Here is a 52,020-nt window from a genome sequence, read left to right on the forward strand (position 1 = left end):
CGTTCGGCATCGAAGACCTGCCCCCGGGGCGCCCTGCGGCCCCCGGGCCTCACACGTATCAGTCGGGAAGCGCGAACACTGCGAGCGAGCCGCCGAGTGCCGTGTACTTCTGCAGATCCCGATAGCCGCCCACTGCGCCGAGGCCATCGGCGTCCTTTTCGAGACCCGCTGCCATGCCGATGCCGGCCCAGCCGCCGATGCCCGAATAGACCCCGACATACTGCTTGCCCTTGTACAGGTACGTGAACACGTTGCCGATGACGCCCGACGGGTTCTTGAACTTCCACAGCTCCTTGCCATCGGAGAGGCGCACCGCCTTGAGGTAGCCTTCGAGCGTGCCGTAGAACACCACGTCACCGGCGGTCGTCAGCGCCCCGCTCCACACCGAGAACTTCTCCGGCTTGGACCAGACGATCTTGCCCTGACCGGCGTCCCACGCGACGAAGTTGCCCATGCCGCCATGGCTCTTCGGCGCCGGGTACATCGCGAGGGTGGCGCCGACGTACGGCTGCCCCGCGCTGTACTCGATCTCGAACGGCTCGTAGTCCATGCAGACGTGGTTGGTCGGCACGTAGAAGAGGCCGGTCTTCGGGTGGAAAGCAGCGGGCTGCTGGTCCTTGGTCCCGAGCGCCGACGGGCAGACGCCCTTGGTGTTCTTGTCGGGACCGTTCTGGTGCGTGCTGTACTGTGCCACGACTTGCGGCCGCCCGGTCTTCATGTCGACATGGGTCGCCCAGTTCACCACGGGGTCGTACTTCTCGGCGACCAGCAGCGCACCGTTCGTGCGGTCGAGCGTGTAGGCGAAGCCGTTGCGGTCGAAGTGCACCAGCGCCTTCGTCTTCTTGCCCTTGACGTCGATGTCGGCGAGCACCATCTCGTTGACGCCATCGAAGTCCCACTCGTCGTGCGGCGTCATCTGGTAGACCCACTTCGCCTTGCCGGTGTCGAGGTCGCGCGCGAAAATCGTCATCGACCACTTGTTGTCGCCCGGGCGCTGCGACGGGTTCCACGTGCTCGGGTTGCCGGTGCCGTAATACACCAGGTTCAGATCCTTGTCGTAGCTGTACCAGCCCCAGGTCGTGCCGCCGCCGATTTTCCACTGGTCGCCCTTCCAGGTCTTCAGCGACGAATCCTTGCCCACCGGCGCCAGCTTGCCGTCGGTCCAGGTCATGGTTTTCTGCGGATCGATCAGCATCTCGTCGTCCGGGCCCGTGCTATAGCCCCGCCAGACGAGCTTGCCGGTCTTGACGTCGTAGGCGGTCAGGTGGCCGCGCACGCCCCACTCGCCGCCCGAGATGCCGGTGATCACCTTGTCGCCGAACACGTGCGGCGCGTTCGTCGCGACCGCACCGAGCTTCGCGTCGCCGTTCGTCACCGACCATACGACCTTGCCCGTCTTCGCATCGAGGGCCTCGAGCACGCTGTCGGCGCGCTGCAGGAAGATCTTCCCGTCCGCATACGCGAGGCCGCGGTTCACGGTGTCGCAGCACATCTGCGCAGGCACCGACGAGTCCTGCTTCGGCTCGTGCTTCCAGATGATTTCGTGCGTGTTCAGGTCGAGCGCGAACACGTTGTTCGGGAACGGCGTGTGGATGTACATCATTTCGCCGATCACCAGCGGCGACCCTTCGTGGCCGCGCAGCACGCCGGTCGAGAAGGTCCACGCAGCCTGCAGTTTTCCAACGTTGTCGGCGTTGATCTGCTTGAGCGTGCTGTAGCGCTGGTTGTATTCGTCCCCCGCCTGCATCACCCAGTTTCCCGGGTCCTTCTTGAGCCGGTCGAGCTCCGCATCCGCCACGGCGAGACCCGAACAAGCGAGGGCAACGGCAGCCGCGAGGTGATGCTTGTAGGCTATGTGCATTGAAATGTCTCCTTGTTTTTTACGAAGCTTTCGATGCCGAACGTCGGAACTATCACCACATGCCCCACCGACGCTGCTGACGCTCGGTCTGTGCGATCCGCCCAACAAGGCGGAAACGCGGGGGGAACAGGCACTTCGTTCCTGTTCTGGCGTAGGCAAACGCAAATGACGTGCCATCGAGCGACGGCCGTGGAGAAACGGGCTGCGGAGCGATTCGCATGAGCGCCGCGCGCCCGCGGACGAGAGACACAGGCGGCCGGGCCGCCGCAGGCATGACAGCCCGGTTACAGACTGCGCCGTTACAGAGTGCTCCCGATTGCGGACACTCGGTCCCCGCGCCGCGCCGCGCGAGGGGCAGCCGATCGCACGTCCGCCGCGGCTGCACTTGGCATGGATTGTGTTTCGAGGCGGGTGAAAGGATGGCGCTGGCGACGCTGCGAGAGGGTCGGCGGGTCAGCGGCGCGATGCGTGCGGGATGAGCCGCCGGTCGTGGAGCGCGGACGCGACGAGCCACGCCTCGGCGCCGGAAGCAGCGGCGGCCTCGAGATCGGCCTCGTCGCGAATGCCTCCGGCGCCGATCAGTGAAGCACCGGGCGCACGGCGGCGGATCGCCGCGAGCGTGTCGAGGTCGGGGCCGGCGAATGCGCCGACGCGGTCGAGGGTCATGACGATCAGGCGGTCGGGCCACAGCGCCTCGGTAGTCCAGCACCCGGCCGGATCGAGGAGCTGGTTGCCGCGCCGGTCGAGCGAAAGGATCGCCCGCCGCGGATCGGCGAAGCAGTCGCGCACGGCGGCCGGGGTGACGAGGGATTCGCTGCCGAACACCGGCGTGACGCGCTGCGCCGCGGTGCCGAGGCGGAGCGCCAGCGCGGCGAATTCGTCAGCGCCGCGAAAACCGCCGTCGAGCCAGATCGCGGTCTGCGGCAGCGCCGACAGCAGCGCGGCGAGGACGCCGGCCTGCACTGCGCCGCCGTTCAGCGCGTCGAGGTCGGCGATGTAGAGGGTTTCGGAAGCGGTGTAGTCGAGCAGCGCGCGGGTGACGACCAACGGTTCGCTGCCGTCGCACAGTTCGGACTGCACCGGCCGGTAGGCGCTGCGCTCGCCGCGAACCGCGCGGACGACCTGGCCGGCAAGAAGATCGATGACGGGAATGACTTGCATGAGCGCGAAGAAAAAAGTGTTGGTGTACGAATGTATCAGCGGCGGCGGGCTGGCGGCGACGGGCGACTGTGCGCCGCCGGACGCGGGGCTGCTCGCACAGGGCGTGGCGATGCGGGACGCGCTGCTCGCGGACCTGCAGCAGCTCGACGACGTCATCGTGTCCTGCGTCGCGACCCGCCACGCGCCGCTTCCCGCGAACCTCCGCCGTGTCCGCCCGATCCTCGCGGATGCCGACGGCCACCCGCTTGCGGCGGCGGATTTCCTCGCCCGCGAGGCGCACGGTCACGACTGCGTGTGGGCGATCGCCCCCGAGGGCGACGGACTGCTCGCCGCGCTCGCTGCCGCCGTCGCGCCGGAACGCTGGATCGGCTGCACGCCGCCGGCGATCCGCATCGCTGCGTCGAAGACCGCGACCCGCGCGCGCCTCGCGTCGCACGGCATCCGCGTCCCGCGCGCCTGGGCACCGGGCCGACCCGAGCCCGAATCCGCCGGACCGTGGGTCGTCAAGCCCGACGACGGGGCCGGCGGCGAGCAGATTCGCGTGCATTGCGACTTCGCCCACGCCCGCGACGACCTGCTCGCCCGCGGCGGGCAGGGCCTCACTAGTACCGCCGAGACGTGGATCGACGGCATCCCGCTGAGCCTTTCGCTGCGATGCTCGCGGCGCGAGGCCGAGCTATTGAGCATCAACCGGCAACGCATCGCGGTGGCTACGGACGGCTCCCTCGCCTACCGCGGCGTCGACGTCGGCGTGATGGCGCTCCATGGCCGGACCGGACGAAGGCTCGCCGCACTCGCGGAGCGCATCACGGCGGCGATTCCGGGCCTCGCCGGCTACGTCGGCGTCGATCTCGTCTGGCAGCCGGCCGCCGAAGTGCCGGGCGATCTCGGCGACGCGAGCCACGCGACCGTCATCGAAGTCAATCCTCGCCTGACGTGCGCCTACGTCGGGCTGTCCGCCGCGCTCGGCCGCAATCTCGCGGCCGAGATCCTGCGCGCGCACCAACCGGAGCCTGTCGGCCTTGTCGAGCATTGAGTTCGAACACCCTCACGCTCCCGTGCTGGGATGGGACGTCGGCGGGGCCCACGTGAAGGCCAGCGTCACGCTCGGCGGCCGCGTCCGCGAAGTCGCGCAGTGGCCTGCACCGCTGTGGCAGGGGCTCGCCCATCTGGACGCAGCGATCGATGCCGCCCGCGCCCGCTGGCCCGGCCTCGACGGCGCGCGTCACGGCGTGACGATGACCGCCGAGATGACCGACCTGTTTCCCGACCGCGAAGCCGGCGTCGCCGCGCTGGTCGACCGGATCGGCGCGCGCCTCGGACCGGCGACGCGCTTCTTCGCCGGTCCGGCGGCCTGGCTGACCCGGGCCGAAGCGCCCGGCCGCTGGCGCGACATCGCGTCGGCCAACTGGCTCGCGACCGCGCATCAGATCGCGGCTCGACACCCCAACGCGCTGCTCGCCGACATCGGCAGCACGACCACCGATCTCATTCCGATCCGCAACGGCGAGCCGCGGCCCCTGGGCCGCACTGACGCCGACCGCCTCGCGAACGGGGAGCTCGTCTACATCGGCGTCGCCCGTACCCCGCTGTGCGCACTCGCGCGGCAGATCGATTTCGGCTCGCGGCGCTACAACGTGATGAACGAGTTCTTCGCGACGACCGCCGACGTCTTCCGCCTCACCGGCGAGCTCGATGCGGAGCACGACCAGCATCCGGCAGCCGACGGCGGCGACAAGGACACGACTGCGATCTGCCGCCGCCTCGCGCGAATGATCGGCATGGACGCCCGCGATGCCGAGCTCGCGCAATGGACGGCTTTCGCCGGCCACTGGCGCGAAGCGCTGCTCGCCGAGATCGCGACGAACATCACCCGCGTCGCCCGCGAGGCCGACCTACCGGCAGCCGCGCCCGTCGTCGGCGCCGGTTGCGGCCTGTTCCTCGCGCGCGAACTCGCGGCGCAACTCGGCCGCCCGTTCGTCCCTTTCAATCGCGTGGCGGGCTTCGACGCGACAACGGCGAGCGAGATCGGCCGATGGACCGACACCTGCGCGCCGAGCGTCGCCGTCGCGCTGCTGCTCGACCGCTGGAGCTCGCGATGTGGGTAGTCAAGATCGGCGGCAGCCTCGCCAAGGACCGCCTGCTCGCCGACTGGCTCCGTCAGCTCAGCGACCTCGGTGGCGGGCGCGTCGTCATCGTCCCCGGAGGCGGCTGCTACACCGAGGAAGCGCGGCACTCACAGCAGGTGTGGCAGTTCGACGATGTCGCCGCGCACAACATGGCGGTCCTCGGCATGGGCCAGTTCGCGTTCATGCTCCACGGGCTTTGCCCCGATCTGGTCCTCGCCGCCGACGAATACGAACTCGAGCGTGCGGTGCGCAGCGGGCGGGTCGGATTGTGGATGCCGCTCCAGCTGCTGCGCCGCGAAGCGGACGAGCTGACGAACTGGGACGTCACGTCGGACAGCCTCGCGCTGTGGCTCGCGAACCGCCTCAACGCGGAGCGCGCAATCCTCGTGAAATCCTGCCCGGTCCCGCTCGCGACCCCGGCCGCCACCGAGTGGGACGTCCTCGCTGCCGACGGCATCGTTGACCGCCGCTTCCCGACGCTCGCTGCGGCCGCGCCCTACCCGATCCACCTGCTCGAACGCACGGACGTCGTACGGCTGCGGGAACTGCTGATCGGCGAATCGGTGGCGTGAAGGCTTGTCTCCCGCGGCGGCTGCCCGCCGTGTAGTTGCCGATGGGTCGTCGAGCCTGCCCGACGCAGGCCACAGTGAGCCGATCCAGGACGTCGATCGGGGTGAGCAGCTAACGTCGCCGCAAGCTTCTGATCGGAAAGTGCGCCGTCTTTGGCCGCCGGCCGCAGCCGACCATGGTCCGTTGCCGGGTGGGTCGTCGATCCGACCCCGCACAGGACACTGCCAGTTGATCACCTCATAGGTCGGTGCGAGCGCAGACCGGAACGAGCGACAGCAACGCCGGCGGCGTCGCACACGGCTACGCGTCACCAACGATGTCGCTGCAACTCATCCGAGACGGACCTCGTCGGCTTCGGCCTGCACGGTGACCTGAAGCACGTCCCGCAGCCGCGCGAGCTTTGCTGGCGCGAGCGTCGCCACTCGTGTGCCTTCGCATAGCGCGCCGCGAAAACCGGCGAAATCCGGTGCGAGCGCGGCGAGGTTCGGAAGATGATGTTCGCGCAGCCCGCCCGAGAGTCCGACGAGCTTCCCAGCGCGACGGGCGAGCGCGACGAAGCGCGCGAGGTCGGCGACCGCGACGCAGTCGAACAGGCTGCCGGCGCGCTTGTCTTCGGTGTCGGCCATCAGCGCTGGAAACGGCAGCCGGCAGGCGTGTTCGACGACCGCGAAGTCGAGTCCGCGGTCCGCGATGAACACCGGCACGACCGCCGGCACCGGGGCGGCGAGGCGCTCGAGGAGCGCGCGCTGCGTTTGCGCATTGCCGCCGGCGACGCCGACCTTGACGTAATCGACGTCGCAGTCGCCGACCGCCGCGACGAACTCATCGATACGCTCGAGTTCGTCGGCCGCGTGGTCGCCGATCGTCGCGCTGATCGGCAAATCCGGGCGGACCTGGCGCAGCACCGCGACGATTTCCCGGATGCGGGCCGGAGCCAAACCACCGAGCGCGCCGGCGCTGGGCTCCTTGAGGTCGATGAAATCGGCGCCCCCAGCCGCCGCCGCAAGGGCTTCGGCTTCGTCCCGCACGCTGGCGAGGAGTCTGATCATGCGTGCAACTTCCCGGCTGGTCCTACCGCGAGCGTTTCCGCCGTCGCCGGCGCCCTGCTTTCGACGTTGCCTGCTTTGCCCGCGGGCGAACGGAATTCGGCGACCGCCGTGGTGAGCCAGCTCCAGGCTTCGCGCTCCGCCGGCCCTGCCGTCTTGTCGATCGCGATCTGCAGGTAAGTCATCTCGTCATCGACCTTTTCCGGCGGCAGCAGCCGCAGGCGGCTGACCAGCACCGCGCCTTCGATGACGGCGGCCTGCGCGCGGTTGAAGCCGGGAAACGGCGCGTGCGTGCGCTCGCAGACCCGCTCCAGGTGCAGCACCGGCCGCTGCGCGTCGTCGTCGCAGCGCAGCAGGCGCAGCTCGACATGCGCGAGTGCCGAGACGAGCCGCTCGCCGGCGATACGCTCGGCCGGCAGCGTCGGCCACTCGCGCCGACCCGTGACGCAGCCGGCGAAAACACGTACGTCGGTCGTCAGGTTGAGCACGGCGCAGCCGCTCCCGACGATGTTGTCGAGCGTCGCCGAAGGCTTGAACGGCATCAGCACGACCTCGTCGCCGGCGTAGCGCGCGCCCATCGGCGCGAAATGCACGCGCCCGTCCGGCGCCACGGTGGTCACGAGGGTTTCGAAGATCATGGCTGCTCCGTCACGCATTCCGGTCGCGTGCTCGCGCCCGAGGAGGGTTTTCGCCGCGTCGGTCCGGGGGCGCATTGCTGCAGGCGATCGTCCACCGGGCGGTCGGTCGCGCAGCCCCAGTCCAGCGGTTGGTCCTGGCTGTAGCGCTTGCCGAGCGACCATGCGATTTCCGCGCGGGCGAGCTCGACGCCGAGATAGAACGCGTGCCCGCCATCGGCCTCGACGCCGAGACGCGGATAGAGCGCGAACGGGTCGGTGTCGACGTGGTGGCCGTCGCGGTTGTAGATGTGCAGCCCGCGCTGCGAGATCTGCACGCGGAAGCTCGGGTCGCGGACGCTCCGAGCGGTCTCGGCGATCTCGTCCGGGGAATCGGGAAACGGGTACTTCCCGTGCACCGTCATCAGCGCGTCGGTCATGCCCTTCGGCAGCGAACTGGTCTCGCGGGCCTGGTACATCACGCGTCGCGCGACATCGGCTTCGCGCACCGCCCGCCGTGCGTGCCTGCTCACCTGCGTCGTCAGCACCGCGCCGGCGCGCAGCTCGGCGGCGATGCCGAAGAGCACCGCATTGATGCCGCTGGTGTCGGCCTCGGTGAGCTCGGTGACGTTGCCGACGCCCATCATGATCGCGATGTCCGCGAAGCGCTCGCGCAGCCGCTGATATCGGCACAGCGACCCGAGCAGCCCGAACGGGATCGGGTCGAGGATCGCATCGGCGAGGAACGGCCGCCCGCGCCGCTGCATCGCCTCGACCGCTGCGTAAAGCGACGCCTCGTCCGACGGCTCGCGCGGGATCAGCACCGGCGTCGCCGCAACTTCGTTGGCGATCCACAAGCTGTCGAGCGTCAGGCTGAGGAGATAGTCCGCACCCGCCCGCCCGCCGCGCAGCAGCTCGTCGACGTCCTGCGAATCGACACTGATGCGAAAGCCGGCGGCCTTCAGCGCGGCGACCGCGTCCTCCAGATGCGGGAACGGCGTCGCCGGCAGGCAGCCGAGGTCGATGACGTCCGCGCCGTCGGCGGCGAGGATCTCGGCGCGCGCGACGATCTCGGGGACGTCGAGCCGCGGCGCGTCGACGATCTCGGCGAAGATCTCGATGTCGTAGTCGTCGAGCCGGTTCGCCTGCGCCGCTCGATTGAAATGACGCGGTATGTCCTTGAGCTCCTCCGGCCCGCGCTCCACCGGCACGCCGTAATGCGCGGACAGCGCCGCGAGGTCGCCGCGGCAGCGGCCCGGCACGAGAATGCGGTCGGCGCTCGGCGCGGTGGCGATGCGGCGGCGGATCATGTCCGCCGTCATCAGCCCCGCGACCTGCAGGCCGATCTCCCGCACCTCCCAGGTGAACGGCGCCGGTTCCATGCCCGTGAGCACCCGTTCGAGGTTCGGCAGAGCAAGCCGTCCCGTCAGGAAGACAATGTGCTCCATTTCAGGGCTCCCGCTGGGCCGCCCCAAGGGAGGCCTCAGCCCCCTCGGGGGGCAGCGAACGAAGTGAGCGTGGGGGCTGTTTCAGTTCAGCCATCTCCGCGAGACGCGCATTGAGGGCCTGCTCCAGGGTTGCGACGGATTCCACGACGACGCAGTGATCGACCGCCCTGAGCCGCGCGACGTTGTCGAGGTCGATGTTGCGCGGGCGCAGCTCGACCCACTCGCGCGGGCTCTTCGTGATGACGACCGGTTCGCTGTCACACGCAAATACGATGCCGGGAATCGCGAGCTTGCCGGCCTGCGCGAACATGTTGGTCGGCAGGGTGTCGGAGATGCCGAACGCGCATTTGGCGACCGTGTTGCTCGTCGCCGGCGCGACGACGACGGTGTGGTACACGTCGTCATAGAGCATGCCGACCGGCACCGAGCTCGCGCTCTTGTCGCGGAACACGCGGAAGCGTTCCTTGAGCGCGTCGATCGGGTAGCCATAGAGCGGCAGCACTTCCTCGGCGGCGGCGGAGAGAAAGAAATCCACCTCGGGCAGACGGAACGCGAGCTCCATCGCCTCCGTCAGGAAATGGCCCGAGCCGGTGACGGTCCAGGCGAAGCGGCTGCGGCGCGACGCGTCGCCCGCCGTGCCGCCGGTCGCGCGGACCGCCGCTTCCATCCGGTCGCTTTCCTCAGGCGGTCGCGGAGTCGCTGTGGGACAGCGGGATGCGGAGCCGGTGCAGCCGGCGATAGAGGGTGTTGCGGCTGACGTCGAGTGCTTTGGCGACATTGCTTATGTTCCAGCGTTGTTCTTCGAGCAGGCCGAGCAGCACCGCGCGCTCGCTGGCCTGGAGCGGGTTGAGCGCGGGCAGTTCGTCGTCGGGGTGCACGCCCGCGGAGCTGTCGCCGGAAAGCACGGTCAGCCGCGCGGCACTAGCGGCAGGCTCGGGTCGTTCGGCCGCACGCTGGCGCAGCGCCGGCGGCAGATCGGCAAGTCGCAGACGGCCGCCGTCGGCGAGTACCACCGCGGTGCGCAGCACGTGGCGCAGCTGGCGGAGATTGCCCGGCCACGGATAACTCATCAGCAGCGCCTCGGCGTCCGGGTCGATGTCGATCTGCTCGTCCCCCGCCTCGTCCGCGAGCACCCGATAGAGCAGCTCACGCTTGTTTTGGCGCTCGCGCAGCGGCGGCAGCGACACCTCGAGGCCCGACAGGCGATAGTAGAGATCCTCGCGGAACGCGCCTTCGGCGACGAGTTTCGGCAGGTCGCGGTGGCTCGCGCTGACGAGCTGGAAGTCGACCGCGACGATCTCCTCGGACCCGAGCGGCGAAACCTGTCGCTCGTCCAGAACGCGCAGCAGCCGGGCTTGCAGTGCGAGCGGCATGTCGCCGATCTCGTCGAGAAACAGCGTGCCGCGATCCGACTGCAGGATCTTGCCGCGCCGGCCGTTGCGCTGTGCGCCGGTGAAGGCGCCGGCGCGATAACCGAAGAGCTCGCTCTCGATCAGCGTCTCAGGCAGCGACGCGCAGTTGAGCGCGACGAAGGCGCCGGACGCGTAAGGGCTGCCGTCGTGCAAGGCCCGCGCGAACACCTCCTTGCCCGCGCCCGTCTCGCCGTGCAGCAGCACCGGAATCCGCTTCGCGATGACGCGGCTCGCGAGCTGCAGCTGTGACGCGATGCGGTCGTCGCCGAACTGCTGTGCGCCGCCGTCGTCCGCCACGCGGGCGCCAGCGGGTGCGGACTTCACGGCGCGCTCGCCGGACGCGACGTTGAGCGTGGCAGGCTGCTGCGCGACGACGAAGAACCGGTTCGACCGACCGGCGCAGAAAATCGGTACCGGGTGGAAGGAGCTGCGCGCGCTGCGGTTCAGGATTTCCGGGAGCGTGGTCTGGAACAGCTCGTCGAGCTGCTTGCCATAGATGTCCTGCACCGAGCAGAAGCCGAGCTGGAACAGCGCGCTGCGGTTCGCAGCGCGAATGCCGCCGTCGTCGCCGACGACCAACTTGCCTTCATGGAGCGTGTAGACGAACTCGGGCCGGCTGTGGAAATGAACCGGGCACGCATCCTGGAAGCGCCGGTCGAGCAGCCGGTTCTCGATCATCTGCGCGGTCATGCCGAGCAGCACCAGCGAATGCTGCTGCATCAGCTGCGAGCGGCTGGTGACATCGAGCACCGCGACCAGCGCGCCCTCGGGGTCGAAAATCGGCACCGCGGAGCAGGTCAGCGACGTGTAGGTGCCGTAGAAGTGGTCCTGCTGGCGGACGGCGACCGGCTCGCGGACGACGAGGCAGGTCCCCATGCCGTTCGTGCCGACCGCGGCCTCGGTCCAGACCGCGCCCGGGCAGAAGCCGAGCTGGCTCATCTCGCGGGCGAAATCGGGGGCGGCCACCATGTGCAGGATCACGCCGTCGGTGTCGACGAGGACCACGGCGCACTCGCGGTCGCCGAGCTGCTGGTACAGCGTCGTCATTTCGAGCTTCGCGCACTCGATCACGTCGGCGGCGCGGGCGCGGTGTTCTTCGAGCCGGTGGTCGCCGAGGACGTCCGGCCGCGCGGGCTTTTCCGGGTCGAGGCGATAGTCCCTAACGCAGCGTGCCCACGAACTCGTCACGAGATCGGTGGTGTCGCCGCATCCGCGACCATCCACGACGTCGTACACCCGCTGCGCATGCCTCTTCGGCTCAAGCATCGTCGAGAACGTCACTCTCTCCTCCTTTTCCGCGTCGTTTTACTTACCGCTCGCGCAAGGCGTCTTCGCACCCATCGAGTTGCCGCGCGACGCGGGTCTCCGGTTGTCACCCGGAAGGCGGTCCGCGCCGCATCACGCGGCGACGTCGTCCGACAACTTCGGATCCAAGTATAGGGCGCATTCCACGCATGGACCATGCCACTGGAGGAGTATTCCCGCCTCTACTCCCGGGTTTTGGCCTGTTTCTCGCTTCTTTCGGGCGGGGACGCCGATTCGGCCGAACCGAGCGACGTCCGACAACCCACGCAGGAGACCGCCACCTTGAACGCCCCGCTCCCTCTGCAGCGGCTGCCCGTCAGCCCTCCCTCGACGCAGGCCGACCTGTCCGCGATGGACATCATCTTCATCGACGGCTTTCGCGGCAGCACGATCATCGGCATCTGCGAGGACGAACTCCACGCGCCGCAGCCCGTCCGCATCGACCTCGCGGCCGGCCTGCCGCGCAGCGCCGCCTGCAGCACCGACCGCATCGGTGACACGATCGACTACGGCGAGGTGCGCGCGGCCCTGCGCGAGATGCTCGCAAGCCACCGCTTCCAGCTCCTCGAAGCCTTCGCGGAGGCGATCGCGAACCTGCTCCTGACACGGTTCGGGGCGCACTGGCTGCGCGTGTCGGTCACCAAGCCGGCCAAGTTCGACGACGTCGATGCCGTCGGCGTGACGATTGAGCGGCGACGCCCGGTCCGTCCCGTACTGCGGCCGGCCGAAGTGCTCCACCTGCTCGGCACCGGCCTGATTCCGCAAGGGTGCGGCGACTGAGCGTGGACGCAAAAAAGCCGAAGGAATCCTTCGGCTTCGACTGCTCGCCCCCCGGCGACGCCGCGTTCGCGGCGCCGGGGGCCTTTCAGACGGCTTCGGCGATTCCGGCTCCGAAGCCGTCCCGCGCCTTAAGCGTGGGCCGCGAACGGATGCTCCATCGTGCTCTTGCGCGCGACCACCTCTTCGGCGGTCGGCTTGCCCGTCACCGCGCGCTGGATCGCTTCGCGCGTCGCCTGGTAGTTGTAGTCCTGGATCTTCTTGTCATCCTCCGCGAGCCAGTGGATGAACACGCCGACGCAGATGAACAGGTTGTCGGCCTCGGCGACCGGGATCGTGCCGTCCTCGACGCTATCGGCGACCGCCATCGCGACGCCGCGTTGCGCCGGACCGAACATCTGCACCGCCTGCTTCGCGCCCTTGATCGTGACCTTGTTGAACATCACGGTCGCCGGCTTGGTCAGCAGGTTGGGCGCGACGACTGCGAGCAGCGAGGTGAAGCCGTCCTTGTTGTTGGTCAGCGCATTGCTGAACGCGGATTCCGCCGGGCTCCCGCGGGGTCCGATGATCAGGTCGATGTGCGCGACCTCGTTCCCGTCTCCGACCAGCGATTCCCCCACCAGCATGCGATCGATTTTTGCCATTGCATTCTCCTCTGCGTTTTCACCCGGGCACCCCGAACGGGACACCTCCTGAACCGGACGCCGGAACCGGTCCGGTGCCGACGGGGTGAACACAGGATCCGTGCCAGCTTTCGGACGCCTCTCTTCCAATCATCGAAGGCGACGCCAGCGCAGCCGCAAATAGTGTGCAAACCGTCAGGTCCGCGCTCGTACCCGGGTTGATTCCCGCGGCTTTGAGCCCTTCGTCCCACGCGGCGAAGGCCGCGCTGTCGCCGGCGGCCCCGTCGGCGCCGACGCGGGCAAGCCACAGCGCAGCATCACCGGTGACAGTCTGCGCCGCAGCGCTGCCGAGTTTTCGCACAATGTGTGAATCGGGCCAGCCGGCGAGAAAGCTCAGGAACACCGCCTGCACCGTCGCGGCGACGCGGCGTGGCGCGCCCTTCCGGGGCTGCAGCGCGGCAATTCCGCAATCGAAGATGTCGGCGTATGCGTGGGCATATTGGCGCGCGATGCTGTCGCGTCCAGCGGCGAGCGTCATCGCCGCGCGCAAATCGATCGTCGGCCCCTCCGCGACGTCCTGCGTCTGCGCGCGACCCAAGCCCCCCGGGTTCGCCAATGCGATGCCGCGATAGGCCGCGCGCGCGTCCGCGACATCGAGAGCCGCGACCACTGCGCTCACGGCCGCTCGCAACGCTGTTCCATCAATGAAACCCTCGTCGTTTGCCCTCACGCCGTCGACGCCGTTGCCGCGGCGCTGTTCCCCCCCGACCGGCTCGCCCTCGGGCACGCGCTCGAGCGCGGCCGCGAGCGGCGCGCACAGCAGCACGATGCCGAGATTCGTGTTGCAACCGGCCGCGGCCCAGGATGCCGCGACCGCGGCCTCGATCCGCTCGCCGACCGGGCGCCCCCGCTCGAAAAGCGGACCGGCCGCGGCCCGCGCGCTGGCGATGAAGGTGTCGGCGGTCATCCCGTGGCCCGGCGAAGCGCGGCTCACGTTGCCCGGCTTGCGCACCGCGACATCGAGACCGCAGGCCCACAGAAACGCGTCCTGCCCCAGTGCGAGTCGCCGATCGATGGTGTCCATCGGCTCACCCCGCGATCGCGAGGTCGGGCGCCGGCGCGAGCGCGAGCCCGAGGCGGCGTTCGAGCAGATCGTCCACCATCGCCTGCGCGATATCGAAATCGGTCACGCTCTGCAGACCGCGCCACGCCGCGACGCCGTTGACTTCGAGCACCTGCGCGCCGCACGGCGCCGCAGCGTCGGGCACGAGATCGACCCCCGCGTAGTCCATGCCGAGCGCCGCCGCCGCGCCTTCGGCGAGCGCCGCGAGCGACGGCGTCACTTCTGCGGCACGGCAGCGCGCGCCCTGCGCGACGTTGCGCACCCAGTGTGTGCTGATCCGCTGCATCGCCGCCCGCGCACGCCCGCCAATCACGAGCACGCGCCAGTCGAAACCGGGCGCGCCCGGCCCTTCCGGCTGCGGCACGAAGCGCTGCAGATACGCGAGACGACCATAGCCGGCGAGCTCGGGCAGCGGCACCGGAACGCCATCGACGAGGCCGACCCGCTGCAGCCCCTTGCCCTGCGAGCCGAACAACGGTTTGAGCACGAGGCAGCGGCCGGCGGCGGTCTCGGCCATCACGAGGCGCCGCGCCTGGGCCTCCGACTCCATCGCCCACGCCGGCGGAGTCGCAATGCCGGTGCGATGCAGCAGGAAGCTCGTCATCGACTTGTCGACGCTGCGCTCGATCGCGCGGGCGTCGTTGTACACGGGCACTCCCAGCTCGCGCAGCGCGTGAAGAATGCCGAGGCGCTTGGTCACCTGTTCGAGGCTGCCCCCGGCGATGCCGCGCACGATCGCAGCCACCGGCAGTGCACGGCCGAACCCGGGAATCACGAGGCCGCAACCCAGCCTCGACGTGTCGAAGCGACAGTCTTCCAGGTCCGCGCAACGCCCCTCGAAACCGCGCCGAGCGAGCGCCCGGCGCAGCCGGCTGGTATGCCAGCCGGTTTCGTCGGTGAGGATCGCGACGCGGCGGCGGTCGATTGCGCTCATGCCTCGTCCAGCCACAGCCGACGCAGCAGCGCCATGTCGATCCCCCCCGCGTGCCAGGTGCGGCCGCTCTCGAGGCTACTCACCCACACTTCGGCCGGCGCGAAAAGCGCCGGATCGATGCGGTAGAAGTCGTAGTCGTAATCGCGGAAGACGTCCGCGAACGAGCGCCCGTAGTCGCGCGAGTTCGACGACGGCAAGCGTCGCGCGAGGTCGCGCGCGGCTTCGTCGCCGCCGGCGACGGTGAGATGGACCTGGCCGCCGTAGAGGATCGCGTCGTTCGTGCGGCCCATCGCGACGCCGGCATCGGGGCTCGGCGCCGGCAGCGGGGCGCGGGCGTCACCGTCGATGACGTCCGCAAGCGGAAAGCCGAGTTCGTGCGCCTTGTGCAGCGCGACTTCGAGCACGCGCGCGACGACCTGGGTGGAGCCGGCGAGGCTGCTGGTCGGCGTCAGGATCAGCGTCAGCTGTTCGGGGGCGAGTTCGCAGTCGCGCAGGACCTTGTCCACGACGACTGGCGGCGGCATCCGGTCGACCTCCAGCACCAGCACCCCGGACGCCGCGTGGTCGCGGTAGCGCAGCTCGTCGAACAGCGCCTCGCGCGCGGCCAGCGCCCGGGCGGGGCCGGAGCCGAGCGAAAAGAACTTCTTCCCGCCGCCCTCTTCCTTGCTCGCCGACAGGCTCCAGCCGGCATATTGGCTGGCCAGGCACGCAAGCACCGGCTGGGCGCTCGCCACCTCGAGCCAGGTCGGCCAGCCACCTTCCGCTGCGCCCGCACCGCCGCTCGTCGTGAGCCGAACACGGCCGAGGCCACCCATGCAGATCTCGCCGATTGCGATGCCGGCGGCGACACTGCCGCACACCGCGATGCCGCCGTCAAGGACGGTGACGCCGTTCTCGAGGCGCTCGACGCCGATCCGCAGTTCGGTCGCCGCCGCGATCAGCCGCTCGACGAGCGGCGCCGCGCCTTCATTGACACTCGAGCTCGCGGGCACGAGCCCCTTCGCTGCTTCCTTCATCGGCTTGCTCCAGTAGGGATGGAATGAGACGCCGGCGCCGCGCGAGCCGCGCCTGCACGCCGGCGAGAGATGGATCCGCCGCCGAGACGGTGCACACCGGATCGCCGGGTCCGAAACGCGTGCCCGCCGCGGGCAGGTCGTGACACCAGCCGAGCCGCGCGAGCGTATTCGCGGCAATTTCTCCGACGATGCAGTGGCGATCCGCGAATACGAGTTCGAAGCCGCGATGGAGCGCCCGCAAGTTCGCACTGGCTTCGCACCCGTCGATCGCTCCTCCGCCGCCCGTCGTCATGACTGTCGCTGCGTCCGCCGGGATTCGCCCGCCGCTTCCCGCTTCCTGAACGTCCGGCAGTTCCCCTTCGCGGCTCGCGGCGACATGCGCACGCAACATCCCGCCCGGGAGCACGTCGCGATACAGCGCGATGCTCGCCGGCGGCCGTGGGTTGACTTCGAGCACCGACAGGCGCTCGCCGTCGAGCAGAAAGTCGAGTCCGTTGACACCCCGCAGGCCGAACTCAGCCGCGAGCGCATCGAGCAAGCCTTCGAGCGTGCGCCGCACGCCGGACGACAGCGGCAGCGCGCCGATGCAGCCGCAAAAGACATAGGGATGATCGCGGAATTTCCGCACGATCTGCCGATTGACGCCGATCAGCCGGCTGCGCCGCCCGTCGGCGACGAACAGCGCCGACATCGGCGCGCCCGGTGTGATGCGCTGGTAGTGGATTCCCGCTTGCGGACCGCTATTGGCGCCCACCGTCCCGGAAGCGTCGAGCCGCTCCCGCAGCGCGGGCCTGACCCCCCGACCGCCGCTGCTCGCGAAGTCCTTGCGCAACCAGCCGAGCGGCGACGGCGGGCAATCGCGCCGGGTTTCCGGATGGGGAATGCCGAGTTCGGCGAGGCGACCGAAGAACCCGGCGGGGTTCCGCACGCGCGCGACGACGTCAGGCGGATTGCCGATCAGCGGCAGAACTTGCGCCCCGGCTGCGAGCAGTTCCGGCTGCGCCTCGAAGCCGCTTCCGGCCACCCATCCCGCGGCGCCGCATGCCCGCAGCCGGCGCAGCGCGGCAAGGAGCGCTTCGCCGTCGATCGACAGCGTCGCCGGGTCGCCGAGCGGAAACCACGCCTGCGCGGCGCGTCGGGTATCGGCGTCGCCGAAGAGATCGAGCGCGACCGTCCGATAGCCGCCGTCGCGCCCCGCCTCGGCGAGCATTCGCGCCGACAACGCGGCGACGGCGATCGGCGCGAGCATGCTGATCTCCTTCCTCGGGCCCCGTCACTCCCTCCGCTCACCCCTTCTCCGCGACCACTTCGCGCGCGACCGCGAACGCCTCGCGAAAGCCGAGGTAGCACGGCTTGTCGGCGTTGCGCATCGCGGTCAGCAGACGGTGCTCGACCTGGTATTTCACGTTGCCGACCGCCAACGCGCCGATGCCGACGCCGCGCCCTTCGGGCAGCGGCTTGCCGTCGTCCATCACGCCGACTCCGGCGATCCCTTCCGGCGGTACCGCGTTGACGTCCGCCGCGACGAGCAGGCGGCCCGCGGCGGCCCTCGCGTCGGGGCCGACCACCTGGACGCCCGCGGCAGCGGTTGTGAGCACGACGTCGGCTTCCGCTAGCGCCGCGGTCAATGCAGCGGGCGTGCTCGCGTCCTCCGCGTCGAGGCTGCAATCGAAGCGTCCGCCCGTCGCCCGCGCGGCTTCCTCGGCGCGCACAAGGCTTGCGTGATGAGCGAGCGCGACCCGCGCGCCGACACCGGCGGCAAGCACCCCGGCGATGCGTCCGACCGTGCCGGCGCCGCCGAGGATCAGCACCCGCTTGCCGTCGAAGCCGGTGTCGTGGGCACGACGGAGCTGCTGCTCGACGCAGGCGACGAGCGCCGCGGCCGTCGTGTACGAGCCGCTCGGGTCGGCCATCACCGACACCTCGAAGGGCGGCACCATCGCCGCCCGCGCGGTGTCGAGCATGTCGGCAGCGAGCAGCACGTCCCGCCCGCCGATGAAGATGCCGGTGGCCTTCACCCCTTTCGGCCCGCGCGAAAAAATCGCGTCCTGCGTCAGGCCGCGAATCTCGTCCGCCGTCACGCCGCAATATGGGGTCACGACGTCGTAGCCGGCGTCGACCGCCATGTTGATGTCGAACGGGCTCATCTGGCGGCTGGGGGTGAACATGTGGAGGATGTGTCGGCGTTCCATGGTCGTGTCCGTCGGCTAAAGGAAATCGGCGAAATCGAAAGAGGTGATCAGCAGCGCATTGCGGCGCCTTGCGGGCCTTTCTGTGCAGAACGGTGCTCGAGCAGCGCGCCGCGGTTGCGTCCGGTGACGACGACGACGCGCAGCGCAGGGTCCAGAGCCCCGGCCGCGCGCGCCGCGGCGATGACCTCGGCGGCCCGTTCAGCCGACGGCAGCACTGCAAAGCCGGTCGGCCCCCACGAGCTCTGCCCGATGCCGGCGCAATATCGTGGGCGGATCCACTCGAGGAATCGCCCGACGCTCGCGCTGGTGTACATCGAGCCGCCTTGCGCCGGCGCGAAGTAGTCGCCGATCAGCCGTTGCACCGTCGATATGCCCTCCGCGAAGGGCTCGAACACGCCCTCCATGACGCCGGGAAGCACGCGCATCACCACCTGATGGCAGAGCTCGGCGGCGAGTTCGCGCGGGAATGGCGCGAGTCGGTCCATCACCGCCCTTTCCTGGCTGCCATGAAGGCCGTCGAGGCGATCGTCGAGCACCAGCAGTACCCGCCAGCGCGGCGGAAACGCGGCCTGAGCGAGCAAGGGCGCAACCGCGCCGGCGGCGCCGGGCCCGCCATCGAGCAGCAGTCCGCCGCGATCGAAGCCGGCAATCCCGATGCCGGAACGTTCGCCGCGCCCGAGCAGCGCCGCGACACGGCGGGTTTCGAGCTCAATGTTGTGACATGCGGCAAACGCGCGCCCGACGGCCAGCGCGAGCTGCGTGCCCGATCCGAAACCGGCGTGTGCTGGCGGCGCGCGGTGCAGGATCATATGCAGCGGCGAGCGCAGGCCGGTTTCGCGCTTCAGCACGTCAATATGGCGGCCAAGGCGATCGTGCGTCGCGTCGTCGCAGGATTGAGGTACTTCGACGAGGTCACGAGCAGCGCGAGCTACCGAAAGATGCGTGCTCATGCCGTCGATCACGAGCCCCAGGCTCGCGAACCGGCGACCCAGCGACGCGCTCGGATCGAGGAAGCCGAGGTGAAGCCGTGCCGGGGCCTCGACAGACACCGGAGCGACAGAGGCAGAACGCGTCGTGGCGGGAGTGGGTGCAAACGTCATGGCTCGATCCGGCTTGTGGTTCGGCTACAGGACGCGCGGATATGGCGCAGTCGTTTACAGAGCCAACAGCAAGCTTCGGTCCACGGCACCGAGCGCGCGCACGACCGGCTGCGCGTTACAGCCCGGCCCCGCATCAGGACACTGTGTCCCGCCACTGTCACGCCGCGAGCGCATCCGGATCTTCCCGATTTACCGCCCTGGATCGAGGATGGCGCCGACCGGGAACGAGTCGTAATCGGGAGCGAGTCACTCAGCGTCGCACGCTCGCGCGACTGAAAGGTTCGCGGACATCCTCGGCCGGTCGACCGATGCCGTTTCCATATCGCCGTCGCGCGCGCCGACGCGCCCTGCATTGCCGCCGTCGGCGGCGGAACAGCTCCTCGGGCCGCTCGAATAAGTTTTGCTGCAATGCAATGTTAAACTCTCCCTCGCGAAACTTTGGAGGGCATATGCTGAATGTTCTAGTCGCCGGCGCTTCGCGCGGCATTGGTCTGGGTCTCGTGCGCGTCTATCTCGAGCGCGGTGCGCGCGTATTTGCTGTAGTGCGCAATCCGGCCGGTTCTGCCGGCTTGACGGACCTGGCGGCGCAGCACGGCGAGCGGCTGCAGGTGGTGACGTGCGACCTCAACACCCCGACCGCGGGCAGCGTGATTGTCGAGGCGCTCGGCGGCACGCGGCTCGATCGTGCGATCTTCAATGCCGGCATCTACGGCCCGAGCGCGCAGGACGTCGCGACGGCGAGCGAGGACGAAATCGGGCAGCTGTTCTTCACCAATGCGGTGACCCCCCTGCGTCTGGCGCACACCCTCCGCACGCAGTTGGCCGAAGGCGCCGTGCTGGGCGTCATGAGCTCGGAGATGGGCAGTCTCGAGCTCTCGATGGGCGCCGAACTCCCGCTGTACGCCGCGAGCAAGTCCGCGCTCAACAGCTTGCTGGTCAGCTGGGTGGCACAGCTCGGCGATGCACGCGACTTCACCCTGCTGACCCTGCATCCGGGCTGGGTCCAGACCGACATGGGCGGCGATGAAGCGCCCCTGACGGTGGAGCAAAGCGCGCCGGGGCTGGTTGCGACCGTCGAGGCGGCCGCGGGAACACGCGACTTCCGCTTCGTTGACTACAAAGGCGAAACGGTCCCCTGGTAAACCATCGACCTGCCGAGCGCTTCCCGGCGCTCGCCGACTCGCGTGCCTAGCCGCCCGGTGCCGAGCATGAGCCGGCGCGGCAACTGCCACGACAACGTGGTTGCCGAACGCTTCTTTCAGTTGCTCGAATGCGAGCGGACAAAGCGAAAGACCTGCACGAATCGGGCGCAGGCGCGCCGGGATGTGTTCGATTACATCGAGCTCTTCCATAGCCCGCAGCGGCGCCACGGCTTCACCGACCAGCTCTCGCCGGTAGAGTTCGAACGGCAGTATTAATTGAAAAACGGGACCGTCTAGGAAACCCGACGCGATTCCCACCCTTTTGCCGGCACCAACCCCAACAGCGATCCAAACTCCGTCTACGCTTCGCTTATCCCATCGGCTACGCGAGGTGAGCCATGAAGAAAAAGGCCGAGCACGACGTCCTGAAGGGCACCGAGCTGAATATCCCTGTAAAAGAGTACAAAGAGGCGCTTCACGCCTTGCAGGTGGAACTGGTTAAGCTGCAACGCCATTTCATTCAGTGCAACGACAAGATCCTCGTGATCCTCGAAGGCCGCGACACAGCAGGCAAGGACGGCACCATCAAACGCGTCGTCCAGCACCTGAGCCCCCGCGAGACACGCATCGTAGCGCTCGGCCGCCCGTCCGATCGCGACCGGAGCACCTGGTACTTCCAGCGCTACATCCCCCACCTGCCTGCCGCGCAGGAATTCGTCCTCTTCAACCGTAGCTGGTACAACCGCGCCGGCGTCGAGCGGGTCATGAGCTTCTGCAGCGAGCCGGAGTACGACGAGTTCATGGAGACCGTCCCCGATTTCGAGCACATGCTCGTACGCTCCGGCATCAAGCTGTTCAAGTACTACCTCGACATCAGCAAGAAGGAGCAGAAGAAACGGCTCCAGGACCGCCGCAAGGATCCGCTAAAGCAGTGGAAGGTCAGCCCGATCGACGCGGAAGCGCTCAAGCACTGGTCGGACTACAGCCACGCCCGCAACGAGATGTTCGCGCGCACGCATTCCCTTACGGCGCCATGGACGGTCGTGCGCGCCGACAACAAACTGCTCGCCCGCCTGAATTTGATCAAGGACCTCCTGATGCGCCTCCATTACGAGGGCAAGAACCGCGATCTGGTACTGCCGAATCCGGAGATTGTGTTTGCGTATGACGACGCGCACCTGAAAAGTGGAATGCTCGCCAAGTGAGCAGGCCGCATCCGGTCATCGTCATTGTTCGGGTTTCAGCCGGATTCCAGCGTACTACTTTCTGGAACCGCGGAAATTCGTAGCCTGTGTGATGAGATCTGTACCCGCTATGGAATCCTGACGAACAGGAAGCGACCCTTCCCGAGAAGCTAGCAGCGGCCAGCACAGCCGGCTTTAGCCGCTTTTCGGATTTGTCTCCAACTCAGGGGGCATTGAATTGGGAGCAGGAAGCCTGCTGGCCAGTGCTCGCACTTCCTCGATGCGTAGTCGGGTGCTTAGGGCAAATTGACTTGCTGCCCGTCCGGGCGATAGATCAGCAGATGTTTGACCACACCACCCTGAATCGATTTGACCATGGTTTCCAGGGCCTGCTGTGTCGCCTCGTCGCTCGGTTCCCTGTCTCCTTGCCCGCTAAGGCAGCCGACAAACACCATGTCCCAGGATTGTCCGGTGTGGCGTGATTCTTCCACCAGTTCAGCAAAGCTCTGGATTTCATCGGTTTTCTTGTCTACGTACATCACAGGAATCAGCGCGCCTCCCTGACCATTTTCAAAGATGCGCTTTTCTTCCGCTGAGGCGTTTTCAGGCAACTCCGCACGCACGAAAACGAACAGCAAACGCTGTGGTTCGGGTTGCCGACGCGCAGCATCCAAGAGATTTTGAAACCCTGAAATGATCATTTATCCGCGCTTCCCTTCCTGTCGTCAGGTAGCGGATTCTGTCACAGATCCACAGGTATCAACGATAGCTCGCCCATTCTCCCGCACGACTAAATCAGTCGCGCTTTCGTAGTCTTTCTATGCAGTCGGCCGGCCAGCAGACCGACGGCCAACGGAGTCCAGCGGCCGGTCTCGGATAAGTGACCGGCCGTTCTCTTTCCTGACGCGCGTTGCTGGCTCGCGGGTGCGCCCTTTCTTTCCTCATGAGCCCCGTCGCTGCTCAAGTCCGATCAAGGTGATTTCGCCTCTGATCTGGGATCAGCGGCGGGCTGCCCGAGGTTGCGCCAGCGATATCTTACGATCTATGCTAGTAATAACTTACTCACTTCATGGAGCCCGAGCGGTGAATGAACGTCCTCAGCACCTGTCAGCCGAAGAGCGGCGCGCCGCTACAGTGAAGGCCGTGGTCGATCTGGCTGCGGAGAAGAATCCGGCCGAGATCACAACCACGGCCATCGCCGATCGCATGGGCTTGACGCAGGGCGCGCTGTTTCGCCACTTCCCCACCAAGGAGGCGATCCTGGAAGCGACGATGTCCTGGGTCGGCGAGCGCCTGCTGGTCAGCGTGGACAAGGCGGCCGAAGGCGCCGCGTCTCCTGCTGCAGCACTTGAAGCCATGTTCATGACGCACATCGGCTTCGTGGCCAAGCATCCCGGCGTGCCTCGCATGCTGTTCGGAGAGCTGCAGCGCTCTGACGAGACGCTCGCCAAGCGGATGGTGCAGACCATGATCCGCCAATACGAGCAGCGCCTGCGCCGCGTGATGGAAGCGGGCAAGGCGCAGGGCGAACTGGACGCGGAGCTGGACGTGGATGCCGCAGCCGTGCTGTTCATCGGCACGATCCAGGGACTGGTCATGCAGTCCCTGCTGGCCGGCAAGGTCAGCCGCATCCGCCGTGAGGCCCCTGCGGTGTTTGCCATCTATCGCCGCGGTATCGGAGCAGCGCAATGACGGCCCTGACCATTCACTTCCTCGGCGCGCCATCGTCACGCCGAGACACCCCTGAACGCATATCAGCCCACTCCACGGGAGGCAGGTAATGGCCCCTACCCCACCCTCTCGCACCGCCAGGCGGGCGGTCATCATCGTGGCGCTCCTTGCGCTGGGTGCCGGCGCTGCATTCCTGTGGAACCAACGCAGCAACCAGGACACCGGCGCGCTGCGCCTTTATGGCAACGTCGACATCCGCGAGGTGCAACTGGCTTTCCGTCAGCCCGGGCGCGTGGCGCAAATGGCTTTCGATGAAGGCGATGCCGTCAGCGCCGGCGCGCGCCTGGCCACGCTGGATGCGCAGCCATATCGGGAAGCCCTTGCGGCAGCGCAGGCCCAGGTGGAGGTGGCGCAGGCGGAACTGACCAAGCTGCGCCGCGGCCTGCGCCCGCAGGAAATCACCCAGGCGCGCGAGGCGCTCAGGCAGGCCCAGGCGCTCGCCACCGAGGCTGAACGCAATTTCCAGCGCCAGAGCGGCCTGCTGGCTTCGGGCGCCAGCAGTCAGCGCACGGTCGATGCCGCGCGTACGGCGCGCGACCAGGCAAGCGCCGGCGTCGAGGCGGCCAAGGCGGCGTTATCGCAAGCATCCGAAGGCTTCCGCAAGGAAGACATCGCGGCGGCAGAGGCTCGCCTTGCGGCCGCACAGGCAAGCGCAGCGCAAGCCACGACGGCGCTGGCGGACACCGAACTGGTGGCACCCAGTGACGGAACCGTGATCGCCCGCGTGCGTGAGCCCGGCAGCATGGTTGCGAGCCAAAGCGCGGTCTACAGCCTGAGCCTGGACAAACCGGTGTACGTGCGCGCCTACGTGGGCGAACCGGACTTGGGGCGCATCGCGCCCGGGACCGCGGTGCGGGTAAAGAGCGATTCGGCGGACAAGGTCTATCGCGGGCAGATCGGCTTCATCTCGCCGCGCGCCGAATTCACCCCCAAGACGGTCGAGACGACGGACCTGCGCACGGACCTGGTGTACCGCCTGCGCATCGTCATCGACGAAGCCGACCACGACGGCGCCTTGCGCCAGGGAATGCCGGTGACGATCGAGGTCGATGCCGAACCGGGCTCCGGCGCAAGAACCGCGGAGCGCTGAGATGCCCGCGATCGACGCCACGCCGAACAGCACGACCGCCGATGCCGCCGTCGTCATCGAAGGTGTGGACAAGCATTTCGGCAAGGTGCAGGCCCTGCGGGGCTTGAGTGCGCGCATCCACTACGGACGGCTGACGGGCCTGGTCGGCCCGGACGGCGCCGGCAAGACGACGCTGATGCGCATCCTGACCGGCCTGCTGGTGCCCAACGCCGGCCGCGTCACCCTCGCCGGTTTTGACGTCGTCAAGGACAACGACGCCATTCACGTCGCCAGCGGCTACATGCCGCAGCGCTTCGGCCTGTATGAAGACCTGTCCGTGATGGAGAACATGCGCCTGTACGCGCAGCTGCGCGGCATGAATGCAGACCGCAATGCCGATCTGTTCGCCGAGCTTCTCGATTTCACGCGGCTCGCGCCTTTCACCCAGCGCCTTGCGGGCAAGCTCTCGGGCGGCATGAAGCAGAAGCTGGGCCTCGCCTGCGCGCTGATGGCGCGGCCCAAGGTGCTGCTGCTGGACGAGCCCGGCGTGGGCGTCGATCCGGTCAGCCGCCAGGATTTATGGCGCATGGTGCAGGCGCTGACCGATGAGGGCATGGCCGTGGTCTGGTCGACCGCCTACCTCGACGAGGCCGAGCGTTGCGAGAGCGTGCTGTTGCTGAACCAGGGACAGCTCCTGTTCGATGGTCCACCGCAGGAACTGACCGCGCAACTCGAAGGCCGGAGCTTCCGGCTGGAAGACGTCGGCGCCGAGCGCCGGGCGGTCCTGACCGAAGCGCTCGACCTGCCCAGCGTGAGCGATGGCGTGATCCAGGGTGCGGGCGTGCGCGTGGTGTTGCGCGAGGGTGCCGACCTGGGACCCGTGCAGGCTCTGGCCGACCAGGCACAGGTTCGGCTGGCGCAGGTGCCGGCGCGTTTTGAAGACGCTTTCATCGATCTGCTCGGTGGCGGCCCCGGCGGCACTTCGGCGCTGGCAGAACGGCTCCCGCCGGTCGAGCTGGGTTCCGATATCGCCGTGTCGTGCAGGAATCTGACCAAGCGCTTCGGCGAATTCACCGCCACCGACAACGTCAGCTTCGAGGTGCGGAAGGGCGAAATTTTCGGCCTGCTGGGCCCCAACGGCGCCGGCAAGTCCACAACCTTCAAGATGCTGTGCGGCCTGCTGAAACCCACCGCAGGCGAAGCGCATGTGGTCGGCCACGACCTGCGCCGTGCCACCGGCGCGGCCAAGAGCCGGCTCGGCTACATGGCGCAGAAATTTTCGCTGTATGGACTGCTCTCGGTGCAGCAGAACCTGGAATTCTCGGCCGGGGTGTACCAACTGGACAGGAACAACCAGCGCGAACGCATCGCCGAGATGATCGAAACCTTCGATCTGGGCAGCTGGCTTTCCGCAACGCCCGACTCCCTGCCGCTGGGGCACAAGCAGCGCCTGGCGCTGGCCTGCTCGCTCATGCACCGGCCTCCGGTGCTGTTTCTGGATGAACCCACTTCCGGGGTGGATCCCATCACCCGGCGCGAATTCTGGACCCACATCAACGGCCTGGCCCGCAAGGGCGTGACCATCATGGTCACCACCCACTTCATGGATGAGGCCGAATATTGCGACCGCGTCGCCATGCTCTCGCGTGCGCGGCTGATCGCGCTGGATACGCCCGACGCATTGAAACGTTCGGTGGTCAGTCCCGAGCGACCCGACCCGACCATGGAGGACACTTTCATCCACTTGGTGGAGTCGACGGACCTCGAGATCGAGGCCGCGACATGAACGGCGCCACAAGACACAAGGATGGGGGTGGGCCGATGCAGGCCGACTTGCGCCGCTTCGATCTGCGGCGCCTGATGGCCCTGGTGACGAAGGAAAGTTACCAGGCGCTGCGCGACCCCTCGACGCTGTTGATCGCGTTCGTTCTGCCGGCGGTATTGCTGCTGCTGTTCGCCTATGCGGTGTCGCTGGACGCGAAGAACGTCCGTGTCGGCGTCGTGCTGGAGTCGTCCGGCACGTCGGCACAGTCGCTGGCGGCAGCGTTTTCGGGCACCCGCTTCCTGAACACGCACTTCGCTCATGACCGGCGCGAAGTGGCGGACAAGCTGGTCTCGGGCGACCTGCGCGGCTACGTGGTGATTCCGCAGGACTTCGAGCAGCGCCTGGCCCGGCGCGGCAGCGAGCCGCTGGTGCAGATCATCACCGACGGCTCCTACCCCAACACCGCCAACTACGTCGAAAACTACGCCCGCGGCGTGGTGCAGTCGTGGCGCGCGGGGCTGGACGTCGCCGCACCCGCGCAGTCCGTCGTGCTGGAACCGCGCTTCTGGTTCAACCCGGAACTCGAAAGCCGCCGCGCATTGATCCCCGGCGCCATCGCCATCGTCATGACCATCATCGGCACCATGCTGACCGCACTGGTCGTGGCGCGCGAATGGGAGCGCGGCACGATGGAGGCCGTGCTGTCCACGCCCGCCTCGGTGGCCGAAATCCTGATCGGCAAACTGCTGCCGTACTTCGTGCTCGGCATGCTGTCCACCCTCGGGGCGGCGGCCCTGGCGGTTTTCGTGTTCGGCGTCCCGATGCGCGGCTCCCTGCTGGCCCTGCTGCTCTTGTCGGCGGTGTTCATGGTGCCGGCCCTGGGCCAGGGCCTGCTGATTTCCTCACTGGCACGCAACCAGTTCCTGGCGGCGCAGATCGCGCTGTTCACGGGGTTCCTGCCGGCATTCATGTTGTCGGGCTTCCTGTACGAGATCGACGCCATGCCCGCAGCGATACGGGCCATCACCCAGGTGGTTCCGGCGCGCTACTTCGTCGAATCGCTGAAGACAGTGTTCCTGGCCGGCGACATCTGGGCCGTGTTCCTGCCCAACCTGGCGGCCATGGCGGCGATCGGGACGGTGTTCTTCGTGATCGCCAAGTGCGCCACGCGCAAGAATCTGGAGTGAAGCATGTGGACCTCCGCGTTTTCGTTCATCCGCTTGCGCGCCCAGTTCATCAAGGAAGTGCTCAGTGTCCTGCGCGACCCGCGCAGCCGCATGGTGGTCTTCGTGCCGCCCATCCTGCAGCTTCTGGTGTTCTCTTTCGCTGCGACGCTGGAAGTGCGCAACGTCGACATCGCGGTCTACAACCAGGACACCGGCCGCTGGTCACACGAACTGATGCAGCGCCTGGACAGCGCCCGCTTCATCACCGACGTGCGGCGCGTGGATAGCCAACGGCACCTGCACGAGCTGATCGACCGCGGCGAGGTGATCGCCGCGCTCGCGATTCCGGTGGACTTCTCGCGCACCATCGCCGCCGGCGAGAGTGGCCGCGCGCAGGTGCTGGTCGATGGGCGGCGCAGCAACTCGGGCCAGATCACCGTTGCCTATCTTTCCACCATCGCCGCCGATGTCGGGGCCGAGGTCATGCCCGACGCGCAGGCGCCCGCCCCCGTGGTGGTGCGGCACTGGTTCAACCCGAACCTGGTCTACCGCTGGTTCATCGTGCCGGGCCTCACCGGCATCCTGGCGCTGTTCAGTTCGCTCCTGATCACCTCGCTGTCGATTGCTCGCGAACGGGAACTCGGCACGTTCGACCAGTTGCTGGTGTCGCCCACCTCGACGCCGGAAATCATCATCTCCAAGTCGCTGCCGGCGCTGGCAATCGGCACCCTGCTGGGGCTGTTCATGATCAGCGCCGGCGTGTTCCTGTTCGGCATTCCATTTACCGGCTCGTTCGTGCTTCTGCTCGCCAGCCTGGTGCTGTTCATCCTGTCGGTGGTCGGTATCGGGCTGATGATTTCCGCGGTCAGCATGACGCAGCAGCAGGCCATCCTGGGGGCGTTCGCCGTCGGCGTTCCGGCAGTGCTGATGTCCGGCTTTGCGACGCCTGTGGAAAACATGCCCGTCGTCCTGCAATGGCTGGCCCAGGCCATTCCGCTGACCCATTTCCTCATCATCGTCGAAGGCAGCTTTCTCAAGGCCATGCCGCCCGGGGACATTCTCGCCAGCCTGTGGCCGCTGGCGGTCATCGCCCTCGCCACACTGACCATGGCCACCGTATTCGTCCGAGGACGCCTGCAATGAAATCCGCGACCCCTGCCTCCCTCCTTCGGCCAGCCGCTGTGGGCCTGCCGCCCCTGCCCTGGCGTCCGCTCACCCTGGCCCTGTCCTGCGTGCTTCTGACTGCGTGCGCGGCCGTCGGTCCCGACTATCGTGAACCGCCGGCGGTCGACGTCGGCAACGGCTGGACCTTGCCGCTGGCGACAGCTTCGGAGTCGGCGGACCTGACCCGCTGGTGGTCGACGCTGGACGATCCTGTCCTCGATCGCCTGATGGCTGCCGCCCTGTCGCAAAACCTCGATCTGCGCCAGGCCGCCGCCCGCATCAATGAGGCACGCGCACTGCGCGATCGGGTGGCGGGCGAGCGTCTCCCCACCGTCGGCGCTGCAGCAAGCGTCAACCGGCGCCGGCAAAGCGAGAATGGCCCCTTGCCCGTCGGTTCCATTCCTGGCCTTGACGCCACCCAGACTATCTACGACGCGGGCTTCGACGCTGCCTGGGAGTTGGACCTGTTCGGCGGCAAGCGGCGCGCACTGGAAGGGGCCACCGCCCGCCTGCAGGCGACCGAAGTCGAGGCTCAGGGGGTACGCATGCGCATCGTCGCCGAGGTCGCGCGCACCTGGTTCGCTGCCGTCGGTGCGCGAAGCGAGTTGCACGCGCAAGAGGCCACGCTGGACACGCTGCAGCAGACTCTGGAACTGGTGCGCCTGAGGCACGCGATGGGCGATGCCTCCGCCGCCGACGTCGACGCGGCATATGCTCAATGGGCTGCGGTCAACGCACTCTTGCCCGACATAGCGGCACGCCAGCGCGCGGCGGTGCTGGGCTTGGGCGTGCTGGTGGGAGCCCCGCCCGAGCGTGAACTGGCGTTGCTCGACGGTCCGATGGCTCCAAGCACCCTGCGAGCACTGCCGGTCGGCGAGCGTGCCGACGTGTTGCGCCGACGCCCCGACGTGCTGGCCGCGGAACGGCGCCTGGCGGCGAGTTCAGCCGACATCGGCGTAGCGACGGCGGAACTGTTTCCCAAGCTCTCCATCGGGGTCGGTGGGGGTTTCCAGACGCTCAGCACGGGCAACTGGTTCGATGAATCGAGTTCGCGGTTTTCCATCCTGCCGCTCGTTTCCTGGCGGCTGTTCGACGGTGGGCGGGTACGCGCCGAAATCCGGGCACGCGAGGCGGCCGAGCGGCAGGCCGCGCTCGCGTATGAACAGGCTGTGCTTGTAGCGCTGGGCGACGCCGAGCGTGCGTTGGGCGACTATCACGGAGGGCTCGACACGCTGGAGCGCCGCCGGATGGCGCTGGAGGCGGCGAGCGCCAGCCACCGTCACGCCAAGGCGCGCTACGCGGCGGGTGACATTGCCCTGGTCGAACTCCTGGTGGCCCAGCGTAGCCTGCACGATGCCGAAACCGCGACGGCGCGTGCTCACACCAATGCGGCCCTGCAATTGGTGACGCTGTACAAGGCGCTCGGTGGCGGTTGGGAGGCGCCCGAAGCCGCCGCACGCAGCGCGGATCCAACCTCAGGCGCCGCCGTGCCCGCCCGCATCGCATCTTCAAGCCGCTGAAACTCATCTTCGTTCGCTGTTGACGACCGCTGCCGGTGCCGAGGCGAAGCACCATGCCTTCCTTGACCTCGGCGACCGCCGGCTCGGCGGCGGCGCGCTTCATTGCATCGCGCGCGGCAGGCGCAGGCGGGGTCATGGCCGGCGGTGCGGCGCGGCGTCCCGGTCGAGGAAAATGCGCAGCGTGCCTTGCGGCCGGAGCCGCGCCGCCGGCAGCGCAGTATCGCCGCCGAAGAGCCGATCGAGCACCGCGCGCTTTCCTTCGCCCGCGGCCAGGAAGGCCACCTCGCGGCTGCTTTCGAGCGCGGGATAGGTGAGCGTGATCCGCGGCTCGGGCTTGGCGCCGACGACGGTGCCGACCCAGCGCCGACGCTCCTCGAGGATCGCGGTGCCCGGGAAGAGCGACGCGGTGTGGCCTTCGGGCCCGAGGCCCAGGAGAACGATGTCGAAGAGCGGGCGCTCCCGCACCAGGGTCGTGGCGCCATAGAAGGACTGGAGCACATGTTCGTAAGCGGCAGCCGCATCCTCCGGCGTCGTCCCCTCGGTCGGGATGGGATGAATGTTGGCCGCGGGGATGAGCGCTCGCGCCAACAACGCTTCGCGCACCATGCGGTAATTACTCTCCTGGTCGTCGTGAGGCACGAATCGCTCGTCGCCCCAGAACCAATGGGTGCGCGTCCAGGGAAAGGCGTCGCGGCAGGGCGGCGCGGCCAGCAGCTCGTAGAGCCGACGTGGAGTCGACCCGCCGGAAAGCGCGACGGCGAAGATGTCCTGTTTCGCCCGCGCCGCAGCGACGAGCCAGCTGGCGGCGCGCCGCGCCAACGTCTCGGGGTTGGCGAGCACTTCGACGGCGGCCGTGGAGAAAGCCGTCATGTTTGCCCCTTTTCCGCCGCGGAGAAGCACGCGTCGCGGATGGCGGCGATCGCAGCGGCGTAGTCCGGACCACCGAAGATGGCGGAGCCCGCGATGATGGCGCTCGCCCCTGCCGCGATCGCCTCCCCCGCACTGGCGCAGTTCTGCCCGCCATCGACCGCAATGGCCGGCTCGAGCCCGCGCTCGCGGCAGAGCTGCCGCAGCCCGCGGATCTTGGGCAGGGTCTCGGGCAGGAACTTCTGTCCGCCGAAGCCGGGATTGACGGTCATGACGAGGACCACATCGCAGAGATGGAGCACGTGCTCGACAAACTCGATCGGGCTCGCCGGGTCGAGCACCGCCCCCGCCTTGCAGCCGAGCTCGCGGACCCGCGACAGCACGCGATGAAGATGGACGGTGGCCGAGGGCTCGGCCTGAACGAGAAGATGGTCGGCGCCGGCCTCGACGAAGGCGTCGAGATAGCGTTCCGGCTCGACGATCATCAGGTGCACGTTGAGCGGCTTGCGCGTCGACCGCCGCACCGCCGCGACAATTGCCGGACCGAAAGTGATGTTCGGCACGAAACGGCCATCCATGACGTCGACGTGGATCCAATCGGCGCCGGCCGCATCGACGGCGCGGACCTCCTCGCCGAGCCGGCCGAGATCCGCGGAGAGGATCGAGGGTGCGACGATGATCGGCGTCATCGCCCTCCCTCGCTACGTTCCAGGTTTAGAACGAACCGCTCCATCGCCTTTGCGAAACCCTCGTCGTTGTATGAATCGGTGATCGCCTGCGCCTCCTTCCGGACATCCGGTCCGGCGTTGCCCATGGCGATGCTGAGGCCGCTCTTGCGGAACATCAGCACGTCGTTCGGCATGTCGCCGATGGTGGCGATCTCCGCCGTGGGTACGGACAGGAACTCCGAGAGCGCCTCGACCACGGTTCCCTTGTTGGCGCTCGGGTGAGTCACGTCGAGGTAATAGGGCTGCGAACGCGCCGCCGAGGCTTCGGCGCCGAGCGCCACCTGCGCGTCCCTCTCGCAGCGCGCGACGAGGTCGTGGTCGTCGCTCACGCCGACGATCTTCACCGCCCGCTGCAGCGCGGGGCCGAAATCATCGATGACAGTGGGCGGAAACTTGACTGTCCACTGCTCGCGCGCGACGTGTGGCGCATCGGGACTGTGAACGAGCCACTCCTTGCCGCTATAGACCCACACATCCATGCCGCGGCCCCGGATGAGCTCGACCGCCCGGTGCGCCGTCTCGGTGGCGAGAAGGCGCTCCTTGACGACTGTCATGTCGGGCTTGACGAAGATTCCGCCGTTGAAGCCCGCGATGGGCGTGTCGAGCGCCAGGGGCTCGACCAGCATCGCCATGCCGCGTGGCGGCCGCCCGCTGGTGATCGCGAAGCCGATGCCGCCACGCCGCAGCGCTTGAACAGCGGCCCGCGCGCGTTCTGTCAGGACCTTCTGTTCTGTGACGAGCGTCCCGTCGACATCCGCGATTACCAGGGAAACCTTACGCTTCTCGCGCATCGACGCCTTCCTTTCCGTGATCAATCGAGGGATCGCCACGCTCGGGCGTCGCGCGCCAGCAGCTCGTCGGCCGCCGCAGGGCCGGCGCTGCCGGCAGCGTAGTTCGGGAATTTCCCCGGTGGATGGTTGGCCCAGGCGACGAGTATCGGTTGCACCGCCTGCCAGGCCGCTTCGATATTGTCGGCGCGCTGAAACAAGGTCGCATCTCCGATCATGCAGTCGTAGATCAGCGTCTCGTATCCGGTGCTGGGTGCCGTTTTGAAGTAATCCTTGTAGGCGAAAGTCATGTCGACATTGCCGAGGGTGACGCTCGGACCCGGACGTTTGGCCGCAAACTCGAGCGCGATGCCTTCGTCGGGCTGGATGCGCAGGAGCATCCAGTTGGGATGCAACTGCTCCACATCGGTGCCACGAAATAGCGAATAAGGTGCTTGATGAAACCGGATCGCGATTTCCGTCTGCCGCCGCGTCATGTATTTGCCGGTGCGCAAATAGAAGGGGACACCGGCCCACCGCCAGTTATCGATGCTCAACTTGCAGGCGACGAAGGTCTCGGTTTTCGAGTCCGGCGCCACATCGAGCTCTTGCCGATAGGCGATGGCCGGCTTCCCCAGGACGGTGCCGGCGGCGTACTGGCCGCGCACCGCATTGGCCAACGCCTCCTCTTCGTCCATCGGGTGGATCGCCTGAATGACTTCGGCCTTCTTAGCCCGGACAGCATCGGCATCGAACGAAATCGGCGGCTCCATGGCCGTCATCGCCAGGAGCTGGAACAGATGATTGGGAACCATGTCCCTGAGCGCACCGGTCCGTTCATAAAACCTGCCGCGCCGCTCGACCCCGATGGTTTCAGCGGCGGTGATCTGGACGTGGTCTATATGCGCCCGATTCCAAATCGGCTCGAAGATGCCGTTGGCAAAACGTAATGTCATGATGTTCTGCACCGTTTCCTTGCCGAGGAAATGGTCGATTCGATAGATCTGGCGCTCCTGGAGCGTCTTTGAGATGTCGGCGTTGAGTGCGCGGGCGGAGGCAAGGTTGTGGCCGAACGGCTTCTCGATCACGACCCGGCGCCAATGGCCATCTTTCTCCTCGGTCAGACCGGCTCTCCCGAGTCCGGATACCGCGACGCTGAAGAACCGATCGGCGACCGCGAGATAGAAGAGATAGTTGCCGGCGGTACCTGCGTTCCGGTCGAGCCCAGCCAGATGATCGCGAAGCAGCCGATAGGCTTCCGGGTCGTTCAAATCACCTCTGAGATACGTCATGCGATCGGTCAGCCAGCGCCACGACGCTTGATCGAGTTGGGCAACGTGGAATTCGCCGCTGCTGTTGGCGACGAACTGGCTCATCATCTCGCTCAGGTTGCGGTTCCATTCTTCTTTCGTCTGCGACACCAGATCGACGCCGACGAGCTGAAACCGCTCCGGCAGGCGTTTGGCGCAGGCCAAGTCATAGAGCGCGGGCACGACCAACCGCTTCGTCAGATCGCCAGCGGCGCCGAAGATGATCATGACGCAGGGCGGTGCTGCGGCACCGCTGCTCGGCGCGCGACTCGTCGCTTTGCTCCGTTGAACGGATTTGTCTGCTCCGCTTTCGGCAGTACCGCGGTTCTTGGTCATTTGCGTCCGAGCAGCTCTTGGGCGATCGCGACGACGCGCTCCGGTTCGAAGCCGAACTTGCGCTGTAGCTCTTTGAGCGGCGCCGAGGCGCCGAAGGTGTCCATGCCGATGACCCGACCGGTGGCGCCGACATAGCGCTCCCACCCGAGCACCGAGCCCTGCTCAACGGCAATGCGCGCCTTTATGTTGGCCGGCAAGACGTTTTCCCGGTAGGAATCCGACTGTTGCTCGAAGAGGTCCCAGGACGGCATCGAGACGACGCGTGAACGAATTCCCAGGGACGTCAGCGCTTCAGCGGCTTCGATGATCAGGGAAACCTCGCTGCCCGACGCGATCAGGATGATCTCGGGCGGGCCGCCAGGGGCGTCTGCCATGATGTAGGCGCCCTGAGCGACTCCGGCGGGCGACGCGTATTTGCGGCGGTCGAATGTCGGCAAGGGCTGACGAGATAGCGCGATTGCCGCCGGACGGTGCCGCAGCTGCAAGACGTAGCGATAGGCCTCGACGACCTCGTTGGCATCGCCGGGCCGCAGCATGACCAGGCCTGGAACGGCGCGCAGCGAGACCAGTTGCTCCACCGGCTGGTGCGTCGGCCCATCTTCGCCATCGCCCATGGCGTCATGGGTGAAGACGAAAATGGCTGGCAGCTCCATCATCGCGGACAGCCGAATGGCCGGCCTGGCATAGTCGCTGAAGATAAAAAATGTTGCCCCGAACGGGCGCAGCTTCGACAGCGCCATGCCGTTCACAATCGCCGTCATCGCGTGCTCGCGAATGCCGAAGTGCAGATTTCGTCCTTCAGCGGTTGCGGCTTCGAAGTCGCCGGCGCCAGGGAATGTCAGCATCGTCTTGGTCGATGGCCCGAGGTCGGCCGATCCGCCCATGAACCATGGAATGTTCCGAGCCAGTGCATTCAGCACTTCAGCCGAAGCGTCGCGTCCGGAGATACCTTTGGGATCGGGTGAAAAGCTCGGCAAGTCGCGGTCCCACCCCGCCGGCAATTCACGTCGCTCCATCTGGTCGATCTCGGTAGCGAGATCCGGAAATTCGCGGCGGTAGGCGGCGTAGAGTGTTTTCCAGCGATCGCGGACCGCCGCACCGCGCGCACCGATCCCGGCATCGAAATGCTCGCGCACCCCGTCGGGAACGAGAAACTTTGCATCTTCCGGCCAGCCATAGGCGCGCTTGGTCAGGCGCACCTCATCCTCGCCCAGCGGCGCGCCATGCGCCGCCGCTGTATCGATCTTGTGCGGCGAGCCATAACCGATATGGCTGTCGAGAATGATCAGGGTCGGCCGACCCTTGGTTTCCCGGAAAATCTCGAGTGCATGTTCGATCCGCTCGAGATCATTGGCATCGCCGATACGCAATACGTTCCAGCCGTAAGCCAGAAACCGCGTCGCAACATCCTCGCTGAAGGCGATGCGCGTATTACCTTCGATCGTGATGTGGTTGTTGTCGTAGATCCAGCACAAATCATCGAGACCGAGATGCCCGGCCAGCGACGCTGCCTCCGAGCCGATCCCTTCCATGAGGTCGCCGTCGCTGCAAACCGCATAGACGTCGTAGTCGAAGATATCGAAGCCAGGCCGGTTATAACGGCTGGCGAGCCATTTTCGTGCAATCGCCATGCCGACGCTGTTGGCGATGCCCTGTCCGAGCGGACCGGTAGTCGTCTCGACCCCGGACGTCCAATGATATTCCGGGTGACCCGTGGCCTTGCTGCCGAGTTGGCGGAAGCGGCGGATGTCTTCGAGCGTAACCGACGGCTTGCCGATGCATTCGTAATCCGCGTTTACCGCCACGGTGCCCGTCAGATGAAGGACCGACCACAGCAGCATCGAGGCATGGCCGTTCGACAGAACGAAGCGGTCGCGGTTGGGCCAGATCGGATCCTGCGGATCGAATCGCATGATGCGATTCCAGACCGTATAAACCAGCGGCGCCAACGCCATCGGCGTTCCGGGATGTCCTGATTTTGCCTGCTGGACCGCGTCGATCGAGAGCGTACGGATCGTGTTGATTGCCAGTTGATCGAGCTCTTGGTTGTTCATGCCGTGCCACTCCCGTTTCCTCGATTTATCCCGCGATCAACTATGACTCCTTGGGTTTTTCGAGGTGCCCGCCGAATTCGTAACGCATCGCTGAGAGCAGCTTGTCCGCGAAGTCGGCTTCGCCGCGCGAGCTGAAGCGTTCATAGAGAGCAGACGACAGAACATGCGCTGGCACGCCTTCGTCGATGGCGGCTTTGAGAGTCCACCGTCCTTCGCCGGAATCCGAAACGCGGCCGGCAAAATTGGACAGCGCCGGATCCTTCATCAATGCCGCTGCCGAAAGGTCGAGAAGCCACGAGGCGATCACGCTGCCGCGGCGCCAAACCTCGGCAATATCCGGCAGGTTCAGATCGTATCGATAATGCTCGGGATCGCGGAGTAGCGTGGTCTCGGCATCGATGGCACCGCCCGCTTTGCCGATATTCGCGGCCTTGAGAATGGCAAGGCCTTCGGCGTACGCGGCCATGATTCCGTATTCGATGCCGTTATGGACCATCTTGACGAAATGGCCGGCGCCGTTGGCGCCGCAACGCAGATAGCCGTGTTCAGCCGCGCTGGTTTCGCTGTCGCGTCCCGGGGTGCGCGGGATATTGCCGCGGCCCGGCGCCAGGGTGGCGAAGATCGGGTCGAGATGCTTCACCACGTTCGCGTCGCCGCCGATCATCATGCAATAACCGCGCTCCAGCCCCCAGACGCCGCCGCTCGTGCCGACATCGACGTAGTGGATCCCTTTGTCGCTCAGCGCAGCGGAGCGGCGGATATCGTCGATGTAATAAGAATTGCCGCCGTCGATCACGATATCGCCCTGATCGAGAAAGGGCAGCAGATCGGCAATAGTCTTATCGACCACGCCGGCCGGCACCATCAGCCAGACTGCGCGCGGTTTTGTCAGCGACTGCATCAGTTCCTCCAGTGAAGAACTGCCGACGGCTTGTTCTTCGACGAGCGTCTGAACCGCCTCGGGCGACATGTCGTATACGACGCACTGATGGCCGCCGGTCAAGAGGCGGCGCGCCATATTCGCTCCCATCCGACCGAGCCCAATCATTGCGAGTTGCATGCGCCTGCCCTCCTTCCTGGAGTCGTCTTCCCGCCCGCGATCAGGTATCCGTGCGGACGGCGGAACTGGAAGCAGACTCGAAAACAGTGACGTAATTGCGGTAACGGCGCGCGATCTCGTCGACCGCGGTTGCGCGAGTAAGCTTTCCGGCGCGCCAGTCCGCGACAGGATCCCAAAAGACGGTGCGGCCGACGGCAAAGCCGATGAAGCCGGGGACGCCGGCGGCCGTTGTGAGCCAATCACGAACCTTGGCGTCGCCCTGCCCGCGCCCAAGAATGATGCAGCCGACGGAAACACGACCATCCGACCGTGCCGCCGCCACGATCTTCTCGCAATCCTCCCGCCGATCTAGGCCCTCGACCTTCCACACGTCCGCTTCGACGCCCAGGCTCTGAAGTTCTTCGATGGCGCCAACCATCAATCGCGGTCGCAACTCCCGTTCATAAGCTCCGTTGTCGCCCCCGAGCGCATCGAGCTGCGCCTTTTCAGCGGGAACCAGAAGCTCGACCATGAAGCGGCTCCGGTCCGAGCGCTCGAGATAATCCGAAAGCCTGCGCAGCCGCCCCGCTTGACGCCGGTTCATGGCTCTGTCGCCCTCCGGGTTGTAACGCACGAGGACCTTGCAGAAGCTTGGACGGACGCTTTCGATATGCTTCGCAAAATCCTCGCCATATTCGAAATCGAACTCGTGCTGCCCGCTTTTTTCGGCCGGGCAGGCGGTAACGACGCCCTCCGCTGCCGCATCGCGAAGCAAGGCCGAGCCGAATTGCTCGTCCACCAGGATGCCGGCCTTTTCTCTTGGTACGGCGGCAAGCGCTGATTTGAACCCGTCGTAGATGAGCCGCTTGGCCGCGGCGATTTCCTCGATTTGCGCGTCGCTAAATGGAGCAGTCCAGCCGAACATCCGGCTTTCAAACGAAGCGCGGTGGTCGAATGGCAGGATGTAGAGCTGGCGGTCGTATCCTCGCGGCATCAGCGCTCTCCTTTCAATTGGCGATAGCGCTGGATCAGCGTGTTGGTCGAGCTGTCGTGCAGAAGTTCCGGCTCGGTGGCGCTTTCGAGCTCGGGAATGATGCGATGCGCAAGCGCCTTGCCGAGCTCGACGCCCCACTGGTCGAAGGAATCGATCGCCCAGATCGTGCCCTGGGTGAAGACGCTATGCTCGTAGAGTGCGACCAGCTTGCCGAGCGCGGCAGGAGTCAATGCGTCCAGAAGGATAGTATTTGACGGGCGATTGCCCTCGAACAGCCGATGCGGCACCAGCCAATCCGGGGTACCTTCCGCCCTGAGTTCCTCTTCCGTCTTGCCGAAGGCCAGGGCTTCGGTCTGCGCAAAAACATTTGCCAGCAGTATGTCGTGTTGGGCGCCGAGCGGATTGAGCGTCCGGATGAGGGCGATGAAATCGCATGGGATCAGACGCGTGCCCTGGTGAATCAATTGATAGAAGGAATGCTGACCGTTGGTCCCGGGCTCGCCCCAGTAAATCGGGCCGGTATTGTAATCGACCCTCGTGCCGTCGAGTGTCACATGCTTTCCGTTACTCTCCATCGTCAGTTGCTGGAGATAGGCCGGAAAGCGCTTCAAATATTGCTCGTACGGCAAGACTGCAACGGTCTGCGCACCGAAAAAATTGTTGTACCAGAGGGCCGACAGCCCCATCAGCACCGGGAGGTTGCGCTCGAACGGCGCCGTGCGGAAGTGTTCGTCGATCGCATGAAAGCCGTCGAGCATTGCGCGGAAATTATCGGGACCGATAGCGATCATTGTCGACAAGCCGATCGCGGAATCCATCGAATAGCGCCCGCCGACCCAATCCCAGAAGCCGAACATATTGGTCGTGTCGATGCCGAACTTCGCGACCTCTGCAGTATCGGTGGAGACGGCGACGAAATGGCGGGCGATCGCAGCCTTGTCACCGGTTAGTCCGGACAGCACCCAGTCACGCGCGGTCTGCGCGTTGGTCATCGTCTCCAGCGTGGTAAACGTTTTCGAGGAGACGATGAACAGGGTCTCCGCGGCATCGAGATCGCGGACCGCCTCGGCGAAATCCGTGCCGTCGACATTGGATACGAAGCGGAATGTCAGCGAACGGTCGCTGTAGTGCCGCAACGCCTCATAGGCCATGACGGGGCCGAGATCGGATCCGCCAATGCCTATATTGATCACATTCCGGATACGCTTGCCGGCGTGCCCCTTCCAGGCGCCGCTACGCAGCCGATCGGCGAACTCCGCCATCTTGTCCAGAACGGCGTGCACTTCAGCTACGACGTTCTTGCCGTTGTGAATAATGGAGGTGCCCCGCGATGCGCGCAGCGCACCGTGAAGGACGGCGCGGTTTTCCGAGACGTTGATCTTGTCACCGCGGAACATCGCATCGATGCGCTCTCGCAATCCCGATTCGTGGGCGAGCTGGAGCAATAGTTCGAGGGTTTCGTCGGTGATCCGGTTTTTGGAATAGTCGAGATAGACCCCGGCGGCGTCGACCGCCAAACGTTCCCCGCGCGCGCGATCCTCGGCGAAGAGCCGCCCGATAGTGATATCCCTGATCGAGCGATAGTGCTTTTCCAACGCTGCCCAGGCGGGGCGCAGGCGCAGGGCTGGATGCTCATCGATGTTCCCCCACTGAGTCTGGTGTGGGACGTCATTGGCGTCTACTTCAGCTGGCTTTGCGGATCGCGGCCGCCTTGGATTCTAGACGGCCCATCAGGTCCTTCCAAGATTCGACGAAAGATGCGGTGCCGTCGTCCTGCAGTTTGGCTGTCTTTGATCGCATGATCGAAAATCGTTGGGTTCGACGTAAGTCCCATCACGCGTGAATCAGCGTTACAGCGAAGCAGTGCGCGATGGCTCCGTCGCCGCCTGAAGTCTCTTTTCCGTCGTGGGATCACTCAACCACAAGATCATAATCCACACCTTCCCATCGATCTGCGGCAGGCCAATACAGCGTGAAGACGATCGCGTCGCCCGGTTCGAGGCTCGCCGTATCGAGATCGGCGAAGTGGATGCCAAGGCCGCTATCTTCGGTCGGCGTATCCTGGACGGTTTGCCAGCCGTCTACGCTCCAGTGGAGCGATGCCATCGTGAGGAGTTCGACCCGGAGAACGCGTCCTGCCGGTAAGCAGCGACACTTGTTGTTGAAGCGCCAGACGGAGCGCAGCGAGCGCACATGTCGGACCTGATAGCGCTCTTTCGGCTGGGGCGGCATGTCGAACACACGTCCGTCCGCCAGCGAGCGCAGGAGCTTGACGTGCTCGGCGTGTGCCCAAACCAGCGGCATCGCCGAGCCCGAAGGCCGGCCCTGGAAGAGCTTGCGCTCGGGGATGTCGGCTGCGTCCCATACTTGCTCGGGGATGAGATGACCATCGCTGCCGAAACCTTCGAGTGTCGCGAGCAAGGTCTCGGCGCGGATCCTGTTGCCCGCCGCGAGCTCGTAATGCGCCCGCTCGCCCGTGAGCAAAGGCCAAGCTCGACCGACGCCGGTGCCGTCGAACGGTCGGCCATCCTGGTGCTCGCCGTACCCGTCGTTGTTATAACGGTGCCAGCACGGCCCCGCGGGCAAATCCACTTTCAGCAAGGCATCGACGACCCGCACGGTATTCAGAATACGTGGATCATCGGCGGCCCGCAGGCCGAAACGCACGAGCGCCAGCGCGTCGGGACTCACCACAAGCGAGGTTTTCTCGCGGCTCGTTTCAGGTGGACGGTTCTTGATGGGGACGAAGCCGCTCAGGGGTGATGCTGCGTCGGCGGTTTCCGGAGGAGCGATGCGAACGTAATAGCCGTCGACGCCCACTTGCCGGGCGAGCGGAGTATCGGTGGCATAGGTCCATTGTTCGACGAGACTGTTCCAGATATCGGCGGTCTCGCGGAGGTAGGCGATCAAGCTCGGTGCTGCGATGCCTTCAGCTAAATCGGCGGCAGCCAGTAGCGCGGCGATCTCCACTGCAAGAGTGAAGGGTGAATAACCGCCATCCTCTTCCCATCGATCCTGTCCAGTAACCGGTCCATTTCTGACGATGTATCCCGCAGCTCCCGCGATCATCGGCCACAGGCGGGGCAGCTCGTGTCTGGACAAGATCTCTTCGCGGAGTGCGAGATCGACGAGAAGGATGGGAAAGGCGCATTCGTCGAGCTGCACGCCGTACCAATAAGGCGTTCCGTCGAGCCAGCAGTTCTGTGGCCAGTGGCCATCCGCTTCTTGAATGCCCTGGAGGTAATCGATGACCTGTCGCGCTTCCTTCTTCGCTCCCGCGGCCAGGAGCCCGCCCGCGGTCTCGACGAGATCGCGCGGCCAGACGAGATGGTAGCCGCCAAGATCATGGTCGCCCTTGGCAAAGCCCCAGGGAACCGACAGGCTGGCGATGTAGCCGCCGACAAACGAGCGAGCCTCGTGCGTCTGCAGCACGGCTGTGCTCACTCGATACGTATTGTGTCCTTTCGAATGCCCGGCACGGTCGAGTGGCACGAGCGTGTCTTGCCAAGCGCGCCATCCAGCCACGTATTCGTCGAGCGCTTTGTCAACATCTTTGTCGAGGCTGATGCGAACCCGGAGCGCGGCTTCTGCCGCCGTCCTGCCGAACCCCAATGCAAGGACGAAGCTGCCACCGCACTCTGCCGGGTTCACTTCGCCGGTGAGCGCGACATTACCGTTGCGCGCAACGTCGTAGCGCCAGCGCAGCTCGAAGTGTTGCCTCAAATCTTGCCAGCCGTCCGAGACCCCGACGAAGCCCGCCGAGCTCGCACCAAAGGGAACCGAGCAGCCGAGGGCGAGAGTCGTTCCGTCGCCCGCGGCAAAAAGCATAGCCACGCCCTTGTAATCGTCGATCCATGCGGTATTCCCAGCGCCTTTATTCACGAGATGCGGTGCAAGGAGCGCATAAAGCCGATAGTCGGAGGCGGCGCCGGCGAGCGCTTCAAACGTCACGCGTTGAAGTACGACATCGTGGCGAGGATCAGCGAACACCAATTTTTCGATTTGATAGCGCTTCTGATTGCATGCGCTTCTGACGATGAAAGCCGGTACGCCCTCGACGATGGGTCGAATGGTGCTGGTTGCATCACGCTTCTCTTCCGAGAAGAAGCCGTGCCCGTCGCTGATGATGAGACCCAGATCCCGCGTACATGCCTGATCGACCCGCGGGTAGTAGACCTCGTTGAGGATGCCGTGACTCAGCGTGAACCAGACCCGACTTTGCGGTTGCAGCGCCGTGCCGACGCCGCTTTTGGCGCTCGACGTCCATCTCGCCGGGCTGCCGGGCCATCCCGGCGCAGGCCTCTCGAACGGCATATTTCTCCTCCCATCTGAAGGACGTCACATGGAGCGGGAGGAGCAATCGGATGGTCATCAGGCGAAGGCCGCCCCTCGCCAGCCGCGGTGGCGTTCCGTCGAGGAGAGCGACATGAAGCTCGAAGTGCCGTTGTGCCGATCGTTCCCAGCCGAAGTGCGCACCGTGGCGCGACATTGAAGACGCTCCCAAGCCTCGCTGTCGCGCTACCACGACGAAGCTCGCATCTGTCCCCTTCGGTAACAGAACTTCGCCCGGCTGGCGTGGATTGGAGAACGCCGTGAGCGGAAAGTTGCCCGGGGCCATGAACATCGCCCTGCGGCGAGCGGTACGCATCGTCGACCCGGGCGCGCGGAAGTGGCGAGACGATCGGAAGGGACCATGGCTCGATTCGGTGCCGATGATCGCGACGCCGGACGTGAAGAAGACCAGCCGCGGCGAGCCTTCGCCACCTACCTCCCGGCATTGCCTCACGCAGAGTCGTTCATCCGACGACGCGGCGGCGCCCCCTCGCCTTCACCGTACGCGCTTTTCTTGTACCGACTAAAGCCATTTTGGTCGGCCATGCCCGGAAAGAAACAAAAACCTCTGATGAAACAGCATGTTACGAATTCTTCACGAATAGACGCGTCGTTGCGCTCCACACATTGCTTGTCTATGTTTCAGTCACTGCAACGAGGGGAAACCGGGATGCTTCGGCGTTCGGCAGTTGCGAGGTGCGGTGACTTGCGATTACCGCGTCATCCTGTGCAAAAGGCAGGAGTAGTGACATGGACGCCCGCGTTGATGATCACGACCACCCGATGTGCCAGGGGCGCGGCCCGTTGGGTCGCGGCCTGCTTATCGGTTTGGCTGGAGCCTACGTCACTTCCCCGATCCCCAAGGCGCTTGCGCAACCGGCCGATGACAAGAATCGCGGCGCCTTTCTTGCCGTGTCGGCGAGCCGAGTCGCGCGGAACTCGCTCGATGCAGTGCAGGCAAAACGCCTCTATGACGCACTGATCGCGGACGATCCAGGCTTTCCCGCCGCGGCGCGTGCGCTGCCGAACTTCATCCCTTGCAGGGCCCGCCCTCGAAATGAGGTCGGATTATTTCCACACCGCGGATCAAGGAGACTCACATGAGAAAGTACAAGGTCGGGTATTTCGTTGGCAGCCTTTCGAGCACGTCGATCAATCGCATGCTTGCGAAGGCGCTGGTAAAGCTCGCCCCGCCGGAACTTGAATTGATCGAAATACCGATCCGGGATTTGCCGCTGTACAGCCAGGACTACGATGCGGATTATCCTCCGGTCGCGCGCGCTTTCAAGAAGGCCATCGCCGATGTCGACGCGGTGCTTTTCGTCACGCCCGAATACAACCGCTCCATTCCCGGCGGACTGAAGAACGCCATCGACTGGGCAAGCCGGCCCTGGGGCCAGAACTCCTTCGCCAGCAAACCTTCCGGGGTGATCGGTGCGTCGCCCGGATCGATCGGCACCGCAGTCGCGCAGCAGAGCCTGCGGGGCGTGCTGTGCTTCTGCAACTCGCCGTTGATGAATACGGTCGAGGCCTACATCCACTTCAAGCCCGGCCTCATCACCGAAGACGGTCAGGTTACCGACGACTCGACCGCCGAGTTTCTGCGCAAGTACATGAACGAGTTGCACGCATTCATCGTACGGGTGCTGACCGTGTTGCCGCGGGACGCTTGACGGAGAAAATGCGCAGATTCCGAACATACCTGTTGGGCGTCGACGTTGTGATTTCGTTGAAAGGTCGATGCCTTGCAGCACCTGTCGCCGGACTTGGCTCCATGCGAAAGAGGACTCCATGCTCTGCCCCCATTGCGCTGACGGTCACGACCGTCAGTCGGCTCATCGCGCCCACGTGCTGCAACTCCTGGCTTTGATCGAACACCCCACCGCGCTGCCGCCGGACGCGGCGTTGCGGATCGCGTGCGAACTTCTCGCGTGGACGGGACTCGAGGCGTCGGATTGCGGATGCGACCATTCCGGCGACCGAGTGGCCGAATTCGAGACGGCAGCCTGAGGGAGAACGGGATGAAACGTAAGAGCGCGGAAGACGGCGCGGCGCGGGCAGGCCTGCCGGGCCCGTCCGGAGAGTTGCTCGCGCGCCTCGAAGGCATCTACCAGGACTTCCACGCGAATCCCGAGCTGTCGATGCAGGAGCACCGCACCGCCGGCATCGTCGCAGCCTGGCTGCGGGAGCGCGGGTACGAGGTGACCGAAGCGGTCGGTGCGACCGGTGTCGTCGGCTTGCTGCGCAATGGCGAAGGGCCGACGGTGCTGATGCGCGCCGACATGGATGCGCTGCCGATCGCGGAAAGCACCGGCCTGCCCTATTCCAGCCGGAAGACCGGTACGGACAGGTTCGGGCAGCCGACCGCGATTGCGCATTCCTGCGGGCACGACATGCATGTCGCGTGGCTGATGGGCGCGAGCGAGATCCTGGCGGCTAACCTCGGCGCGTGGCGCGGCACGGCGATGATGGTGTTCCAGCCGGGCGAGGAAACCGGCCAGGGCGCACGCGCGATGATTGAGGACGGGATGATCAGACGCTTCCCCAAGCCCGACGTCACGCTGGCCCAGCACGTGATGCCGCTCTCGGCCGGCCGGATCGGCTGGCGCACCGGGACGATGCTCTCGGCCGGCGACAGCTGGGAAGTGACGCTGTTCGGTCGCGGCGCCCACGGCTCGATGCCGCAGAAGAGTGTCGATCCGGTGGTGATGGCGGCGTCGGCGGTGATGCGCCTGCAGACCGTCGTGTCGCGTGAAGTCGCGATGACGGATTCGGCCGTGGTGAGCGTCTGCACGCTGCGGGCGGGCATGAACGAGAACGTGATTCCCGATCAGGCGCTGCTCCGTCTCAACATCCGCACCTTCAAGGACGAAGTGCGGACCCGGGTGCTCGCTGTCGTCAGGCGCATTCTCGAAGCAGAGGCTGCCGCGTCGGGGGCGCCGAGGCCGCCGGAGTTCTCCGTGCTGAGCGAATTTCCCCTCACCCGCAATGACGAGGGCGCGACACGAAAGGTCGTTGCCGCGCTCGAACGGCATTTCGGCAGCGATCGGATTGCCGAGATTTCGCCCGCGAGCGCGAGCGAGGACTTCGGGCTGTTCGGCACGGCGTGGAACGTTCCGACCGTGTTCTGGGTGATCGGCGGCATCGATCCGGTGCTTTACGAGGAAGCGCGCAAGGCCGGCAGGCTGGACGAGTTGCCGGCCAACCATGCACCGAATTTCGCGCCGGTGGTCGACCCGACGCTGCGCACCGGTATCGAAGCCATGCTGGCCGCCGCCGGCGCCTGGATCTCTCCTCTGACCGATACGGCCGCCAACCGGGCGCACTGAATCGGCCCGGCCCTGACCATGAGTACGGTGCTGCTACCGGATCTGGTGAAGCTGCTCGACTGGGTGGGCACGCTGGCATTCGCGTTCAGCGGCGGGCTGCTGGGGGCGCGAAAGGGATTCGATCTGTTCGGCGTGCTCTTCCTGTCCTTCGTCGTCGCGGTCGGCGGCGGCATGGTGCGCGACGTGCTGATCGGCGCCGTGCCGCCGGTGGCGATCACGGAAATCCACTACTTCCTGATCGCGATCGGTGGTGGCCTGATCACCTTCTACTGGTATCCCAGGGTGGTTTCGCTCGAACGCCCCATCGCGCTCTGCGACGCCGTCGGCCTCGCCCTGTTCGCGGTGGTCGGCACGCAGAAGGCGATCGAGTACGGCATCCATCCGCTCATGGCCGCCCTGCTGGGGATGATGACCGGGATAGGCGGGGGAATGACGCGCGACGTTCTCGCCGGCGAGCCCCCCTTCGTGCTGCGCAGCGAGCTGTATGCGGTGGCGGCGCTCGCAGGTGGCACGATCGTGTCCGCCGGGTACGCGATCGGCGCGGCGCGCGCGTTCTCACTGTTGCTCGGCGCCGGTGCGTGCATCTTCCTGCGCCTGATGGCGATCTATCGCGGCTGGCGGGTTCCGGTTGCGCGTCACTTCATCGATCCCGGCAGTCCGGGCGATCGGTGAAGGTCGGGCAGCCTCCCGAACTCACCTTGAGCAGTGCGTGACGTCGGGCAAAGCCCGCAGGATGGGATCGCGGGAATGGCTTAGGGCGCGTTGGTAGTCGGCCCCTCATTGGACGAGCCCGCGCGCTCCCGTTTGGGCTTGTACTCGACGCCCACGACGCCGGAGCTCCGAAGTCTCGATCAGAGGGTTGGATTGCTCCGAGTCGCCGGGATCGGCTGCGAACAGCCGCCCGCACAGGAATCATCAGGCGTCGACGAACTGCTTCCGAACTCTGACCGTTGCGACGCTTTCCTTGTACGGATCGAGGACGCGGTCGCCCTTCGCGTCTCGAACGCGAGTCACCAGGCCGATTTGGTTCATCAGTTCGATGAACGGCTTCGGATCGAGCTCTTCGACGTTGACCATCTGTCGAACGTCCCAGACGCCTTTGGCGATCAGCATCGCCGCCGCGACCACCGGCACACCCGCAGTGTAGGAGATGGCCTGGCTGCCGACCTCTTCGTAGCAATCCTTGTGATCGCAGACGTTGTAGACGAGCACTTCCTGGGGCTTGCCGTCCTTCCTTCCCTTGACCAGGTCGCCGATGCAGGTCTTGCCGGTGTAGGTCGGTGCGAGCGATGCCGGGTCAGGCAAGACGGCCTTGACCACCTTGAGCGGGACGACCTCGAGGCCCTCGGCGGTACGCACCGGCTTCTCGGACAGCAGGCCCAGGTTGTTGAGCACCGTGAACACGTTGATGTAGTGCTCACCGAAGCCCATCCAGAAACGGATATTGGGCACCCCCAAATTCTTCGACATCGAGTGAAGCTCGTCGTGCCCGGTCAGGTAGGCGGTGCTTTTGCCAACGACGGGAAGGTCCCAGTCCTTGCGATGCTCGAACATCTTGCTGGCCTTCCACTTGCCGCCCTCCCAGGACCACACTTTCGACGTGAACTCCCGGAAGTTGATTTCCGGGTCGAAGTTGGTGGCGAAGTAGTGGCCGTGGCTGCCCGCGTTGATGTCGATGATGTCGATCGAGTCGACTTCATCGAAATAAGCGTCCATCGCGAACCGCCCGTAGGCGTTGACGACGCCGGGATCGAAGCCCACGCCCAGGATCGTGGTCACCCCGGCCTCGCGGCAGGCGTCGCGGCGCTTCCATTCGTAATTGCCATACCACGGCGGCGGCTCGCACACCCGGTCGGGGTTCTCGTGGATTGCGGTATCCAGGTAGGCGGCGCCGGTTTCGATGCACGCGGTCATCACCGACATGTTCAGGAAGGGCGAGCCGACATTGATGACGATCTGGCTGCCAGTGGAACGGATCAGCGCCTTGGTGGCTTCAACGTCCATTGCATCGAGTTGGTGCGCCTTCAGCAGGCCCGAGCCACGCTGATTGCGCTTTTTCTTGATGGAATCGATGATCGCCTGGCACTTGCCCAGCGTGCGAGACGCGATATGGATGTCACCAAGAACGATATTGTTCTGCGCGCACTTGTGCGCGGCGACGTGAGCCACGCCGCCGGCGCCGATGATAAGCACATTACGTTTCATAGGACTTCGCCTCCGCTGCTGTTTGTCCGAACAACCTGTCAGGACAGACTATTGACGTAATCGTCGAAGTTGAACTGCCGCACCACTCGCACGCTGCCATCGACTTCCTTCACTGCGATCGACGGCATGTTGACGCCGTTGAACCAGTTCTTCTTGACCATCGTGTAGCCTGCGGCGTCGCCGATCGAGATGCGGTCGCCAATCCGTAGTGGCGCTGCAAAACGCCCTTCGCCGAAGATGTCCCCGGCCAGGCAGGTCTTGCCGCAGATCATGTACTCGTGATCTCCCGCGTCGGCTCCCAGAGGCGCGGTCTCGCGGTAGATCAGGAGGTCGAGCATGTGCGCCTCGGTGGAGGCATCCACGACCGCGAGCTTCTTTCCGTTGAAGCCGACGTCGAGCACACTCACTTCCAGGGTGGCGCTGTGTCTGACGGCGGCCTCGCCAGGCTCCAGGTAGACCTGGACTGCGTACTTGCGGGCAAAACTGCGCAGGCGCTCGCAGAAGGCATCGACCGGATAGCCTGGCGCGGTGAAGATGATTCCGCCGCCAAGGCTGACCCATTTCAGCCGCCGCAGGATGTCGCCATAACGCTTCTCGACCTGGCCGAGCAGGTCATCGAAACGGGCGAAATCATCGTTCTCGCAGTTGTTGTGGATCATCACGCCGTCAATCCGGTCTGCGATCGCGCGGATGCGCTCGGGGTCACCTTCGCCCAGGCGGCTGAACTCGCGCGCCGGATCGGCCAGATCGAACCCCGAATGACTCACCCCCGGGTTCAGCCGCAATCCGATCGGCTTGCCCCGTGCGAATTGCGCGTAGCGCTCGAGTTGGGTGATCGAGTTGAAAATAATCTTGTCGCAATTCGCGACGACCTCTTCGATTTCATGATCGGCGTAAGCGACGCTGTACGCGTGCGTTTCGCCGCCGAACTTCTGATAGCCGAGCTTGACTTCGTACAACGATGACGACGTAGTGCCGTCCATGTACTCGCGCATGAAGTCGAAAACCGACCAGGTGGCGAAGCACTTGAGCGCCAACAAGGCCTTCGCGCCCGACTTCTTGCGGACCTGGTCGATGATTTCCAGATTGCGCTGCAGCGACTTCTTGTCGATCAGGTAATGCGGCGTGGGAATGTTTTCCATTTGGCTTCAGTTGTTCGCCTGGCCGTTTGCTTCGGCGGGCTTTTCTTCGGGGCTGCGCAAGGAGAAGGAGGCGCTCTTCTTTCCCAGTCGCTCGACGATCAGCGGCGGGCGATCGGAAAAGGTGACCAGAATCTTCAGCGAGCCGCCGACGCTTTCCACGTAGTGCTGCAGGGTGGAAACCAGCATGTCGTCGCGCTTCTCGATCCGGGAGATCGCGCCCTGCCCCATCCCCATTGCGACTGCCAGGTCGTCCTGGGTGTAGCGCGTGGCTTTGCGCAACTCCTTGAGCGTGGCGACGGTGTCGATGCCCTTGCTCACTGTCGGCGGCTTCCCGGAGCCGCCGGGCTTGGCCTTCTTTCGGGTGGGCTTACCTGTTGCTTCCTTCGTCTTCTTGGGCATGAGTGATGTTCTCGATGGCGCTCGGGTTGGATCGATGCCCGAAAGTCGCAGGAGCCCAACCGGATGGGCGACCTTCGAACCGGTGATCGTCGGACATCCATCTCTTCATGACTTGCATGATATATGTCTTTTAGAACATATTCAACCTAAGCCATATTCAACGGAGGGAGCAGATAAACTGTCCGGACTTGTACCGCGTGATCTGTCCGGTTTCATTCGGCACGAAGGAGGTGCCGATGAGACGGACAGAGTTGTCGCAGGAGATCCGGAAGATGCGTTTTGAAGAGGCGTCTGCGGGGTGGCAGGAAGGACGGCTCCTGATCCTGCGCCTGGGGAGGTGGCGCGCCGAGAGGAGGATGCGTACGGCAGGCCAGCATGCTCAAGATGGAGGGCGCGCCGTTCCCGGTCTGGCTCGACTCGCTGGTACCCACCGCCGGCAGCTGCAACGACTGCCCGAAGCGCACCGCGAACAGCCGAGACTTGTTCAGCGACATCGATGCAGACGTCTGCACCGACCCCGCCTGCTTCGGCGCGAAGAAGGCGGCCCAGGTCGAGCGCCAGAAGGCCGCGGCCGAGGCGCGCGGGCAGAAGGTGATCACCGGCAACGATGCCGCGAAGATCGCGCCCTACGGCGCGAGTTCGCAGATGAAGGGCTTCATCGCCCTGGACAGCAAGAACTACGACGCCGGCTTCCGCGTGGACGTCGGCCACTCCACTAACCGCGAGATCCTCGGCGACCGGGACGTACCGATCACGCTGATCGAGGACGTGCGCACCGGCACGCTGATCGAGGCGGTCGACAGCAAGGCGATCGCCGAGGCCCTGAAGGAAGTCGGCATCAAGTCCTCGACGCCCGGCCGCTCCGCCGCCGACCTCAAGCGCGAGGCCGAAGCCAAGTTCGAAGCCGCGTTCCGCCGCCGCCTCTTCGACGAGACCCGCACAGCGATCCGCGTCGAACTCAACGGCAGCAAGAACCCGTCCCTCAAGCTCGACGACATGCGCCTCGTCGCCCGCCAGTTCTGGGCTCGCTCGGGGCACTACGCCTGCGCGCCGCTCGCGAAGCTCTACGTCTCGACCGAGGAGAAGCTCGACGACCACGCGCGCATCCACCGCGTCAGCGCCCTGATCGACACCTTCAACTCCGCCCAGCTGATCCAGTTCCTGTTCGACCTCTCGCTGATCGGCACGCTCGACGTGCCGAGCTACTCCTCGAAATTCGAGACTCCGGCCCCGCTCGTCGACACCGCCACCAGCTTCGGCATCCGCCCCGACGTCATCCGCGAAGGCCTCAAGGCCGCAGCGAAGGCAAAAGCCGCGAAGAAGCCCACCGCCAAGGCCGACCCCGCCATCCGCTACCGCCACCCCGACAACCCCGACCAGGCATGGACCGGACGCGGCAAAAAGCCGCAATGGGTCCAGGACTGGCTCAACGCCGGCCGCACGCTCCAGGAGCTCGAAGCGCCCATGCGATGTGACAAGACGGTCGACATGCTCGAAGAGGCGGCGTGAGCCGTAACGACCAAGGTCAGCGGCCCGAAGGGTCCGCTGGAGTGACGAGTTAAGCGGGGAGAAAAGGCAATGACTACAGAAGCACGATTCCTGAAAGACGTCTCAGAACACCAGATGGAAGTGACCCGGGATGACGGCATTTATCGGCACGTCCGGTTCAAGAGGCCCGGCACGAGCTGCATGCACTTCGACCTGATTACGTGGCCTGGATACCACTGCTACACGGGCGATATGGGCACCTATGTGTTCTCACGCATCCGGGACATGTTCGAGTTCTTCCGCACCGATCGCGAGCACATGCGCCTCAAGGATGGCAGAACGCTGGCGATCAACCCGTCGTACTGGTCGGAAAAAGTCGAGGCGCGTGACCGGTGCGGGGTCGAGGAGTTCTCGGAAGACCTGTTCCGCGATGCACTCAAGCGCGAGTTTGATTCGTTCTTCGAGAACCGAGAGCCGGACGACGACGCCAGCGAGGAAGAAAAAGCCGCTTTCGCAGAGAAGAAAGCCGAAGCGTGGGAAGCGGTCGAGGACGAGATTCTAGGCGTCGATTCGCTTGAGCACGAAGGCGTCGGCGCGGCCTGCCGCTTCGAGCACGACGGGCTTGAATTCGCCGACTTCTGGGACCACCGGCTGACGGACTACACGCACCGGTTCATGTGGTGCTGCTTCGCCCTGGCATGGGGGGTTCAGCAATACGACACAGCCAAACAGAATGCGGTGGAGCAAGCCGCTTAACTCCAATTGAACGACACCCTGTCTGTGAACACCGGGATGACCGGGTTAACGCGACACGGAAGATGAGCACGAAATATGTTCCTAACAGGGTGTTGATTTACGATAAATCCTAGTATTGGCGGGTATTTCAGGGCTGATATAATTCCATTCGAATCAACAAATCAATAATCTCGATGCGTGGCACCGACCACAAACAGAACGCTCTGTTCAGTTACGTCAATA

General features: G+C 65.8%; 46 protein-coding genes and 1 pseudogene. 20 read left to right on the forward strand and 27 right to left on the reverse strand.

Annotated elements, in window-relative coordinates:
• Nucleotides 1-58 precede the first annotated feature (58 nt).
• A complete protein-coding gene (locus ROZ37_RS17505) occupies nt 59-1,861 on the reverse strand; it encodes a methanol/ethanol family PQQ-dependent dehydrogenase (protein WP_312661272.1) in 1,803 nt (600 codons plus the stop codon).
• 453 nt (nt 1,862-2,314) lie between these two features.
• Entirely contained in the window at nt 2,315-3,022 is a 708-nt protein-coding gene (locus ROZ37_RS17510) for a HisA/HisF-related TIM barrel protein (RefSeq protein ID WP_312661273.1), read from the reverse strand.
• Here ROZ37_RS17510 and ROZ37_RS17515 point away from each other — a divergent pair.
• Genes ROZ37_RS17515 through ROZ37_RS17525 form a run of 3 tightly spaced genes read left to right on the forward strand, consistent with a single transcriptional unit; the run spans nt 3,021 to nt 5,723 of the window.
• Nucleotides 3,021-4,058 (forward strand): ATP-grasp domain-containing protein, encoded by a 1,038-nt coding sequence (locus tag ROZ37_RS17515; protein ID WP_312661274.1) that lies wholly within the window; start codon nt 3,021-3,023, stop codon nt 4,056-4,058. The two genes, ROZ37_RS17510 and ROZ37_RS17515, sit on opposite strands and share 2 nt — an antisense overlap.
• A complete protein-coding gene (locus tag ROZ37_RS17520; RefSeq protein ID WP_312661276.1) occupies nt 4,045-5,130 on the forward strand; it encodes a hydantoinase/oxoprolinase family protein in 1,086 nt (361 codons plus the stop codon). Before ROZ37_RS17515 ends, ROZ37_RS17520 begins: the two co-directional genes overlap by 14 nt.
• Nucleotides 5,121-5,723 (forward strand): aspartate kinase, encoded by a 603-nt coding sequence (locus tag ROZ37_RS17525; protein WP_312661278.1) that lies wholly within the window; start codon nt 5,121-5,123, stop codon nt 5,721-5,723. Before ROZ37_RS17520 ends, ROZ37_RS17525 begins: the two co-directional genes overlap by 10 nt.
• Before the next feature lie 327 nt (nt 5,724-6,050).
• Here the strand turns inward: ROZ37_RS17525 and ROZ37_RS17530 are convergent, their stop codons facing one another.
• The 5 genes from ROZ37_RS17530 to ROZ37_RS17550 are packed head-to-tail and all read right to left on the reverse strand — an operon-like array spanning nt 6,051 to nt 11,522.
• On the reverse strand, nt 6,051-6,770 hold the full coding sequence (locus ROZ37_RS17530; RefSeq protein WP_312661279.1) for a (5-formylfuran-3-yl)methyl phosphate synthase: 720 nt from the start codon (nt 6,768-6,770) through the stop codon (nt 6,051-6,053).
• A complete protein-coding gene (locus tag ROZ37_RS17535) occupies nt 6,767-7,405 on the reverse strand; it encodes a DUF447 domain-containing protein (protein ID WP_312661280.1) in 639 nt (212 codons plus the stop codon). Before ROZ37_RS17535 ends, ROZ37_RS17530 begins: the two co-directional genes overlap by 4 nt.
• Nucleotides 7,402-8,829 carry a DUF6513 domain-containing protein gene (locus ROZ37_RS17540; RefSeq protein WP_312661281.1) on the reverse strand — a complete coding sequence of 476 codons (1,428 nt, stop codon included), beginning with the start codon at nt 8,827-8,829 and terminating at the stop codon, nt 7,402-7,404. The genes ROZ37_RS17535 and ROZ37_RS17540 overlap by 4 nt, the downstream gene beginning before the upstream one ends.
• A gap of 1 nt (nt 8,830) precedes the next feature.
• Complete coding sequence (locus tag ROZ37_RS17545; RefSeq protein WP_312661282.1) at nt 8,831-9,496, reverse strand: flavoprotein; 666 nt, start codon at nt 9,494-9,496, stop codon at nt 8,831-8,833.
• 13 nt (nt 9,497-9,509) lie between these two features.
• The gene (locus tag ROZ37_RS17550) at nt 9,510-11,522 is read right to left on the reverse strand and encodes a sigma-54-dependent Fis family transcriptional regulator (RefSeq protein ID WP_312661283.1); all 2,013 of its coding nucleotides are present in this window, start codon (nt 11,520-11,522) and stop codon (nt 9,510-9,512) included.
• Nucleotides 11,523-11,828: 306 nt separating this feature from the next.
• Here ROZ37_RS17550 and ROZ37_RS17555 point away from each other — a divergent pair, with 306 nt between their 5' ends.
• A complete protein-coding gene (locus ROZ37_RS17555) occupies nt 11,829-12,326 on the forward strand; it encodes a dihydroneopterin aldolase (protein ID WP_312661284.1) in 498 nt (165 codons plus the stop codon).
• Between the two features lie 128 nt (nt 12,327-12,454).
• Here ROZ37_RS17555 and fae read toward each other — a convergent pair whose 3' ends face one another.
• Genes fae through ROZ37_RS17590 form a run of 7 tightly spaced genes read right to left on the reverse strand, consistent with a single transcriptional unit; the run spans nt 12,455 to nt 19,311 of the window.
• Complete coding sequence (fae, locus tag ROZ37_RS17560) at nt 12,455-12,967, reverse strand: formaldehyde-activating enzyme (RefSeq protein ID WP_312661285.1); 513 nt, start codon at nt 12,965-12,967, stop codon at nt 12,455-12,457.
• Nucleotides 12,968-12,986: 19 nt separating this feature from the next.
• On the reverse strand, nt 12,987-14,030 hold the full coding sequence (locus ROZ37_RS17565; protein ID WP_312661286.1) for a triphosphoribosyl-dephospho-CoA synthase: 1,044 nt from the start codon (nt 14,028-14,030) through the stop codon (nt 12,987-12,989).
• Between the two features lie 4 nt (nt 14,031-14,034).
• The gene (locus tag ROZ37_RS17570; RefSeq protein WP_312661287.1) at nt 14,035-15,003 is read right to left on the reverse strand and encodes a RimK family alpha-L-glutamate ligase; all 969 of its coding nucleotides are present in this window, start codon (nt 15,001-15,003) and stop codon (nt 14,035-14,037) included.
• Nucleotides 15,000-16,019: a methenyltetrahydromethanopterin cyclohydrolase gene (gene mch, locus ROZ37_RS17575; RefSeq protein ID WP_312661288.1), complete on the reverse strand. Its 1,020-nt coding sequence runs from the start codon at nt 16,017-16,019 to the stop codon at nt 15,000-15,002. The genes ROZ37_RS17570 and mch overlap by 4 nt, the downstream gene beginning before the upstream one ends.
• Nucleotides 15,970-17,268, reverse strand: coding sequence for an ATP-grasp domain-containing protein (locus tag ROZ37_RS17580; protein ID WP_312661289.1), 1,299 nt, complete (start codon nt 17,266-17,268; stop codon nt 15,970-15,972). The genes mch and ROZ37_RS17580 overlap by 50 nt, the downstream gene beginning before the upstream one ends.
• A 37-nt stretch (nt 17,269-17,305) precedes the next feature.
• Nucleotides 17,306-18,211 (reverse strand): NAD(P)-dependent methylenetetrahydromethanopterin dehydrogenase, encoded by a 906-nt coding sequence (locus ROZ37_RS17585; protein ID WP_312661292.1) that lies wholly within the window; start codon nt 18,209-18,211, stop codon nt 17,306-17,308.
• 47 nt (nt 18,212-18,258) lie between these two features.
• Nucleotides 18,259-19,311, reverse strand: coding sequence for a beta-ribofuranosylaminobenzene 5'-phosphate synthase family protein (locus ROZ37_RS17590; RefSeq protein ID WP_312661294.1), 1,053 nt, complete (start codon nt 19,309-19,311; stop codon nt 18,259-18,261).
• 449 nt (nt 19,312-19,760) lie between these two features.
• Here ROZ37_RS17590 and ROZ37_RS17595 point away from each other — a divergent pair, with 449 nt between their 5' ends.
• The 3 genes and pseudogenes from ROZ37_RS17595 (at nt 19,761) to ppk2 (ending at nt 21,658) form a co-directional block, all read left to right on the forward strand.
• Nucleotides 19,761-20,453, forward strand: a complete 693-nt coding sequence (locus tag ROZ37_RS17595) for an SDR family oxidoreductase (RefSeq protein WP_312661296.1) — start codon at nt 19,761-19,763, stop codon at nt 20,451-20,453.
• A gap of 60 nt (nt 20,454-20,513) precedes the next feature.
• Nucleotides 20,514-20,729 (forward strand): annotated as a pseudogene (locus ROZ37_RS17600) (IS3 family transposase); the annotation flags it as partial.
• A gap of 122 nt (nt 20,730-20,851) precedes the next feature.
• Nucleotides 20,852-21,658, forward strand: coding sequence for a polyphosphate kinase 2 (ppk2, locus tag ROZ37_RS17605; protein ID WP_312661298.1), 807 nt, complete (start codon nt 20,852-20,854; stop codon nt 21,656-21,658).
• A 275-nt stretch (nt 21,659-21,933) separates the two neighbouring features.
• On the opposite strand, the gene ROZ37_RS17610 is transcribed toward ppk2, so the two are convergent.
• On the reverse strand, nt 21,934-22,338 hold the full coding sequence (locus tag ROZ37_RS17610) for a ribonucleotide reductase subunit alpha (protein ID WP_312661301.1): 405 nt from the start codon (nt 22,336-22,338) through the stop codon (nt 21,934-21,936).
• Nucleotides 22,339-22,720: 382 nt separating this feature from the next.
• On the opposite strand from ROZ37_RS17610, the gene ROZ37_RS17615 reads away from it, so the two are divergent.
• The 6 genes from ROZ37_RS17615 to ROZ37_RS17640 all read left to right on the forward strand — a co-directional run bounded on the left by ROZ37_RS17615 (nt 22,721) and on the right by ROZ37_RS17640 (nt 30,052).
• Nucleotides 22,721-23,329 (forward strand): TetR/AcrR family transcriptional regulator, encoded by a 609-nt coding sequence (locus ROZ37_RS17615; RefSeq protein ID WP_312661304.1) that lies wholly within the window; start codon nt 22,721-22,723, stop codon nt 23,327-23,329.
• An 88-nt stretch (nt 23,330-23,417) separates the two neighbouring features.
• Nucleotides 23,418-24,458, forward strand: a complete 1,041-nt coding sequence (gene hlyD, locus ROZ37_RS17620; RefSeq protein WP_312661306.1) for a secretion protein HlyD — start codon at nt 23,418-23,420, stop codon at nt 24,456-24,458.
• Between the two features lies 1 nt (nt 24,459).
• A complete protein-coding gene (locus ROZ37_RS17625) occupies nt 24,460-26,223 on the forward strand; it encodes an ATP-binding cassette domain-containing protein (protein WP_312661308.1) in 1,764 nt (587 codons plus the stop codon).
• A complete protein-coding gene (locus tag ROZ37_RS17630; protein ID WP_312661310.1) occupies nt 26,220-27,389 on the forward strand; it encodes an ABC transporter permease in 1,170 nt (389 codons plus the stop codon). The genes ROZ37_RS17625 and ROZ37_RS17630 overlap by 4 nt, the downstream gene beginning before the upstream one ends.
• 3 nt (nt 27,390-27,392) lie before the next feature.
• Nucleotides 27,393-28,511: an ABC transporter permease gene (locus ROZ37_RS17635; protein ID WP_312661312.1), complete on the forward strand. Its 1,119-nt coding sequence runs from the start codon at nt 27,393-27,395 to the stop codon at nt 28,509-28,511.
• Entirely contained in the window at nt 28,508-30,052 is a 1,545-nt protein-coding gene (locus tag ROZ37_RS17640; RefSeq protein WP_312661315.1) for an efflux transporter outer membrane subunit, read from the forward strand. Before ROZ37_RS17635 ends, ROZ37_RS17640 begins: the two co-directional genes overlap by 4 nt.
• A 132-nt stretch (nt 30,053-30,184) precedes the next feature.
• On the opposite strand, the gene pgl is transcribed toward ROZ37_RS17640, so the two are convergent.
• The 9 genes from pgl to ROZ37_RS17685 form a co-directional block, all read right to left on the reverse strand.
• On the reverse strand, nt 30,185-30,922 hold the full coding sequence (gene pgl / locus ROZ37_RS17645; protein ID WP_312661318.1) for a 6-phosphogluconolactonase: 738 nt from the start codon (nt 30,920-30,922) through the stop codon (nt 30,185-30,187).
• On the reverse strand, nt 30,919-31,608 hold the full coding sequence (gene rpe / locus ROZ37_RS17650) for a ribulose-phosphate 3-epimerase (protein ID WP_312661320.1): 690 nt from the start codon (nt 31,606-31,608) through the stop codon (nt 30,919-30,921). The genes pgl and rpe overlap by 4 nt, the downstream gene beginning before the upstream one ends.
• Complete coding sequence (locus ROZ37_RS17655; RefSeq protein ID WP_312661322.1) at nt 31,605-32,438, reverse strand: Cof-type HAD-IIB family hydrolase; 834 nt, start codon at nt 32,436-32,438, stop codon at nt 31,605-31,607. Before ROZ37_RS17655 ends, rpe begins: the two co-directional genes overlap by 4 nt.
• Nucleotides 32,439-32,458: 20 nt before the next feature.
• Nucleotides 32,459-34,060: a glucose-6-phosphate dehydrogenase gene (gene zwf / locus ROZ37_RS17660; protein WP_312661323.1), complete on the reverse strand. Its 1,602-nt coding sequence runs from the start codon at nt 34,058-34,060 to the stop codon at nt 32,459-32,461.
• Nucleotides 34,057-36,114: a transketolase gene (gene tkt / locus ROZ37_RS17665; RefSeq protein ID WP_312661324.1), complete on the reverse strand. Its 2,058-nt coding sequence runs from the start codon at nt 36,112-36,114 to the stop codon at nt 34,057-34,059. The genes zwf and tkt overlap by 4 nt, the downstream gene beginning before the upstream one ends.
• A 40-nt stretch (nt 36,115-36,154) precedes the next feature.
• Nucleotides 36,155-37,174, reverse strand: a complete 1,020-nt coding sequence (gnd, locus tag ROZ37_RS17670; protein WP_312661325.1) for a phosphogluconate dehydrogenase (NAD(+)-dependent, decarboxylating) — start codon at nt 37,172-37,174, stop codon at nt 36,155-36,157.
• A 40-nt stretch (nt 37,175-37,214) separates the two neighbouring features.
• The gene (locus tag ROZ37_RS17675; protein WP_312661327.1) at nt 37,215-38,147 is read right to left on the reverse strand and encodes a 2-deoxy-5-keto-D-gluconate 6-phosphate aldolase domain-containing protein; all 933 of its coding nucleotides are present in this window, start codon (nt 38,145-38,147) and stop codon (nt 37,215-37,217) included.
• On the reverse strand, nt 38,147-39,787 hold the full coding sequence (pgi, locus tag ROZ37_RS17680; RefSeq protein ID WP_312661344.1) for a glucose-6-phosphate isomerase: 1,641 nt from the start codon (nt 39,785-39,787) through the stop codon (nt 38,147-38,149). The genes ROZ37_RS17675 and pgi overlap by 1 nt, the downstream gene beginning before the upstream one ends.
• 271 nt (nt 39,788-40,058) lie before the next feature.
• Entirely contained in the window at nt 40,059-42,461 is a 2,403-nt protein-coding gene (locus tag ROZ37_RS17685; protein WP_312661329.1) for a glucan 1,4-alpha-glucosidase, read from the reverse strand.
• 768 nt (nt 42,462-43,229) lie between these two features.
• On the opposite strand from ROZ37_RS17685, the gene ROZ37_RS17690 reads away from it, so the two are divergent.
• The 5 genes from ROZ37_RS17690 to ROZ37_RS17710 all read left to right on the forward strand — a co-directional run bounded on the left by ROZ37_RS17690 (nt 43,230) and on the right by ROZ37_RS17710 (nt 46,480).
• Entirely contained in the window at nt 43,230-43,583 is a 354-nt protein-coding gene (locus tag ROZ37_RS17690) for a sugar dehydrogenase complex small subunit (RefSeq protein ID WP_312661330.1), read from the forward strand.
• Complete coding sequence (locus ROZ37_RS17695; RefSeq protein WP_312661333.1) at nt 43,580-44,152, forward strand: NADPH-dependent FMN reductase; 573 nt, start codon at nt 43,580-43,582, stop codon at nt 44,150-44,152. Before ROZ37_RS17690 ends, ROZ37_RS17695 begins: the two co-directional genes overlap by 4 nt.
• Before the next feature lie 118 nt (nt 44,153-44,270).
• Nucleotides 44,271-44,489, forward strand: a complete 219-nt coding sequence (locus tag ROZ37_RS17700) for a hypothetical protein (RefSeq protein WP_312661334.1) — start codon at nt 44,271-44,273, stop codon at nt 44,487-44,489.
• Nucleotides 44,490-44,500: 11 nt separating this feature from the next.
• The gene (locus ROZ37_RS17705; RefSeq protein WP_312661335.1) at nt 44,501-45,808 is read left to right on the forward strand and encodes an amidohydrolase; all 1,308 of its coding nucleotides are present in this window, start codon (nt 44,501-44,503) and stop codon (nt 45,806-45,808) included.
• A 45-nt stretch (nt 45,809-45,853) separates the two neighbouring features.
• Nucleotides 45,854-46,480, forward strand: coding sequence for a trimeric intracellular cation channel family protein (locus ROZ37_RS17710; RefSeq protein ID WP_312661336.1), 627 nt, complete (start codon nt 45,854-45,856; stop codon nt 46,478-46,480).
• 243 nt (nt 46,481-46,723) lie between these two features.
• Here ROZ37_RS17710 and ROZ37_RS17715 read toward each other — a convergent pair whose 3' ends face one another.
• Genes ROZ37_RS17715 through ROZ37_RS17725 form a run of 3 tightly spaced genes read right to left on the reverse strand, consistent with a single transcriptional unit; the run spans nt 46,724 to nt 49,554 of the window.
• The gene (locus ROZ37_RS17715; protein WP_312661337.1) at nt 46,724-48,013 is read right to left on the reverse strand and encodes a saccharopine dehydrogenase family protein; all 1,290 of its coding nucleotides are present in this window, start codon (nt 48,011-48,013) and stop codon (nt 46,724-46,726) included.
• A gap of 38 nt (nt 48,014-48,051) precedes the next feature.
• Nucleotides 48,052-49,155, reverse strand: coding sequence for a carboxynorspermidine decarboxylase (locus ROZ37_RS17720; RefSeq protein ID WP_312661338.1), 1,104 nt, complete (start codon nt 49,153-49,155; stop codon nt 48,052-48,054).
• 6 nt (nt 49,156-49,161) lie between these two features.
• Nucleotides 49,162-49,554, reverse strand: coding sequence for a helix-turn-helix transcriptional regulator (locus tag ROZ37_RS17725; RefSeq protein ID WP_312661339.1), 393 nt, complete (start codon nt 49,552-49,554; stop codon nt 49,162-49,164).
• A gap of 375 nt (nt 49,555-49,929) precedes the next feature.
• On the opposite strand from ROZ37_RS17725, the gene ROZ37_RS17730 reads away from it, so the two are divergent.
• Nucleotides 49,930-51,063, forward strand: coding sequence for an H-NS histone family protein (locus ROZ37_RS17730; protein ID WP_312661340.1), 1,134 nt, complete (start codon nt 49,930-49,932; stop codon nt 51,061-51,063).
• Between the two features lie 69 nt (nt 51,064-51,132).
• Nucleotides 51,133-51,798, forward strand: a complete 666-nt coding sequence (locus ROZ37_RS17735; protein WP_312661341.1) for a hypothetical protein — start codon at nt 51,133-51,135, stop codon at nt 51,796-51,798.
• Nucleotides 51,799-52,020: the final 222 nt, after the last annotated feature.

This window comes from Aromatoleum sp. (assembly GCF_032027225.1).
In the GTDB taxonomy this organism is placed as follows: domain Bacteria; phylum Pseudomonadota; class Gammaproteobacteria; order Burkholderiales; family Rhodocyclaceae; genus Aromatoleum.

Bases quoted from the DNA above. Each gene is read 5' to 3' on its own strand.
- ROZ37_RS17505 (WP_312661272.1), bottom strand. From the start codon at position 1,861: ATGCACATAGCCTACAAGCATCACCTCGCGGCTGCCGTTGCCCTCGCT.
- ROZ37_RS17515 (WP_312661274.1), top strand. From the start codon at position 3,021: ATGAGCGCGAAGAAAAAAGTGTTGGTGTACGAATGTATCAGCGGCGGC.
- ROZ37_RS17510 (WP_312661273.1), bottom strand. From the start codon at position 3,022: ATGCAAGTCATTCCCGTCATCGATCTTCTTGCCGGCCAGGTCGTCCGC.
- ROZ37_RS17525 (WP_312661278.1), top strand. From the start codon at position 5,121: ATGTGGGTAGTCAAGATCGGCGGCAGCCTCGCCAAGGACCGCCTGCTC.
- ROZ37_RS17530 (WP_312661279.1), bottom strand. From the start codon at position 6,770: ATGATCAGACTCCTCGCCAGCGTGCGGGACGAAGCCGAAGCCCTTGCG.
- ROZ37_RS17535 (WP_312661280.1), bottom strand. From the start codon at position 7,405: ATGATCTTCGAAACCCTCGTGACCACCGTGGCGCCGGACGGGCGCGTG.
- ROZ37_RS17540 (WP_312661281.1), bottom strand. From the start codon at position 8,829: ATGGAGCACATTGTCTTCCTGACGGGACGGCTTGCTCTGCCGAACCTC.
- ROZ37_RS17545 (WP_312661282.1), bottom strand. From the start codon at position 9,496: ATGGAAGCGGCGGTCCGCGCGACCGGCGGCACGGCGGGCGACGCGTCG.
- fae (WP_312661285.1), bottom strand. From the start codon at position 12,967: ATGGCAAAAATCGATCGCATGCTGGTGGGGGAATCGCTGGTCGGAGAC.
- ROZ37_RS17565 (WP_312661286.1), bottom strand. From the start codon at position 14,030: ATGGACACCATCGATCGGCGACTCGCACTGGGGCAGGACGCGTTTCTG.
- ROZ37_RS17570 (WP_312661287.1), bottom strand. From the start codon at position 15,003: ATGAGCGCAATCGACCGCCGCCGCGTCGCGATCCTCACCGACGAAACC.
- mch (WP_312661288.1), bottom strand. From the start codon at position 16,019: ATGAAGGAAGCAGCGAAGGGGCTCGTGCCCGCGAGCTCGAGTGTCAAT.
- ROZ37_RS17580 (WP_312661289.1), bottom strand. From the start codon at position 17,268: ATGCTCGCGCCGATCGCCGTCGCCGCGTTGTCGGCGCGAATGCTCGCC.
- ROZ37_RS17585 (WP_312661292.1), bottom strand. From the start codon at position 18,211: ATGGAACGCCGACACATCCTCCACATGTTCACCCCCAGCCGCCAGATG.
- ROZ37_RS17590 (WP_312661294.1), bottom strand. From the start codon at position 19,311: ATGACGTTTGCACCCACTCCCGCCACGACGCGTTCTGCCTCTGTCGCT.
- ROZ37_RS17595 (WP_312661296.1), top strand. From the start codon at position 19,761: ATGCTGAATGTTCTAGTCGCCGGCGCTTCGCGCGGCATTGGTCTGGGT.
- ppk2 (WP_312661298.1), top strand. From the start codon at position 20,852: ATGAAGAAAAAGGCCGAGCACGACGTCCTGAAGGGCACCGAGCTGAAT.
- ROZ37_RS17610 (WP_312661301.1), bottom strand. From the start codon at position 22,338: ATGATCATTTCAGGGTTTCAAAATCTCTTGGATGCTGCGCGTCGGCAA.
- hlyD (WP_312661306.1), top strand. From the start codon at position 23,418: ATGGCCCCTACCCCACCCTCTCGCACCGCCAGGCGGGCGGTCATCATC.
- ROZ37_RS17625 (WP_312661308.1), top strand. From the start codon at position 24,460: ATGCCCGCGATCGACGCCACGCCGAACAGCACGACCGCCGATGCCGCC.
- ROZ37_RS17630 (WP_312661310.1), top strand. From the start codon at position 26,220: ATGAACGGCGCCACAAGACACAAGGATGGGGGTGGGCCGATGCAGGCC.
- ROZ37_RS17635 (WP_312661312.1), top strand. From the start codon at position 27,393: ATGTGGACCTCCGCGTTTTCGTTCATCCGCTTGCGCGCCCAGTTCATC.
- ROZ37_RS17640 (WP_312661315.1), top strand. From the start codon at position 28,508: ATGAAATCCGCGACCCCTGCCTCCCTCCTTCGGCCAGCCGCTGTGGGC.
- pgl (WP_312661318.1), bottom strand. From the start codon at position 30,922: ATGACGGCTTTCTCCACGGCCGCCGTCGAAGTGCTCGCCAACCCCGAG.
- rpe (WP_312661320.1), bottom strand. From the start codon at position 31,608: ATGACGCCGATCATCGTCGCACCCTCGATCCTCTCCGCGGATCTCGGC.
- ROZ37_RS17655 (WP_312661322.1), bottom strand. From the start codon at position 32,438: ATGCGCGAGAAGCGTAAGGTTTCCCTGGTAATCGCGGATGTCGACGGG.
- zwf (WP_312661323.1), bottom strand. From the start codon at position 34,060: ATGACCAAGAACCGCGGTACTGCCGAAAGCGGAGCAGACAAATCCGTT.
- tkt (WP_312661324.1), bottom strand. From the start codon at position 36,114: ATGAACAACCAAGAGCTCGATCAACTGGCAATCAACACGATCCGTACG.
- gnd (WP_312661325.1), bottom strand. From the start codon at position 37,174: ATGCAACTCGCAATGATTGGGCTCGGTCGGATGGGAGCGAATATGGCG.
- ROZ37_RS17675 (WP_312661327.1), bottom strand. From the start codon at position 38,147: ATGCCGCGAGGATACGACCGCCAGCTCTACATCCTGCCATTCGACCAC.
- ROZ37_RS17685 (WP_312661329.1), bottom strand. From the start codon at position 42,461: ATGCCGTTCGAGAGGCCTGCGCCGGGATGGCCCGGCAGCCCGGCGAGA.
- ROZ37_RS17690 (WP_312661330.1), top strand. From the start codon at position 43,230: ATGGACGCCCGCGTTGATGATCACGACCACCCGATGTGCCAGGGGCGC.
- ROZ37_RS17695 (WP_312661333.1), top strand. From the start codon at position 43,580: ATGAGAAAGTACAAGGTCGGGTATTTCGTTGGCAGCCTTTCGAGCACG.
- ROZ37_RS17700 (WP_312661334.1), top strand. From the start codon at position 44,271: ATGCTCTGCCCCCATTGCGCTGACGGTCACGACCGTCAGTCGGCTCAT.
- ROZ37_RS17705 (WP_312661335.1), top strand. From the start codon at position 44,501: ATGAAACGTAAGAGCGCGGAAGACGGCGCGGCGCGGGCAGGCCTGCCG.
- ROZ37_RS17715 (WP_312661337.1), bottom strand. From the start codon at position 48,013: ATGAAACGTAATGTGCTTATCATCGGCGCCGGCGGCGTGGCTCACGTC.
- ROZ37_RS17720 (WP_312661338.1), bottom strand. From the start codon at position 49,155: ATGGAAAACATTCCCACGCCGCATTACCTGATCGACAAGAAGTCGCTG.
- ROZ37_RS17725 (WP_312661339.1), bottom strand. From the start codon at position 49,554: ATGCCCAAGAAGACGAAGGAAGCAACAGGTAAGCCCACCCGAAAGAAG.
- ROZ37_RS17730 (WP_312661340.1), top strand. From the start codon at position 49,930: ATGCTCAAGATGGAGGGCGCGCCGTTCCCGGTCTGGCTCGACTCGCTG.
- ROZ37_RS17735 (WP_312661341.1), top strand. From the start codon at position 51,133: ATGACTACAGAAGCACGATTCCTGAAAGACGTCTCAGAACACCAGATG.